We start from the raw sequence: 56,868 nt of genomic DNA on the forward strand, positions 1-56,868 counted from the left end.
GCGCCGAGGACCGCGACCGCATCCGTGTCACTGAGGACACCGAACACGATCGGGTCCAGCGCGGCCGCGACCAGGTCGCGTGCCCGGGCGATCAACTGCGCCGGGCCGGACGTGTCCGGGCCGGACGTTTCCGGGCCGGACGGCTGGGGGCCGCCGAACGCGGGCGGGATTGCCGCTCCTGCCGGGGCGGCTGGTGACTGCGGGGCTGAGGCTGCTGCCATGACCCCAGTGTACCGTAAATCGAACAGGAAAGCGAGAGTTACTCAGGTGATATTGGACTGGATATCGTTGCTGTGTTCGAGGTCGTGTCGCGGGGTCTCGACGGGCTCGACCACCGGTCGCGGGGTCTCGACGGGCTCGACCACCGGTCGCGGGGTCTCGACGGGCTCGACCACCGGTGACGGCGGGGTCTCGACGGGCTCGAGCACCGGGGCGATCAGCGGTCGGCGAACTCCCCGACCGAGGCGGCCAGGAGCGCCACCACGACCGTGTCGTTCTTGGTGGACTGACGGCCGATCTGCGCGAAGCCCAGACGGGAGTGGAAGGCAAGCGAACCGGGGTTGGGCGGTTCGAGGTTGACCTCGCAGAAGACCACCACGGCCGTCGCCGCCTCCGCGGACGCGAAGATCGATCGATAGAGCACCTCGCCCAGCCCATGGCCGCGGGCCGCCTCGGCCACCACGATGCGGTCAACGTAGAGGAACTCACGCGAGCGCTCGGCGAACCACCGGTAGTTCTCGCTGGCGTAGTCGGCGTCGGCGGCGAAGACGATCGAGAAGCCGAGCACGTGCTCCGGCTCGGCGTCGGTGGTGACCACCACGGCGTGAGCACACTCGGCGAGCAGGGCGGCCAGGCTCACCTCATCGAGCGCGTTCACCGCCGGCACGGCCGCATTATTGAGCAGCAGAACCTGGGCAAAATCATGCGGGAGCAGGGGGCGCAACGAATGGGACATGCTGACGACGATAGGGCCTAAGCCTCCATGTCGTCGTGCGTGACGATGCGGATGAGTTCGATTCCGCCATCCGGCTTCTGCCAGAAATGCATCCGACGAGCGGCAGGTGTGTTCTGCTCGATCGAGACCCGCATACAGCGGGCACCGTCCCAGCGCAGCAGGTGCGGGTCTGCGGCACCGGCCCCCTGTCGCAGCGCGTGCAGGTGCCGCCCGGTGAGGGTCTTCACCCGCCCGGTCAGCACGTCGACGGATGCCTTGAACGCCTTGGCCAGCTGGCCGTCGTCGAGGCCGGACAGCGAGTCCGCGAAGCGGTCACTGAGCACATAGCTGTGCGGCAGCGGCCATTCCTCCCGGTCGGATTCCGGCACCCGGTCGACCCAGGCGAGCAGGATCTCGTGGCGCACCCAGCCGGAGGCATCCTCCCAGAGGGCGCGGCGGGTTTCGTACTCGCTGGCGGGGGCCGGGGCCGTCACGGTGCGACGGGATTCGCGCAGCATCCGTTTCTGGGCGCGCTGTTCGTCGCGGAGTTCCGCGACCGTGTGCCTGAGCGTGCCGAGTTCGACGAGTGCATCGCGCAACTGCAATTGTGCCGATCGCGCCTGCTCACGCAACTTGGCCAGGTCGGAGTCGGTGGCCCCGGCCTCGACCAGTTGGGCTTCGAGCCGGGTGATCCGGGCCTTCGCCTCGGCGAGGGAGAGTTGGGTGGACTGCAACGCGGAGTGCGGCGCAACCGCCGGCGTCTGAGCGACCCGGAACGGGATCGCCGGCGCCGTCGGATGGCGCACGGCGTGGCTGCGGCCTGGTCCGGGGGACGGGCGCGGTCGCGGTTGCTGGTGGGGTTCGGGGTGCGGTTTCCGCACGGACTCGTCCAGGTTGGCCATCGCGGCCAGGGCCGCCAACTCGGACTGGCTGGTCTGGGCCAGCTCGGACGCGGCGCGGGACCGAGCGGAAGCGACCGGGCTCTGCACGGAATCCGTCGCGAGCACGGGCTCGTCGACGTGCTCGTCTTCCTCCTCGACCGGCAACAGCGGGCGGTTTTCGCGCAGCCACGGCGGTCCGTTGCTCACCGCGCTGAGCGACTCCAGCACGGGTTCGTCGTCGTCGACGTCGCTCAGGCACAGGTGCAGTGCGCCGCTGGGCAGGTGGATGACCCGCGCGGCCACCACGTCGCCCTCAGAGAGGAGGGCGTCCACCTTGTCCAGCGGGTTCGGCGAGATGTCGGCCCGGGTGATCGTGATCGACAGGTGCGGGTGCAGGGCGAGCGCGGCGCGTTGCGCGCTCACCTTTTGCACGAGGGCGAGCGTGATGCTGCCGTGCGGGAATCGGGTGGCGATCACCGCGTTACTCGGCGGCTTCACCTCCACGTTGAGACGGTGGGTGGGCGCGTCGAGTGCACCCTGCACCCGTTGGCCGGGCTCGAGGGTCCAGTCCAGCGGCACCGGCGGGTACGTGAGTTCCTGCCACACAGTGGCCATCCCGCCGTCGTCGAGTTCGACGAGCGCGCGCGAGCCGCCGAGCAGGAACCCCTTGACGGTGCCGGTGACGGTGATGACGGATGCCGGGGCGAGCGCGAAGAGGCCGGCCTGGTGGGCGTGGGCGAGGGCATCCGTGACCAGCTGATCGGTGGCGTGCTGTGGGTCGCCGTGCGTGAAACGCAGTCTCGACCGGGACAGGTCGGCGAACGCGTTGGGGCCGATCGGGTAGGAGCGCCCAGCGCTGCCGTAGACCTGGAATTGGGGCGGCAGCAGGTCGCCGAGCTGGCGGGTGAGCTCGCCGGTTTCGATCAGGAAGACCTTGGCCACGTCGCCGATCTGGTTGGCGAGCTGGTCGATTCCGATTTCGGGCACGCTGGTGCCGAACGGTGATGAAACGACGACCCACGGCCGATCCCGGGCGGAATCGTGCAGTCCGATCGCTAATTTCTGTACCGCGGTGTTCGACTCAACACGGGTGTACACCACTGACTCCCCTCCCGACCGTCGTGACGGACCGTATGTCGAGGGTACGCCTGACGGCTGGGAGAATTGCCCCACCCGTTAACATTCGTGGTGTAGACGGTGCATTCTGCTCGAATGAAAGCGGCCAGGATACGGAATCCCGTACTTTTCGCTCCCTCTGCCGACAGGAACCGGTCAACCGCCGAGCAGGGTCCCGACCAGCCCGGCGGCGAGACCGACCCCGCCGGCGAGCACGGCACCGCCCACGGCGAGCTCAAGCGGGCACAGCACCCGGCGCTGCAGGCGCGCCGAGCGCACCTCCGCCTCGAGTGCGATGAACCGTGCCATCAGCCCGGTCCCGCTCGCGACGGGCAGGTCGTCCCACATCTCCGGATTGTCGAGCACCTCGACGATGCCGAGGCACTCCGCCGGGTCGAGCACCACGGGCAGCCCGGTCAGCCATTCGACCAGGTTCCGGGCGTCGATGATCTTCACGTCGACGGGCACGCTCCCGTAATCAAGCGAGCGCGCGCCGACGAAGGCGACGGCCGGGTGAACGGGGTGGGACAGCGGCCGGCGGTCCTGCAGCAGCGTCGTGATCCGCTCCGCCTCGAACCGGGCGTGGCGAATGTAGGGCACGGAGCGTTCGCCGACCAGCACGGTGCGCTGCTCGACCCGGATGCGCGCTCCGCGGTGCTGCTTGGTGTTGATGGTGACGACCCCGCCAGGGCCGACCAGAACGTGGTCGATGTCCCAGCCGTGACCGCCGATGGGGAGGGCGTGGAACACGACCCATTCCGGCGGCAGCGTCGCGAGGTGAACGCCGACCTCGATCTCACCCTCGGCGCCGTCGTACCAGCCGACGCTGGCCGCGGCGAGCGGCGAGCAGCCGAGGAAACGGTCCAGCCGGGTGCGCGGCGGCTTGGCGTCCTGCTCACGCAGGAGCTTCTCGATGATGAACTGTGCGGCGAAACGCTGCCGCATCCGTGTGCTGCTCAATGCCATTGCGGTTTTCTCCCAGCGGCCAACCTTACAGACCAATCCGGCCGATGGCGCAGCGGCGCGGCGACCCGGTCAGTGTTCGGCCGTGAAGACATCCGCCCCGAATCTGGACAGTCCCGGAGTCGCGGCGTAGCCGAGATACGGCAGGCCGAAAGCATCCTCAATGCTCGCGAGCAGGCTGTAGTGGTTATAGGGAGTGTTCGATTCGGTGCCGCCCGCAATGAACGGGGAGAGCACCAGTGCACCGACCCGCCCGCCGCCGGGGCCGTTGATTCCGGGCCGGTCGACGTTGGGGCCCGGCCGCTCACCGCAGCAGGCACTCGAGTCGGAGTCGACGCTGTCCGATTCGTCGAAGGTGATCACGAGCAGTCCATCCTGCCGGAAGGCCGGCGAGGCCAGGATCCGCGGCACCCACTCGCTCAGCCACGCGTCGGCGCTGGCGAGTCCGCCCGACTCCCCGTCGACGCAGGGCGCGTCGTGACCGTCGTGACAGAGGTTCGGCGTGATGAAGGCAAGGTTCGGAGTGGTGTCCACGGCGGCCAGGTCGCCGGACAGGGCAGCCAGGTCGACCACGTTGCGGGCACAGTCCGGCGAACCGGTGATCGCCGCGAAGTAGACGAACGGGTTGTGCCTGACCGCGTACTGATCGCCCGGACGGGCGCGCTGGGTATCGTCGCGGTCGCCGAGCGCCGGATGCCGGCAGCCCTCCCCCATGTCCTCGGCGTAGCCCTTCCAGGTGCGGCCGGCGTCGCTGAGCTGACCGGCCACCGTCCGCACTCCGGCCGGGTAGACGCACCCCTCGCCGACTGCCTGGTCGAACGCGGCCGTGCCGGTCTGCTCGAATGCCGTGTAGAGCTGGCAGTCGGACTGGGTCTGCGCGTTCGGACCCTGGCCGGAGAGCTGGGCCAGGTAGTTCGGCAGTGAGTGATGGGCCACGCCGAAATACTGAGTGAGGAGCACGCCCTGGCTGCGCAGGGTGGACGACAGGTAGGGAGCGTCCGAGCCCCGGGCCCAGATTCTGTCGTAGCCCTTGTTCTCGAGGTTGATCACGGTGATGTGCTGCACCCCCGGGTTCGCCGGGGCCGCCGCCTGTGGGTCGTTCGCCCGCCACAGCATCGTCGCGGCGAGCGCGGTCAGCGCCACGACGGCCACGCCGACGAGCCAAACCACGCGCGGTGATCTCATCACTCCATCATCCGCCACCCGGCTGCCCGCCTACGCTGGGTTGATGGTTGACAACATGATGATCGTCCAGACCCAGCTCGGCCTGCTCGAGGGCCACATCAACATGATCAAAGAGGACGGCGCCGCCCCACGGGGCGTTGAAGAGGCGCTGGTGAGCATCTGCACCGCCCTGGATGCCCTGACCGACGAGGTTCACCGGCGGCTCCCCGCCGAGTCCTGAACTAGACCGCGACCGCCGCCGGCGGCAGCGGATGCCAGGAGCCGGGACTGTCGATCAGATCAGAGGCCTCCTGCATCTCCCCGGCGCTCAGCACCGGGTGGAGCCTCAGCAGCCAGCCGCGCAGGTCGTTGGCATCGATCACCTTCACCCGCTCCGGCCTGCCGGCGATGGTCAACACCGCCGGCTCGACCACGGCGATCACCGGTTGCACCGGCGTGAGCAGCGGCATCCGTTCGCGCACGAGGGTCGTGACCCGCTCGGCCTCGAACTCGGAATCCTGCAGGTGCGGAACCTTCTGCCCGTCGATCAGCATGACGCGATTGCCGACCCAGACGTCGGCGCCGCAGCACCGCGCCGCACCGCCCTGCAGCATCGAGTTGATCGTGAAGATGCCACCGGGGCCGACCACGAGATGATCGATCACGATGTTTCCCCGGTCGATCGGAACGGCGTGGAAGACGGCCCATTCCGGGGGCAACGTTTCAAGGAGGGCGCCGAGGGCGGAGACGCGCTGCCGGATGGCGGAACTGTGCATCGTCATCGCTCTCCCCGGCTACTGCATCGAATCTAGCGACTCGCATGAGACCGACAGCAGCCCCCGAACGGGGACCTCCCGGGGTCGGACCGCGCGCCGCAGGTCCGGATTCGCGCCGCGCAGGCGCCGCATTCGGCCGGTAACCCGACGATGTCGGTAGGGTCGCAGCATGACCGATGCACTCCAGCCGAGCTCAGGGATCGATGCGCTCACCGCGACGATCACTGTCGGGGCCATCCCCGCCTTGCAGCTGGTCGGGCGCCTCGCGGCGGGCACGGCCACCCGTTCGAGTGTCACCGAGACCCTCCGCACGATCCACGTCACCTGAAGAAATACGTCGCCCACACGATCTACCCCGCCTATCGAATCGGAGCATCCATGAGCGTCCCGCCCACCGCATACTCGCGCACCCGGCGGCATCCCGTTGCGCTCCTCCGGGCATCCCTGAAGGATGCCTCGACCACCCCGTTCTGGCTGGACTCCCCCGACCGCCCCACGGCCCTGCCCGCCCTCGCCGGCGACACCACCGCCGACCTCGTCGTCGTCGGCGGCGGCTACTGCGGACTGTGGACCGCGTTGATCGCCAAGGAACGCGACCCGAAACGCGACGTGTTACTCATCGAGGCGGCCGAGGTCGGGTGGGCGGCGAGCGGCCGCAACGGCGGGTTCTGCGAGACCAGCCTCACCCACGGGCCGGAGAACGGTGAGCGCCACTTCCCTGATGAGCTGGAGACGCTCGCCCGCCTCGGCCGGGAGAACTTCAACGATCTCAAGGCCACGATCGACCGCTACTCGATGAACGTCGAGTTTGAGGAGACCGGTGTGCTCATGGTCGCGACCGAGCCGCACCAGGTGGCTGGCCTGCGCGAGGCGGCCGACGACAACCCGGATGCCACCTTCTACGCCGCCGGGAGCATTCCCGTGAAGTCGCCGCTTTACCGCGCCGCGCTGGCCGAGACCGCGGGCTACGGCTACGTGAACCCCGCCCGGCTCGTCTGGGAGCTCAAACGGGTGTGCCTGGAGCTCGGCGTGCGGATCGCCGAGAACAGCCCGGTGCGTTCGCTGACCCGCGACGGCGAGGCCGTGACCCTGAGCACCAGGATCGGCACGGTTCGGGCGCACCAGGTCGCCCTGGCCACAAACGGTTTCCCCTCACTGCTGGCCCGCACCCGGCTGCTCACGATGCCGGTCTATGACTACGCGCTGATGACCGAACCGCTCAGCCGGGAGCAGCTCGAGAGCATCGGCTGGGTGGATAGGCACGGCATCAACGATTCGTCACGGGAGTTCCACTACTACCGGCGCACCGCCGACGATCGCATCCTGTTCGGCGGGTTCGACGCGATCTACCACCGTGGCGGCAGGATCAGACCGAGCCAGGATCAGCGGCCGGAGACGTTCGAACTGCTCGCCGACCACTTCTTCAGCACCTTTCCGCAGCTCAGCGGCATCCGGTTCACCCACAAGTGGGGCGGGATGATCGACATGTCCACCCAGCTCGTTGCGTTCCACGGGGTGGCGTGGGACGGGCGCGTCGCCTACAGCGCGGGGTACACCGGACTCGGGGTGGCGGCGACCCGCTTCGGCGCCGAGACGATGCTCGATCTGCTCAGCGGCGAGAAGACCGACCGCACCGCACTCGGCTGGGCGAGGTCGCACCCGTTTCCGATCCCGCCCGAACCGATTCGCTACCCGGCGGTCCAGGCGATGCGCAGGGCGGTCGCGGCATCCGATGCCAACGAAGGCAAGGATGGCATCCTGATCCGGATCGCCGACCGGTTCGGGATCGGCTTCGACTCCTAGCCGGACTGCAGACGCCCCTCGGACCACCGGCCGACTCACCGTCCGAGCTGGGAAGCGAGCATTTCTCGGCGCGGCTGTCACCCGAATGCGGGGCCTGCCCCCACACTGGGGGGCATGAACCTCACCACGACCGCGAGAAAGCAGAAGCGAACGTGGGTCGTCGCGGCCGCCGTCGGTGCGGCCGCGATGCTCGCCAGCATCCCAATCGCGACGGCCGGAATCGCGACGGCCAATGATGCCGCAAATATGCGACTCACCGGCGCCGAGCTGGCTCAGGCCGGCGACGCAGCCCTGGCCGAGCTGGGCCCGGCGACCGTGACGGATGCGCGGCACCGCCCCCCGCCCGGTCCGGCTTACGTCGTGGAAACCCGGCTCGCGAACGGGGTCGAGGTGGCGGTCGAGCTCGACCGGTCGTTCGCCGTGGTCTGGACGAGCGCCCCCGGCTGGACCGGCGACGCCGCGGCCGACCTCCCCGCACGCGCGCTCGATGCCACCGAACATGCCAGCATCGAGCGCACCAGCGCGGGGCAGGTCGCCCTCGCCGAGGTGGGCGGCGGCACCGTGACCCGGTTCAGCCGCAGTGACGCCGTCGACCACGCCTTCGAGGTGGAGGTCACCCTCACGGACGGCACCCGGAGGACAATTAGTCTCACCAAGCGTGGCGAGGTTGCCCGGCTCACCGGCACGGCCGGCTGAGCGAGTCGCGTCGGCCGACCCGGCCGCGGTAGCGTGGGCAGGCGCAGCAGCGGTGCCGACCGGGTGAGTTCACCTCGGGTGGCGCCGCGCGTCTTTCGGCCGGGCACCGCCGACGCCCGCAACGTCGCCCGCAACCTCGCGCAACGCACCACAACCTAGCCTCGGACCACGGACGAAGACGTTCGTACTAGGGAGTGACGCAATGACATTGACTGAAACGACCACCCGCGAAGCCGGCCGGGAGACGCCGGGAACACTCACCGCCACGACAATGCAGGCTGCCGTGGTCAGGACCTTCGGCCACGATCTGGCGATCGAGGATGTCGCGATCCCCACGCCCGGCCACGGCCAGGCGCTCGTGAAACTCATCAGCACCGGCGTCTGCCACACCGACCTGCACGCGGTCGAGGGCGACTGGCCGGTCAAACCCAGCCCGCCGTTCATCCCCGGCCACGAAGGCGTCGGCACAGTCGTGGCCCTCGGGGCGGGCGTCACCGACCTCGCGGTCGGCGACGTCGTCGGCAACGCGTGGCTCTGGTCGGCCTGCGGTAGCTGCGAGTACTGCCAGACAGGCTGGGAAACCCTGTGCGAGGCGCAGCAGAACGGCGGCTACAGCGTGGACGGGTCGTTCGGTCAGTACATGCTGGTCGACTCCCGCTTCGCCGTGCGCATCCCGGAGGGCATGGACCTCGTGGCCGTGGCCCCGGTGCTCTGCGCGGGCGTCACCGTCTATAAGGGCCTGAAGATGACCGAGGCCAAACCGGGCCAGTGGGTCGTCATCTCGGGCATCGGCGGGCTCGGCCACCTTGCGGTGCAGTACGCCAAGGCGATGGGCCTCCGCGTCGTCGCGGTGGACGTGGCCGACGACAAGCTCGCCCTGGCTCGCCTGCACGGCGCGGAACTGACCGTGAACGCGATGAATGAGGACCCGATCGAGGTCATCCAGCGGGAAACCGGCGGGGCTCACGCCGTGCTGGTCACCGCCGTGCACCCGCGGGCTTTCGCGCACGCGATCGGCGAAGTGCGCCGTGGCGGGACGATCGTGTTCAACGGGCTGCCGCCGGGCGACTTCCCGGCGCCGATCTTCGATATTGTGCTCAAGGGGCTGACGATCCGTGGGTCGATCGTGGGCACCCGCAAGGACATGGCCGAGGCGCTGGACTTCTTCACCCGCGGTCTGATCCACCCGACGGTGACCACCCGCGGCCTGGACGAGATCAATACGGTCTTCGACGAGATGCGACACGGCAAGATCGACGGCCGCGTGGTGATCACGTACTGACCGGCGGGCGTGAACGGCGCCGTGCGGGTGCGTTTGCCCGGGCGGCGCCGTGCTGCGCGTGGCCGCGCCCGCTCGTCTAGTGCCCGGCCGGCACCGCGTCGACCGTGTAGAGCGCGGCCTGCTCCGGGTTGAGCAGCGGCGCGGGCAGCCCGACGAGGGCGAGCACAGAACCGGGAAGGGTGATTCCGCCGTCGCCGAGCCAGCCGGGCGGGGCATCCTGCATGGTGCGGGGGTCGGTGCCCAACCCGAGCGGACTCACCCGGTAGCGCCGCTCCGGGTCGAGTCCGGGGAAACGGAGCGGTGCCGGCAGGGCGGCGCGGGGCGCGGCCAGGGCGACGTAGGCGAACACGGCCGAGGCACGGTCGGCCGACACCACGCCGTGAAGCTCGAGTGCGGGGTCGCTCGGGTCGGCCCGCACGACGGCACCCGAGTGCAGCAGCGGCCGGAGCGCCTTGTACCGGCCCACCCACTCCGCGATCGAGTCGAGCTCGGCCTCGCTCGCCCGGGTCAGGTCCCATTCGATCCCGGCGCTGCCGAACAAGGCGGTGGCGAGCCGGAAACCGAGGTCGGCGGTGCGCCCTGTGGTGTGCGCGGTCGCGGCGCCGAGGTGTCCGCCCAGGTATTCGGGCGGCACGAGCACGCCCGTGTAGCGCTGGATGACCTGGCGTTCGAGTGGGTCGTTGGTGTCGCTGGTCCAGACCCGGTCAACCCGGCCGAGGATGCCGAGGTCGATCCTCGCGCCGCCCGATGCGCAGGATTCGATCTCCACGCCCGGATGCGCGGCCCGCACCGCGTCGATCAGACGGTAGAGGGCGGCCGTCTGTCGGTGTGCCGACCCGGCCAGCAGGTCGCGGTTGTGGTCCCACTTGAGGTAGCTGATCGGGTACTCGGTGAGCAGGTCGTCGAGCCGCGTGAACAACCAGGCGAAGGCATCCGGGTTGCCGAGGTCAAGCACCCGCTGGAACCGCCAGGTCGGCAGGCCGGCGGAACCGAGAACCCAGTCCGGATGCTGCCTGGCCAGGTCGGAGTCAAGGCTCACCATCTCGGGTTCGACCCACAGGCCGAAGTCGAGGCCGGCATCGCGCACATGGTTGATCAGCGGGTGCAGGCCATCGGGCCAGCCGGCCGGGTCGACGAACCAGTCGCCGAGCGCGCGCCGGTCGTCCGATCGGCCGGTGAACCAACCGTCATCGAGCACGAAGCGTTCGATGCCGACCCGCGCGGCCGCATCGGCGAGCCGGGTCAGCGTCGGCAGGTCGTGGTCGAAGTAGACCGCCTCCCAGGTGTTGAGCACGATCGGGCGCGACCGGGGCGCGGGGGCCGACCAGGAGCGGATCCACGGGTGCAACCTCGCCGACAAGCCGTCGAGTCCGGCATCCGAATACACGGCCACGGTCCACGGGGAGGCGTAGCTCTCCCCCGCCGCCAGGCTCAGTTCGCCCGGTGCGAGCAACTCACCGCTGCCGAGGGTGGCCGCGCCGAGCGGGCTCTTTTCGGCCCATGACCTCTTGTCTCCGCTCCAGGCCAGGTGGGTGGCCCACACCTCACCGGCGCGGAAGCCGAAGCCCGGGGTTCCGGCAACGGTCAGGAACGCGTCGTCGTGGCCGGGACGGCCGTGCCGTGACTCGCGGCTCCAGACGCCGTGACCCAGGATGCTGCGCTGCGGCCGGCGTTCGTGGCTCCAGAGCCCGGTGAAGTCAAGGATCTCGCAGGCGCGGTCCGGCACGGGCAGGGTGACGTCGAGCGAGCCGAGTTCGAAGACCGAGTCCGCGGTGTTGGTGAGCGTGTGGCGTAGTCGCAGCACACCCTGCACGGAGAGCTCGAGATCGGTGCGGAGGTCGAGGCCGGCGGCGGCATCCGTCAGCAGGATGCTGAGAGCGGGCGGGCAGGCCGGGCTCACCTCGACCGGGTTCACCTCGACGAGGCGGAGGTCGAGCGCGGCGGTGCCGTCGCCGGGTCGGAACCCGGTGATTCCGGGTCGGCCGCTCCAGCCCTCGCGGGGAGTGGGCAGCAGGGACAGCCGGAGCGCGATGTCGACCGAGCTCGGCGGGATCGCCGGCACGGCCGAATCGGCGAGGGCGGCCAGGTCGACGACCGACAGCGCGCCGAGGTCGGTGCCCCAGTGCACGACGACGGGAACACCCGTGCCGCGGGCGTCCAGCACAAGGCTGGTGCCCGCGGCACGGAGGTGGTGGACCATCGACGGTGCACCCGACGCGGCTGATGTCCGGGCGGGGGAACTCACGTGATCTGCTGCCATCTGGTTGTCACTGCGTGAACGGGTGAACGGGTGAAACGGGTGAAACGGGTGAAACGGGTGAAACGGGTGAAACGGGTGAAACGGGTGAAACGGGTGAAACGGGTGAAACGGGTGAAACGGGTGAAACGGGTGAAGCGGGTGAAACGGGTGGCACCGGGTGGCCGGTCGCGGAGACCGGCCACCCGGTGACCGACTTGTTACTGGTTCGACTACTTGTTGACCGGAATCGACTGCGCCGACATCGCCGCGATCGTGTTGGTCTGGCCGACCTTCAACGCCTCTTCGAGGGTTCCCTTGCCGCTGACCGCAGCCTTGAAGCCATCCGAAACATCATTGTAGGTCTGGGTCATGGTCGGGCCCCAGATGAAGTCCGGGGAGACCTGAGCGGATGCGATCGCGAACTCGTCGTAGATCGCCTGGTCGCCGTAGAACGGGACGCCTGCCTTGAGCGCGGGCAGTTCGAGGCCGGACTTGGCCGCCGGGTAGAGGTTGGCCGTCTTGTTCAGCATCGTGAGCGACTCGTCGGAGGTGTTCAGCCACAGGGCGAACTTCGCCGCTTCGTAGGGGTGCTTGGAGCCCTTGAACACTGCGGTGGATGAGCCACCCCAGTTGCCGCTGGCCTTGTCGCCGGCGTTCCACTGCGGGGACTGGGCCACGGCCCACTGGCCCGCGGTGTCCGGGGCGCCGCTGGCGATGGAGTTTGCACCCCAGGCTGCGGAGTTCCAGGTCCAGTCGCTGCCCGTGTTGTAGGCGTTGTTCCACTCATCGGTCCACGGCGGGTTCGTCGAGACGAGGTCCCGGTCGATCAGATCCTGCCAGTAGGCCGCGACCTTGGTCGTGGTCGGGTCGGTCAGGTCGACGGTCCACTTGTCGCCATCGTTCTTGAACCAGGTTCCGCCGGCCTGCCAGACGAATCCGGCGAACTGGTTGATGTCACTCTGGGAGAAGTTGGTGATGTACCCGCCGGTCGCGCGCACCTGCTCCGCTGCGGTGGCGAATTCGTCCCACGTGGTCGGAATCGCGATGTTGTTCGCCTTGAACAGATCGGCACGGTAGAACATCGCCATGGGGCCGGCATCCTGCGGGATGGCGTAGACCGACTTGTCCTCGCCGAAGTTGACCTGTCCCCAGGTCCAGTCGACGAAGTCGCTCTTCGCGTCGAGCACGCCATCGCAGGCGGCCAGGTTGGTCAGGCCGTCCTGAACGCGGAAGTTCGGCAGGGCGTCGTATTCGATCTGGCCCAGGTCGGGCGCGTTGCCGGCCTTGAGCTGGTTGAAGAAGTTCTGGTAGGTGCCGCCGTTGCCGTTCGGGCCGGTCTGGACCTTGACCTGAATGTCAGGGTTGGCCTTGTTCCAGATCGCCACGGTTTCTTCCATGCCCGGGATCCAGGTGGTGAAGGTCAGGTCGACCTTTCCGGTGGAGGGTGCACACGCATCGGCTGCTGTGGTGCCATCGGTGGAGCCGGAGGTGGCGCAGCCGGTGAGGGCGACAGTGGCCGCGGTGAGCAAGGCGACGGCGACTGCTCTTTTCTTCATTCGCATTCTGTTTGTCTTTTCTCTTGGGGAAGGGACTCCGCCTGGGCTGTCCAGTCGGATGGTGCAGGTAAAACGGGAGGTGCAGGTAAAACGGGAGGTGCGGGTAAAACGGGAGGTGCAGTCTGGGGGCTACTTGACCGAACCGGCGCTGAGGCCGTTTCGCCAGAAGCGCTGGAGGAGAAGGAAGATGATGATCAGCGGGATGATCGAGAGCAGAGCGCCGATCAGCACGTAATCGCGCAGCACGGGAATCTGGTTGACCTGCGAGTTCCAGGCGTAGAGCCCGAGCGTCACCGGGAACAGGGTCTCGTCGCGGAGCATGATCAGCGGGAGGAAGAAGTTGTTCCAGATGGCAACGAACTGGAACAGGAAGACCGTGACCAGGGCGGGCACCATCATCCGAACCGAGACGGTGAAGAAGGTGCGCACCTCGCCGGCGCCGTCGAGGCGGGCGGCCTCGATCAGCTCGTCCGGCACACTCGCCGAGGCGTAGATGCGGGCCAGGTAGACCCCGAACGGACTGACCAGGCTCGGCAGAAACACCGACCAGAACGTGTTGGTGAGGCTGATCTGGGAGAAGATCAGGAACAGGGGCAGCGCGAGCGCCGTGGCGGGCACGAGCACACCGCCGAGGACGACGTTGAAGATGAGCTCACGGCCGGGGAAGTTGTACTTGGCCAGGGCGTAGCCGCACATTCCGGCGATGATGGTGCCGATCAGGGCGCCGCCGCCGGCATAGAGGGCACTGTTGAGCATCCACTTGAGGTAGACGCCGTCGCGGTAGGCCACCAGGTTGCCGATGTTCTCGAACAGGGAGAAGTCGGCGAACCAGAGCGGGTTGGTGCTGTTGAACTGCGATCGGTTCTTCGAGGCCGCGACCAGGAGCCACCAGATCGGCACCAGGAAGTAGAGGGTGAAGACGCCCATCACGATCAGGGCGCCGCCGCGGGCGAGCGGGCTCTCGCGCTGGGCGAGTGGCGCCTTCGGTGTCTTCGACTGCGCCGGGCGGATGCCGCGCCCCGGTCGCGCTGAGTCGGTCTTCATGGTGCTCACTTGGCTTCCTTCCGCTGGGTGAACTTCAGGAATGTGAAGGACAGGATGAACGTGGCCACGGCCAGCACGACCGAGAAGGCCGCCGCGAGGTTCACGTTCGGAATCGACGAGGTCGTGTAGACGGTGAGGTTCGGGGTGAACGTGCTCGTCACTGCGGAGCTGAAGCTGCGGAAGACCTGCGGTTCGGCGAGCAGCTGCAGGGTGCCGATGATGGAGAAGATCGCGGTGAGCACGATCGCCGGCATGATCAGGGGGATCTTGACCGACCAGGCGATCCGCAACTGGCCTGCCCCGTCGAGGCGGGCGGCCTCATAGAGTTCCGTCGGAATCGCCAGCAGGGCCGAGTAGATGATGAGCATGTTGTAGCCCACGTAAACCCAGGTGACGACGTTGGCAATGGCCCACAGCACCAGGTCGGCCGAGAGGAAGTTGATGTTCTCGGTGACCGCACTGAAGGGGGACAGATTGGGCGAGTACAGGTAGCCCCACATGATGGCCGCAATGACGCCCGGCACCGCGTACGGCACGAAGAACGCGAGCCGGAAGAAGCGCTTGCCGCGCAACAGCGGCGAATCGAGCAGCAGTGCGAACAGCAGCGCCAGGCCGAGCATGATCGGCACCTGCACGACGCCGAACATCAGCACCCGGCCGATGGACTGCCAGAACGGCCCGTTCTGGAAGACCAGGACGTACTGGGTGAAGCCGCCGAACACCTCGGTGGCCGCGCCGAAGGTGCCCTCACGCTTGATCACGAGGAGCGATTCGTAGATCGCGTAGCCGATCGGCACGAGGTAGAACAGGCCGAACAGGACGCCGAACGGGAGCACAAAGGCGAGGATTGCGCCCTTGTGCGCCACCCGTACCTTCTGCACGCGCGGCTTTCTGAGCCTTGATGTCCGGGCAGCGCTGCCCTGGGCATCCGTGGACAAAGCGGCTGATGCGCTCATGATGCGGTGTCCTCTCTGATGACGCGAACGGCTCCGGCCGGCACACGCACGACGCGGCCGATCGGTTCACCGGTGATGAGTTCGTGGCCGGCTGCCGGAAGGGTGAGTTCGGTGCCGCCGTGGTTGATGATGAACAGGTAGCTGGCGGTGGCGCTCGCCCGGCGCACAACCTCGACCGTGCCGTCACTCTCCGGGCCGATCGCGGTGACCCTGGCCTGCTGCGCGATCGTGCGCATCTGGCCGCGCAGCGACTCGGCGTCCAGCGCGGTGGCCAGGTACCAGGCGGTACCGGCGCCGTGGCCGTTGCGGGTGATGGCCGGGATGCCGGGAAGCGGGCCGTCCAGATAGCTGGCCACCACCTCCGCTCCGGTCGGGCGGAGCCGTTCGGTCCAGAGGCTCGCGGTGGCACCGGAGTCGAGGGAGACCTGCCGGCCGGGCGCCAGGGGGGCGAACTCCTCGACGGTGACTCCCAACAGCTCCCGGAACGCACCGGGATACCCGCCGGTGCGCACTCGGTCGTCTTCGTCGACGATGCCGCTGAAGAAGGTGACGACGGCGTGCCCGCCGCCGGCGACGAAGGCGTCGAGGTTCGCGGCCTGCTCATCCGTGACCAGGTAGAGTGCGGGGGCCACGACGAGCCGGTAGCCGGACAGGTCCGCGTCGGGCGAGATCACGTCGACCGTGATGCCCAACTGGTGCATGGCGGTGTAGGCGGCGAGCACCTGGTCGAGGTAACGCACCTCGTGCGACGGTCGGGACTCGCCGTCGCCGGCCCACTGAGCCTGCCAGCTGAAGATGATCGCGGCATCCGCCACGACGGTGGTGCCGGAGACCTCGCCCAGCCGATCGATGGCCGCGCCCAGGTCGACCACGTCGCGCCAGAGCGCCGTATCGGTGCCGGCGTGGGGCAACAGGGCGGAGTGGAACTTCTCCGAACCCTGCAACGAGGCCCGCCACTGGAAGAAGCAGACCGCGTCGGCGCCGCGGGCCACGTGGGTGAGGGAGTTGCGCGCCATCTGACCCGGCGTCTTGGCCAGGTTGACCGGCTGCCAGTTGACCGCGCCGGTGGAGTGTTCCATCAGCAGCCACGGTTCGCCGCCGGCGAGGCCGCGGGTGAGATCGGCGGCGAAGGCCAGCTCGGTGGTGGGGTCCGCCAGGCGGCTGTCGAGGTAGTGGTCGTTGGCGACCACGTCGACCTCGGGGGCCCAGGACCAGTAGTCGAGGTTCTTGATGTGGGTGGTCACCATGAAGTTGGTGGTGACCGGCACCCCGCTGTGGCGACGGAGCACCGCGGTCTCACTGCGGTAGTGGTCGAGCAATTCGTCGGAGCTGAACCGATGGAAGTCGAGGACCTGGCCGGGGTTACGGCTGGAGAGGGTGACCCGTGGGGTGAGGATCTCGTTCCACTGGCCGTAGCGCTGGCTCCAGAACGAGGTGCCCCAGGCTGCGTTCACGGCGTCGATGCTGCCGTAGCGGGCCTGCAGCCAGGTACGGAAGGCGGCCGCGCTGTCGTCGCAGTAGCAGAGGGCGTTGTGGCAACCGAGCTCGTTGGACACATGCCAGAGCGCGACGGCCGGGTGCTGTCCGTAACGTTCCGCGACCTTTTCGACCAGGGCCAGGGCTCGTTCGCGGAACACTGCGGAACTCGGGCACCAGGCCTGGCGCCCACCGGGGAACCGGGTGGTGCCGTCCTCGGCCATCGGGAGCATGTCGGGGTGCAGCGTGGTCAGCCACGGCGGCGGCGATGAGGTGCCGGTGCCCAGGTTGACCCGAATGCCGCCGGCGTGCAGCAGCTCGATGATTGTGTCGAGGGCGGCGAAGTCGTACTCGCCCAGGCGAGGTTCGAGCTGGGACCAACCGAAGATGTTGATGGCGACCAGGTCGACGCCGGCCTCCTGCATGAGGGCGACATCCTCCACCCAGACCTCTGGGCTCCACTGCTCCGGGTTGTAGTCGCAGCCGAAGGCGATGCCGTCGTGGCTGAACGCGGTCGCCGGGGCCGAAAGATCGTGGGGTGCTGCTCCCGAATTCATGTGCTCCCTGACCGTGCTTCGTTGCTGTCGACGTCACTCTGTGAACGTGCACAGTTTGGAGAGTTAAAACTCTCCGTTGAGATTCTGTGAACGTACACAGAGTATGTAGCGGCTCGCGTCACTGTCAAGCGGAATCTGAAACTGCGGGGGCTACAGTTATCAAATGGTGACCATTCCGGCTCGACGCAAGCGTGCGACCATCCACGACGTCGCCGTGGAGGCCGGGGTGTCCCGCGGCACCGTGAGCCGCGTGGTCAACAACGAGCCCTACGTCTCCGAACAGGCCCGCACCGCGATCGAGGCCGCGATCGAAAAGGTCGGCTATGTGCCGAACAACGCGGCCCGCAGCCTGGTGATGCAGCGCTCGCAAGCGGTCGGTTTCATCGTGCACGAACCGCATTCCCTGTTCCTGGACGACCCCAACATCGGCGGTATCCTGCTGGGCGCCAATACCGTGCTGTCCCGCGCCGACTACCAGATGGTCAGCCTCGTCATCGATTCCCATCGTGATACCGACCGGGTCGCCCGCTATCTGAGCGGCGGATTCGTCGACGGGGTCATCATGGTCTCGGCCCGCCATGAGGATCCGATGATCCGGGTCGTGGAGAAGCTGGCACTGCCGGCGGCATTCGTGGGGCATCCGCCCGACCTGCGTCAGCTCCCGTTCGTGGGCATCGACAACCGCCGTTCGGCGCGCGCGATCACCGAACGACTGATCGGCACGGGACGCCGCCGGATCGGCATGATCGCCGCGGCGCTCGACCGGGACTCCGGCGCCGATCGCCTGGCCGGTTTCACGGATGCCCTCGGTTCCCGCTTCGACCCGGCTCTCGTGGCCCGGGTTCCGCTCTATACCTTCTCCGACGGCGTGGAGGGGATGCGTGCCCTGCTGGCCGTCGCCCCCGACATCGACGGTGTGTTCGCGGCCTCGGACGCCGTCGCCGCCGGGGCGCTCGAGGCCCTCCGCGACGCCGGACGCAGCGTGCCGGGCGACGTCGGAATCGTCGGCTTCGACGACAGCACCTGGGCGCTGCGCACCCAGCCGCAGCTGTCCACCGTGCACCAGCCGGCCTTCGGCCTCGGCGCGGCGGCGGCCGAGTGCGTGCTCGGCCAACTGCGCGGCGAGGAACAGCCCGCCGACGGCATCCTGCTGGAGACCCCGATCGTCTGGCGAGACTCCGCCTGATCGCGGGGCCTGATTGCGGGCCGGGGTTCACCGCGGCGGAAACCGGGCACACTGGGACCATGAAACGGTCATGGTCGTGAATCGGATGCGCCGGCGCGCGGTCGTGCGCGGAGTCGTGCAGGCGGTGGGTTTCCGCTACTACGCGCAGGCCGAGGCCCGTCGGCTCGGCCTCGCCGGGTTCGTGCGCAACCGCCGCGACGGAGCGGTGGAGGCGGAAGCGGAGGGTGACGCGGCGGCGGTGTCGGCGATGCTCGACTGGCTGGCACATGGCCCGCCGTCTGCGGTGGTCCACTCCGTCGAAACCTCGGAATTGGAACCGCTGGGAGAGGCCGAGTTCCGGATCGATTTCTGAGCCGCGATCTCGGATCCACCCCGGCGGGGATCAGGAGGCATCCGGGATACTGGCGTAGCGTGGGGGCATGTGCGCGCGAGCATCCGAGCCCCCTCGGACTGATGCCACGGCGCTCACGGTCCGGGCAGCGCCGCTGGTGCTCGCCGAGCCCGCAGCCCTGGCTCCGGGACGAACGGATGCGGCCGGAATCCGGCCCAGGGCCACGCCGCCGGCACGTTCCGGTTCGCGGATCACCGTGCGCCGCATCTATGGGGTCGGCCGGATCGGACTGGCGGCGACCGGGGTTGCCGCCCTGCTGGGCTATTTCGAGTATGTTCTCGGCTTCGCCACCTTCGCGATCTACAACTACTTCAGCTATTTCACCGTGCTCAGCGGCATGGCCGCGATCGTCGCGTTCGTCGCCGCCGCGATCGTCGCCTTCAGACGGGAGGTCGACCCGCCGTGGCTGGACTGGTTCCGGCTGCTCATCACGACCTACATCATCGTCTCCGGGGTCGTCTTCCTGACCATCGTGATCCAGTCCTCGTCCCGCGCGTACACGATCGAGGTGCCCTGGTCCAGCCAACTGCTGCACTTCTGGATCCCCTCAATCGCCCTGCTCGACTGGCTCACGGATGCGGGCAAGGCCCGGCTGCCCTGGAAGACCACGGCCTGGGTGATGCTGGTGCCCGGCATCTGGGGTGCGTTCACTCTCACCCGTGGGGCGCTCGTGGGCTGGTATCCGTACTTCTTCCTTGACCCGGCCCAGGTCAGCGGTCCGCTCGAGACCGTGCTCTACAGCCTGGTCGCGGTGGCGCTGTTCACCGGAATCGCCGCGGCGCTCACCGCGACGACGCGCCTGCCGCGCCGGGTGCCGCGGCCCCCACAGGGCTGAGCCACCGACCGGCTTGTCGTTCCGACCGACGCCGGCCTCACGGCCCGCGTCTCCGCCGAGTGCCGCTGCTACTTCGGCGTGGGCACGGGGGCCAGGAACGGCTCCAGGCTGCCCAGCGCGGACGCGAGGAACTCGTCGTCGTCGACCTCGGCGAGGCGGACGGCACTCCCGGCCGCCACCAGCCCCATCAGCACCGGCTCGCCGGTGATCGGCACCATGTTGATCCAGACCTTGAAGTCGCCGTCGCCGCCGACCGTGCTCCAGAGCGGGGCTTCCGTGTCCCAGAAGGGCTCGTCGAACTGGAGCCAGACCTTGTCGAGCGTGCCGACGCCGAGCGCCGCGATCGCGCCGCGATGGGCGAAGGGCAGGGGCGGGGCGAATTCCATCACCTCGGTCTTCAGCACGCCGAGCGGGATCGTGACGATGACCCGGTCGGCGCCGAGCGATTCGCCGGTGCCCAGGCGCAGGCTGACCCCGTCGTCCGAGTAGGCGAGCCGCGTGACCACGCTGGAGTCGAGCACATCGATGCCGTCGGCGGCATCCTTGACCAGGTTCGCGAAGCCGCCGAGAACGATCCGGTCGTCGTCGGCGCCCTGGTCCATCGAGGTGTACCAGGCTGACTGCAGGGCGACGGATGACCCCGCCTGCACGTTGAGGACGGCGGCGATCTCGTGGTCGAGCCAGTCGGTGTCGGAGACGCCGGTGTCGGCAGCCGTGGTCGAGAGCTTGGACGCGCCCGAATCGGCGAGGGCCTTCGCGACGGACACGTCGGCGGGCTGCTCCACCGCCCAGGCGAGGGCGGCCGCGACGGCCTTGGGACCGGTGTCGGGAACGGGAACCACCAGGCCGGCGGGGGTGCGGGTCTCCGTGGCACGGCCGAACGGCGCCGTGGAGACGCCGAGCCTGGTCAGGTCCTCGTCGAGCGAGGTCAGGCCACTGTGCCGAACGAAGGAGGGGCCGAGTTCGATCGGGAACGGCCACTTCTTGTCGGTGACGGTGTAAATGCGGCCACCGATCCGGTCGCGGGCCTCGACCACGACCACGTCGAAGCCGGCATCCTGGAGCGATCGTGCCGCGGACAGGCCAGCGATGCCGGCGCCGATCACGGCGATCCGCTCGCCGGCCGTGGCCGTGCCGATCACCTCACGGGCAGCGCGCAGGCCGGATTCGAGGGCGCCCTGGACGGTGCCGGGGAAGTCGGGTGAGGTGGCCTCGCCAGCGAAGAACACCCGGTCGCGCACGGGTTGGCTGAGCGCATCCCGTTGCTCGGGGGTGGCTCCGACGGCGGGAAAGCTGAACGAACCGCGCGCGAACGGGTCCGTCGACCAGGAGGTGCGGCGAACCATCGCCGGCTTCGGAACCGCCGTCGCCGTCGGCGCCGGCTTCGGCGTTCCAGTCGGTCTCGGGCTCGGCGGAACGCAGGCGGTGAGCGCGAGCACGGAGATCCCGGTGACCGAGCCGAGCAGGAAGGTTCGACGTTTCATGACGGTGACCATGCCAGTGCCGGCACGGACGCTCTCCTCTCCGAGCTTGACGGTGTGGTTGCTCCCAAACTACCTCAGGCGTCCGTGCATCCGCCGCCCCCGCGCGGCCGGGGCGCGTGCGCGGTTGGTCAGGCCGGTGGGAGCAGGAAACCGTCGCCGATGAGGCCGCGCACGCTGGGCAGGAGCTCGGCGGCGAGATCGCCCTCGTCGGCGTCCAGCAGCTCGGCGAGCGCCGACACGATCGAGCCGACGTCGAGGTCGCCGTCGCACGCGCCGACGAGGGCCGCGAGCGCCGTGTCCAGCGACACCGAGCGGCCGAATCCGCCGCCCTGGTGCAGGGTCATCAGCGTCGGATCCTCCTGGCCCGGCCAGTAGTGACGTTCCTCGGTGACGTCGGATGCCACGGTGAGCCTGGTGCGGGCCAGGCGGGCGTCATCCATCGCCGCCGTTTTGTCGTGCGCGGCCAGGCAGGCTGCCAGGTGGCTGCCGATGCCGGCCGGGTTGTGGCCGAGCGCGCCCGGCAGTCGCTCGAGCCGGCGGAGGGCCGTCTCGGCGCGGGCGGGACGGCGGAGGAGCATGTAGCCGAACCCCACCTGGCTGACGTCGCGGGCCTCGAAATCGTCCAGCCAGGCGCCGTAGAGCCGGTCGAAGTCGGCCGTGCCCGGCCGGGTGCCGCCGTCGCGGATCCAGGTCTCTGCGTAGAGCGCGGGAGACTGCACCTCGCGCTCGATGATCCACGCGTCAAGGGCGGGCGCGGGGGCTGGGGCGGCCGGCGCATCCGGGGAGTCGAGCCAATGGTCGAGGCGGCTGAAGGCATCCTGATCGGTGCGGTATTCCCAGTTGCCGAGCAGCTGGGCGATGCCGCCGGGCGTGAGGTGTTCGGCGGCGCCGCGCACGACGGCCTCGACGAGGGCGTCGCCGACCATGCCGCCGTCGCGATACTCGTAGCTGGGAACGCCCTCGGTGCGCGGGGTGATCACGAACGGCGGGTTGGAGATGATGTGGTCGAACCGCTCCCCCGCGACCGGCTCGAACAGGCTGCCGAGCCGGAATTCGATGTTCGGAATGCCGTTGAGTTCGGCGTTGAACGCCGCCAGTTCGAGGGCGCGCACCGAGATGTCGGTCGCGACCACGCGGTCGGCGTGCCGGGCCGCGTGCATGGCCTGGATGCCGCAGCCCGTGCCGAGGTCGAGCGCGGTGGCCACCCTGGCCGGGATCAGCAGTCCGCTCAGGGTGAGGGAGGCCCCGCCGACGCCGAGCACATGCGTCTCGCCGAGCGCGCGGCCGAGCGCGAGTTCGCCGAGGTCGGAGGCGATCCACCAGCTGCCGGCACCGTGTTCGTCGACGAAGCTGTAGGGCCGCAGTTCGATCAGTGGGCGCAGGAGCGCCGCCGCCTCCGGGGTTCCGGGGCCGCCCGGGCCGGTACCGGTCTCGGTTGCCGGCGCGCCGGCCGGGGCCGCCGTTCCGGGTGCATCGGCCGGAGCCTCGTCGGCCACCAGCCCGAGTGCCTGGGCGCCCACCACACCGAGCCTGGGGAGGGCCGCCGCGAGATCGGCACGCGAAACGGGCAGGCCGAGCACGAACAGCTGCGCCAGGGTCGCGGACGATTCCGCCCGCCCGAGCCTGACCCGGAGAGCGTCGAGCGCCCGCTGGGCCGGCACCCGCTGGTTGCGACGGAGCGCGGCATCCGCTTCTCTCCCCCACAGTCCGGTCAGCGCCGAAACGGAGTAGTGGGCGGCGCCGAGGTCGGCTCGGAGCTGGTCAACGAGTGCAGAAGTCACTGCACCATTCAACTGCACGCCGAGCCTCCCCTCCCCCGCCTACTCCCCGCCCGCCCCTGGCATAACTCCTGCTATTTATGGAGCCGGCATCCGCCTGCCCCGGAATCCCGGGCCGAAAATCCTGGCAGCCTCCGATTTGCAGGAGTTATGCAGGGTTGGGCGCGGGGATGCCTTTGCCGGGGCGAAGGTCACCCGGCCGGCCGGTCAGCGGGATCGGCGGCGTTCCTCGGCGATGCTGTTCCCGCCGTCGACGACGATCGTCTGGCCGGTGACGTAGGAGGCCCCCGGCGAGGCGAGCCAGGCGATCACGGATGCCACTTCCGCGGCCGTCCCGCTCCGCCCGGCGGGCACGAGGCCGCCTTCGATCGCTTCGCTGTCGAGCTGGGAGCCCGTCTCGATCCAGCCGGGGGCGACCGCGTTCGCCGTGATGCCGTGCTCGGCTTCGTCCACGGCGAGCGCCCGGGTGAGGCCGGCGAGCCCGGCCTTGGCCGCGGCGTAGGCGACATCGCCGCGCGACGCCATCACCGGCCCGCTCACGCTCGACACCGTCACGACGCGACCCCAGCCCGCCGCCCGCATGAAGCCGACCACGGTCCGGGTGGCGTGGAACGCCGTCGAGAGGTTGATGGCGAGGCCACGGTCCCACTCCTCCGGGCTCGTGGTCACGTCCCCGTGCAGCATCCCGGCGTCGCCGACCGCGACCATGCCGGCGTTGTTCACGAGAATCGTCGGGGCAAGGTTCGCGGCGGCCAGCGCCTCGGCGAGCACCCAGGCGCCGGCCGCGGCGTCGAGGGTGCAGACGATGCCCGTTGCGTCTACTCCCAGGCCCAGGGCCGCCAGCTCCGCGACGCGATCGTGCACCCGTTCGCTCGTCGCGGTGAGCACCACCCGGGCGCCGAGCTCGCCGAGCATCCGTGCCGCGGCGAAACCGATGCCGGATGCGCTTCCGGCCCCGGTGACCAGCGCCGTGCGCCCGGTGAGGTCCCACGCTGCGGGGAGGGCGAGGGTCGCGGGTGTCTGAACGGTGCCGGGGTGAGTCATGGCGTCACCCTAGCCGAGCATCCGCGCCGCCGACCGAAGCTTCCCGGGTCTTCCGTGCATAACTCCTGCAATTTCTGACTCCGGCTGATCCGCGCCTCGGAATCACGGGCAACTTCAGAAGCCCCCGGCCGAATTGCAGGAGTTATGCCCAAGACCGACGCAGGACCCCCTGTGCCGGTGAGGGGGCAGCAGGTGAGGGGCGGCTAGAGCCGGCCCAGGGTGATGGGGGCCGGCGAAAACCAGGTGTTACGCGTCAATTCGGGACGGGGTCAACGGCAGGCACTGCGGGCGAGCGGGTCGGGGTCCCGGCGGGGTCCATGGGGATGGCGGCGAACCGCCGTTCGACCAGGCGCGGCTTGACCAGCCGGTGGCGCGGCGCGGTCGACTCCGGTGCGGCGTCGATCCGGCCCTCGAACTCCCCGGTCAGCAACTCGAGCACGCCGGCGGCAACCTCGTCGACGGACTGGTCGACGCTCGATAGCCCGATCGCGGCGGCGATCGGCGTGTTGTCGTAGCCCGTGACGGGAATCCGCTCCGGGTTGGCGATCATGGCGCCGAGGGCGAGCGAGTCGCTCGCGCAGAGGACGGCGTCGATCCGCCCCGCGGCGGCGCGCAGCCGCTGCATGGCCGCCGTACCCTCGCTGACCCCGTCAGCGGTGACGACCTCGAGACGGGCGAGTTCAGCCTCCGGCACGTCGCCGCGTTCGAGCATGGCGTCGTGCCAGCCCCTCCGGCGGTCGTCACCCGTTCCGGACGGGCTCGGCCAGCCAATGAACGCGATACGTTTCGCGCCGGCCTCCTGCTGCGCCCGGGTAGCCGAGTGCAGACCATGCCAGCCGTCGACATCCACCCAGAGGTGTTCCGGCTGATTCAGGTCGTCGCTTCCCCACGGCCGCCCAAAGGTAACGAAGGCAATCTTCTTCTTCAGCAGCCATTTCGTGCGCGGATCACCGGCCGATGTCGACGTCAACACGAAACCGTCGACATCCGCCCCGTCGTTCAGGCGCCGGAACTGGGCGATCTCGTCCTCGGGGCTTGTTGCCGTGAACAACAGCACGCGCAGCCCCTTGGCGTCGGCCTGTTCGGTCAGGGCGTGCAGGAAACTGTCGAGCACGGAGCCCGAGATCCCGTCGATCATCGGGTCCAGACGGATACCGATCGTCGAGCTCCGTCGGGTGCGCAGCCGCCTGGCGGAGGCGTGCGGGCGGTAGCCGAGCGATTCGATGGCAGCCTCCACGCGCGTGCGCGTGTCCAGGCGCACGATCTCGGGTGAATTCATCACATTCGACACGGTCTGGCGGGAAACCCCGGCAGCCAGGGCAACGTCGGTCACCGTGGGGAATTCAGCCATTGCCGCTCCTGTCCGATAGCTCCCCGTGCCTTGTGCCGCGTGGGTTGAACGATAAAAGTCAGACTAGCGCGTTCGGCCAGTCCCACTCCTCCCGACCGCCCCGCGACCCGACGGCATCCCTCGACCTCGATCACGGATATTGATCGACCCGGCACAGCAAATATTTTATCGATCCAAGAAAACATTTGATCGATCAAATAAAGTCGGCTATCGTGACCATCACACACGCAAATCGCGCCATAGAGCGCGACCGAAGGAGAATAACAATGCAACGACGCAACTCCCGCTGGCTGATCGGATCCGGCCTCGCCCTGACTGGCGTCCTCGCCCTCAGCGCCTGCAGCTCCGGATTCAGCGGCGGCGACTCCGCGGGCTCCAGCGACGGCAAGCTGACGAGCGACTCAAGCAAGAGCCTCACCGTCCTCATCGGTTCGAGCGGCGACGCCGAGACAAAGGCGGTCAACTCCGCGGTCGCGTCCTGGGCGGCATCGAGCGGCACGGCGGCAACGGTCTCCGTTGCCAGCGACCTCAACCAGCAGCTCGCCCAGGGCTTCGCCGCCAAGAAACCGGCCGATGTGTTCTACCTGTCCACGGATGCCCTCGCCGGCTACGCATCGAACGGTTCCCTGCTCGCCTACGGCGACAGCCTCTCCAACAAGGGCGATTTCTACCCGAGCCTCGTGAAGTCCTTCACTTACGACGGCCAGTTCTACTGCGCACCCAAAGATTTCTCCACCCTCGGCCTCGTGATCAACACGGATGCCTGGGCGAAGGCCGGACTCACCGACGCGGACATCCCCACGACGTGGGACCAGCTCGAAACCGTGGCCAAGAAGCTGACCACCCCTGACCAGATCGGTCTCGCCATCGGTGGCGAGTACGCTCGCGCCGGCGCCTTCATGGCGCAGGCCGGCGGCAACCTCATGAACGAGGACAGCTCGAAGGCGACCGCGAACACCCCGGAGGCCGTCGCGGGCCTCACCGAGGTGAAGAAACTCCTGAACGACGGCGTGATGAAGTACGCCAAGGACGTGGGAGCAGGCTGGGGCGGCGAGGCCTTCGGTAAGCAGCTCGCGGCCATGACGATTGAGGGCAACTGGATCACCGGTGCCATGTCCAACGACTTCCCGGACGTGAAGTACACGGTTGCTGAGCTTCCGGCCGGCCCGGCCGGCAAGGGCACCATGCAGTTCACCAACTGCTGGGGCATCGCCGCCGACAGCCCCAACCAGGCCGCCGCGCTGGGGCTCGTCGAACAGTTGACCAGCAAGGACTCCCAGCTGGCCTTCTCCACCGCCTTCGGCCCGATGCCGTCGATCAAGTCGGCGGCTTCCGACTGGAAGACCGCGAACGCGGCGCTCGTCCCGTTCCTCAACGGTGCGGACTACGCCGTCGGCACGCCGACCGCGAAGGGCGCGGCGGATGTCGTGACCGAGCTGAACTCGAAGCTCGAGTCGCTCAAGTCGGGCGATCCCCAGCAGATCCTCGACGCCGCCCAGAAGAACCTCGAAGCGCTGCTGAAGTAGTTCGACATGCCGAAGCCCGCACTCACGTCACGCCGCTCCGGGATCCGGGGCGGCGAGGCCGCCTCGGGGTGGCTCTTCACCGCCCCGATGATCATCCTGCTCGGGATGTTCCTCGTCGTCCCGGTGCTCATGGCCCTGTGGGTCAGCTTTTCCGACTGGGGCGGCCGCGGCAGCCCCTTCGGTGGCAACGTGAATTTCGTCGGCTTCGACAACTATTCCACCCTCCTGGGCGGGGGCGGCCTGGCCGAACAGGACTTCGGCACGGCACTGCGCAATAACGCGTGGTACGTCATGCTGGTCGTCCCGATCCAGACCGCCCTCTCCCTCCTGCTCGCCGTGCTGGTCAACCGGCAGTTCCTCCGAGGCCGCGGCTTCTTCCGCACCGCGTTCTACTTTCCCTCGGTGACGAGTTCGGTCGCCATCACCGTGCTCTGGCTCTTCCTCTTCAGTGCGACCGGCGCGGTCAACAAGCTGCTCTCCTTCATCGGCATCAACGGGCCCAACTGGTTCAACGATCCGAGCGGGATCGTACACAACTTCCTGCGGCTGTTCGGAGTGACCCAGGGCCCCGCAGCCCTCACCGCCGGCTCGTTTCTCGGCGTCTCCTAGTGGGACTGGCTCTCCGGCCCCTCCGTCGCGATGACCGCATTCATCATCATGGCGGTCTTCACGACGAGTGGAACCTTCATGCTGCTCTTCATCGCTGCGCTGCAGAACCTCAGCGGCGAGGTCGCCGAGGCCGCAATGATGGACGGCGCCAACGGCTGGCAGCGGTTCTGGCGGGTCACCCTCCCCCAGCTCCGTCCCACCCTTTTCACGGTGCTGACCCTCGGGCTGATCGGCAGCTGGCAGGTCTTCGACCAGATCTACACCGGGACCCAGGGCGCGCCGGGTAAGACAACGCTGACCCCGGCTTACCTCTCCTACCAGACCGCATTCACCAACCAGGCCTGGGGACAGGGCGCCGCGATCGCGTTCATCCTCTTCGTGATCATCGTGTTCTTTACCCTGTTCCAGCGCTGGGTACTCAAGGAACGCCCGGTGTCCAATCGCCGGATGCGGCCATATCTCACGAACCCTGCCGCCTCGGTCGCCCTGGCGGCCACGGCAACGAAACCCGCCTCGACCACGAAATCCGGAGATTCACGATGAGCGCGCCAACGGTCAGCCCGTCCCGCAAGCTCCGTTCGCTCAGCCGCGAGAAGCTCCCCACCCGCGCCGTCGCCGGTCGGTCCCTGATGTATGCGATCCTCACGGTGCTCGCGATCATCTACATCGCCCCGTTCCTCGTGCAGGTCGCGACCTCGTTCAAAACGGATGTCGAGGCGGCCAGCAATCCCATCTCGCTGCTCCCCCAGACCTGGTCGACCGCGGCCTACCAGAAGCTCTTCGTCAACTCCGATTTCCCGGTGTGGTTCAAGAACTCCGCCATTGTCACGATCTTCGTCACCCTCGGGCGAGTGTTTTTCAACTCGCTCGCGGGTTATGCCCTCGCCCGGCTGCAGTTCCGCGGCCGCGCAGCAATCTTCGCCGGCCTGATCGCCGTGATGAGCGTGCCCGGTGTGGTCCTGCTCATCCCGAAGTTCCTTGTGATCAACCAGATCGGCATCTACGACACCTACGTCGGAATGATCGTGCCGCTCCTCACGGATGCCGCGGGCGTCTTCATCATGAAGAACTTCTTCGAGTCGATCCCGGCCAGCGTCGAGGAGCAGGCGCGGATCGACGGTGCGGGCACCTTCCGGGTGTTCTGGTCGATCGTGCTGCCGATGGCCAGGCCCGCCCTGATCACGATCATCATCCTGTCGTTCCAGGGCTCCTGGAACGAGCTGTCGCACTTCATCGTCGCGACCCAGTCCCCCGAGCTGACCACGCTCACGAAGGGGGTTGCTTCGCTCGCCTCCGGCCAGCTCAGCCAGGGCACCCAGTACCCGCTCAAGCTCGCGGCGGCGGCGATCATGACCATCCCGGTCGCCGTGATGTTCTTCATCTTCCAGAAACGGATCATGAACACGACCGACGGCGCGGTGAAGGAGTAGCAGCCGCGCCGCAGTCATCCGCCGACGCTGCCGGTGCCTTCGCCTTGCGTTCGCAGCGGCCTCGTCGGTCCCCTCTCACCGCCCAGTCAATGGGCATCCGTGTCACTAGCCAGGAGTCGTCCTTCACCATGTCCCCCCATCCTGTCCAGCCGTTACTCCACGATTCACTGATCGTCCTGGCCGCCCCGAGCCAGGCCTGGTCGGGCGCCGACGGCGGCACCTCGTTGCCGATCCACGGTCTCTATCACGCCGACACCCGCATCCTCGCGGACTGGAACCTCCTGGTCGGCGGCGCAACGGGCGAAGCGATCTCGTTCTCCCAGAACGGTGCCGGCGAGGCCACGTTCACCTCACTGCTCCGCCACCTCGACGACCGCAGCGCCGACCCACGGCTGCGGCTCGATCTGACGCGAACGGTGTCCCCCGGCCGGCTGTCCGAGCGGATCACGATCAGCTCCGGGCTCGACGCGGCTTTTGCGACGACGCTCGCGCTGCACCTGCAGCCCGACTTCTCCGACATGCAGACGGTCAAGGCCGGCCTCGCCGACCCGCACAAGCGGCACGCGTGGGCGGCGACCGAGCTGCCTGAGCCGCCCGTGATCTCCGTCGAGCGGGTGGCCGGCGGCATCCGTCTCGCGGCGTCATCGGTGACCGCGACCGCGCGATTCGGTGAGGCGACGACGACGGTTGCGTCGGCCGGGACCTCCGACCCGACTGCCGCTCCTGACTCGCCCCCAGCGGTTTCGGCGGAATGGTCCGTCGAGGTGCCCGCCCACGGGAGCGTCACCGTGGAGTGGAGCGTCGACGTTGCACACGAGGCGACCGTCGTTCAGGCCGCCGCCGGCCTCCCGGAGTGGGCCGGCGTCTCGGTTCAGTCCGGCGACGCCCGACTCGGCCGCTGGGTGCAGCGCGCACTCGACGACCTCTCCGGGCTCCGGATGGCGACGACGCAGAGCCCGGACCGGGCGTTCCTCGCGGCCGGGGCGCCGTGGTTCTTCACCCTGTTCGGCCGGGACTCGATCTGGGCTGCGCGGTTCATGCTGCCGCTTGGTACCGGTCTCGCGGCGTCGACGCTGCGCCTGCTCGCCGAGCTGCAGGGCACCGTCTCCGACACCGAGACGGCCGAGCAGCCCGGAAAGATCATGCACGAGTTGCGGCCGGACGTGTTCTCGATGCCGGGCGAGGAACTGAGCCTGCCGCCGCTGTACTACGGGACCGTTGACGCGACGCCGCTGTGGATCTGCCTGCTCAGCGACGCGTACCGGTGGGGCATGGCCGATGCCGAGGTGGAGGCGCTTCTGCCGAACCTCGAGGCCGCACTCGGCTGGATGCGCGACTTCGGCGACAGCGATGGCGACGGTTTCCTCGAATATGTCGACATCACGGGGCACGGCCTCGCGAACCAGGGTTGGAAGGACTCCGGGGACTCGATCCAGTGGCGGGACGGCACGCTCGCCGATGGCCCGATCGCCCTGTGCGAGGTGCAGGCCTACGCATACCAGGCCGCTATCGGCGGCGCCGCGCTGCTCGAGGCGTTCGGCCGGCCCGGCGCCACCGAGTGGCGGGCCTGGGCCGCGGGGCTCAAGACCCGGTTCCGGGAATCGTTCTGGATCGACTCACCGGATGGCCGCTACCCGGCGGTGGCCCTCGACGCGTCCAAACGCCCGGTCGACACCGTGACGAGTAACATCGGCCACCTCCTGGGCACCGGGCTGCTCAGCCACGAGGAATCCGCGCTCGTCGCGGCCCGTCTGGTCTCTCCCGAGCTCAACTCCGGGTTCGGGCTCCGCACGATGTCGACCGACTCGACCGGCTACTGGCCGCTGAGCTACCACGGCGGCTCGGTCTGGACGCACGACACCGCCATCGCGATCGCCGGGCTCGGCTGGGAAGGCTTCGGCGCCGAGGCCGGCACCCTGATCGAGGGGCTGCTCGCCGCGGCGGAATCCTTCGACTACCGGATGCCGGAGCTCCACTCAGGGGACTCCGCCGGCCGGCTCGCGACGGCGGTTCCCTACCCGGCCGCGTGCCGGCCGCAGGCGTGGTCGGCCGCCGCCGCAGTCTCGGTGCTCGGCACCGTGCTCGGCCTCGAGCCGGACCGCGCAAACGGTGCGACGGTGTCCACCCCGCTCAGCCCCGGCGTGGTCGGCGACGTCGTCGTGCACGGCCTGCGCCGCCCGCACGGCGCAGCCTTTCTCGGCTAGGCCCGGCCAGGGACGGGCGGCCGGGCAGGGGCGGCTAGAGCCAGCGCATGGTGAAGGCGCGGGCCAGGATCGCGCTCGCCGGCGGTACGGCGAGCGCGCGCACGAGGCCGTTCCGGGCCCGGAGCCGCAACCCGGTCGCCGGGCGGCCCATCGCCATGTTGAAGCCGGCCTGGCGCGCGGCCATCCGGGCGCTGCGCCGGCGGCGGCGGTCGTAACCGGCGAGCACGGCTGCCGCGGCGGCCGGGTCGCGAATGGCCCGCTCCAGCGCGGGCGCGAGCTGCAAGGCGTCAAGCCAGCCGAGGTTCATCCCCTGCCCGCCGATCGGGCTGATCTGGTGGGCGGCGTCGCCGACCAGCACGATCCGGCCGGCCACGAGCCGCCGAGCCAGTCGCTGTTGCACGGCGAAGGCGCTCGCCACAGCCTCCGTCGGCGGCAGCTCGATCCCCGTGCGATCCCGCACGAGGGTCGCCAGGTCCAGGCTTGTCGCGTCGGTCAACAGCGTCGGGGTCATGGCCACCCACCGTCGCCGCCCGCCGGGCAGCGGAAACGACTCGACCACCCCGCCCCGCTCGAAGAACAGCAGCGCTTCCCCGCCGTGCATGCCGTTATCGGCATACTCGCTCATCAGGTAGGTCTCACCACCGGTCTGGGCGGCGCAGCGGATGCCGAGCAGGTCCCGCACCCGGCTGCGAGCGCCGTCCGCCGCCACGACGTACCGCGCCTCGACGCGCCCCGGCTCGCGGGCGTCCCCGTCATCCGAGGCGAAGGCGACCTCGACCCGGTCGCCCCGGTCGCGCACACCGGTCACGGTCGCGCCGCCACGGAACCGCCCCGGGCGGAGCTCCGCGAACCGGGCGCGCAGCACGGCCTCCGTCTCGAACTGCGGCAGCGAGATGACGCGCTGGTACGGATCGTCGGTCTCGGCGAACCTCAGTCGGCCCAGGCTGCGCCCGTCGGAGCGCACCTCTCCCCCGCTGATCCTGACCGCCCGGTCGATGATCGTGTCCACCACGCCCAGTTGCCTGAGCGCCAGGAGCGAGGGCGGGTGGATGCCGATGGCCCTGGACCGCATCGACGGCTCGCTCCGCCGCTCGAGCACCTCCACGTCGAGCCCGCGCACGGCGAGTAAGCCGGCCAGCAGGATGCCGACCGGGCCCCCGCCGACGACGATGACGTCACGCATCCCCCGGCCTCGCACCCGTCTGCTCGGCGGCCCGACCCGCCGCTCTCCCCGACTCAAGGCTCGGCCGCGCAGGGGGCGCCCAGCGCAGCACGAGGCGCGATGGCCTCTCCCGGGTCACTCGCCAACCGGGCGGAACGACCTGCCGCAGCTCGGCCGCGGTGAAGCTGCGTCGGATCGAGGTGAGCCCGTCGTCGCGGATGAACGACCGGCGAAAGAACGGCCAGCTGCCCAGCCCGAAGCCGAGGTAGGCGAACCGGCCTCGCTCGATGTCGCCGTGCAGCACCCGGCCGGCGGCCAGGTGCTCCGAGTCCGCGAGCAGGCCGCCGAGCTGTTCCGCGGTCAGGTGGTGCAGCACGTGGTTGGAGACGACGAAGTCGAAACGAGCGCCCTCGGCGACCAGCTCGGAACTCAGCGCCCGCCGGAACGTGAGCCCCGGTATCGCCCTCAGGCCGGTGGCGTAGGCGTGGGCCCTGGCGTCCGGGTCGATCGCCGTCACGTTCAGGCGGAGTCCGTCGCGGGCCGCCCAGCGGGCGAGCGCCCTGGCCACGTCGCCGCCACCGGAGCCGATATCGAGCAGGGTGCGCTCTCTCGTGCCCGACAGCGCCGGCCGGATCTCCCGCCGGTACATCCCACGCCAGCCCGATACGACCGCGTTCACGAACCGGAAGTTCGCGTAGGTGCGGTCCAGCCGCTCCGGGTCGCAGCCGGGGTCGTCCATCAACTCGACGGCGTCGCTCGCGCGCCGCCGCAGGGAGGGGATGCCCACGTTGGACTATCCGGCGGTGACGGTCATCAGGCCGGACTCGACCGTGAGGCCAGGCCCGAACGCCATCGCGCAGACCCGTTCACCGTCGGCGGTGGCCGGGGCATCGAGGATGGCCTTGAGCACGAACAGGACCGTGGCGCTGCTCATATTGCCGTACTGGCGCAGGGTTTCGCGCGACGGCACGAGCTGCGCCTCGGTCAGCCCCAGCTTCGCTTCGGTCTTGTCCAGGATGCTGCGCCCGCCCGGGTGGATCGCCCAGTGCGCAATCGCGCTGCTCAGCGTCGCCGCGCCGACCCCCGACGGTGTCCCGGTCGGCGACTCCGCCGGCACGGCACCCGACCCGCCGGCCACCGCGCCCACCAGTTCACGCTTCAACTCAGCGGCCGGCGGCGTCAGCGCGGCGACGAGAGACGCGTCCCCGGCGAAGAGCGGCGCGAGGGCCGCCTCGATGTGTTCGTCGATGATGTGCGGAACGTAGGTGCTCAGCACCATTTCGAAGCCCTCGTCGCCGATCTTCCAGGCCATGTCGCCCTCACCGACCGGGGTGATCACGGTCTCGAACCGGTCAAGATCCAGGGCCACCTCGCCCGGCGCCGGCGAGCGGGAACTGACGATCCCCGCGGCGGCGCCATCGGAGAACAGCGAGGAGGCGACGATCGTGTCCGGGTCGTCCGAGGTGCGCAGGTGCAGCGAGCAGAGCTCGGCGCTGACGACCAGTACGACCGCGTTCGGGTCGGCCTCGACGAATTGTTTGGCCGTGCGCAACGCCGGCATCGACGCGTAACAGCCCATGAAACCGAGGTGGTACCGCTGCGTGGCCGGGCTGAGCCCCAGTTCGCGCACGAGCATGTAGTCGGGCCCCGGGGCGTAGAACCCGGTGCACGAAACCGTGACCACGTGCGTCACGTCGGCCGCGTCGATGTCAGGGCAGGCGGCGAGCGCCCGGCGTCCCGCCTCGACGAACAGCTTCGTGGCCTCGACGATGTAGAGCTCATTCCGCACCCGGGTGCCCGGCATCAGCAGGCGCTGGGTTGCGGCATCGAAGAACTGCGGGTCGGCTTTGTCCGAATCGAGGGTGAGCTCGTCGATCACGGTGTGCCGCCGGTCGATTCCCGACAGATTGAAGGATGCCGTCACCAGGCGTTGGCCCAGGCGGCTCAGTCCCGGTTGGGCCGCGAAGACGTCGCGCACCTGCTCCTGCACCAGGATTGTCGGGGGAACCACGGTCTGCAGCGCTCTCAGAGTCACGGACATAGCCCCAGTGTTACACGCACCCCCGCGTCGGCACAGCCCCCAATCCCGAGGCATAAGCTGGGAGTCGCTGGGGACGCCGTGGACGCGCGCCATCACCGTGCGAGCCGCATCCCATCTATTCGAGGGAGCTTTATGGCCACGACCGTCGCAGACCAAATCATCGCCCAGCTCATCGAGGCCGGGGTGCGCCGCATCTACGGCATCGTCGGCGATAGCCTCAACCCGCTCGTCGACGCCGTGCGGCGCAGCGGCGGGTCCGCGAAGGGCGGCATCGACTGGGTGCACGTGCGCAACGAAGAGGCCGCGGCCTTCGCCGCCGGCGCCGAGGCACAGCTCACCGGCGAACTCGCGGTCTGTGCCGGCAGCTGCGGTCCCGGCAACCTGCACCTGATCAACGGCCTCTACGACGCGCACCGCTCCGGAGCTCCCGTCCTCGCGATCGCGAGCCACATCCCGAGCGTCCAGATCGGCAGTTCCTTCTTCCAGGAGACCCACCCGGACCGGCTCTTCGTCGAGTGCTCCAACTACTGCGAGCTCGTCAGCTCGTCAGCTCAGGCCCCGCGCGTCGTGAGCATGGCGATGCGGCACGCGATCGGCCTCGGCGGGGTCGCCGTGGTCAGTCTGCCGGGCGATATCGCCGAACTCGACGCCGACGGGGTCGCACCCGCTTTCACCCTCTCCCTCCCCGGCACCCTGATTCCCTCTCCAACGGATGTCGAACGGCTCGCCTCCGCCATCAACAGCGCGCGGCAGATCGCCATCTTTGCCGGGATCGGGGTGGCCGGGGCGCACGACGAGGTCGTCGCCTTCGCCGACCTGCTGGCCGCGCCGATGGGGCACTCTCTGCGCGGCAAGGAATGGATCCAGTACGACAACCCCTTCGACGTGGGCATGACCGGGCTGATCGGCTACGGCGCCGCCCACGACGGCATGCACGATGCCGACCTGCTGATCCTGCTCGGCACCGATTTCCCGTACTCGCAGTTCCTGCCGGACGGACGGGACGTCGTGATCGCACAGGTGGACATCCGTGCCGAACATCTCGGCCGCCGCGCGAACGTGACCGTGCCCGTGCACGGTGACGTGGCCGCGACCATCGCCGCGGTGACCCCGCTGATCACCCGAACCGCCGACCGGGGCTTCCTCGAGAAGACGCAGAAGCACCACGAGCAACTGATGGAAAAGGTCGACGGCAACCCGCGCAACGTGGAGCGGCGCACCCCGATCCACCCGGAGTACGCGGCCGCGATCCTCGACGAGGTCGCCAGCGACGACGCCGTCTTCATCGCGGACACCGGCATGTGCAATGTCTGGGCGGCCCGCTACATCAATCCGAACGGGCGCCGGCGGATGCTGGCCTCACTCCTGCACGGCTCGATGGCGAACGCTCTCCCCCAGGCGATCGGAGCCCAGGCCAGCCATCCGGACCGGCAGGTCATCACGCTGTCCGGCGACGGCGGCCTCTCGATGCTGATGGGCGAACTCGTCACCGTCGCCGCCCAGAAGCTGCCCGTGAAGATCGTCGTGTTCAACAACTCGACCCTCGGCATGGTCAAGCTCGAGATGCTCGTGGACGGCTACCCGGACTTCGGCGTCGACGTGCCCGCGGTCGACTACGCCGCGGTCGCGAACGCTGTCGGCATCTACGGGCAGCGGGTCGAGGACCCCGCTGAGATCCGCGGCGCGCTCCTGCGCGCCTTCGCACACCCGGGGCCGGCACTGGTCGACCTGGTCACGGATCCGCTCGCGCTCAGTATGCCGCCGACGATCACGGGCGCGCAGGTGCGCGGCTTCGCACTCGCCCTGTCCCGCGTGGTGCTCAACGGCGGGGTCGGCGAGGCCGTGCGGCTCGCCCGCACCAACATCCACAAGCTGTAACCCGACCGGCAGTGCGGGCCCGGCGCACGGATGCCGCCCGGCCCCGGCGCGCGTCCGCGCCGGTTTCCGCAGACCCACGCAGACGAGCACCGCCCAGCCCGCGCCGGTTTCCGCACGCCGCGCCCGCAATGGCGGGCGCGGCCTGCGGAAACGGGCGCGGCCTTGCGCGGGGGCCGGGCGGTCGAGCGGGCTGGCGCGGTCCGGGCGGGCTGTCAGGGGCGAGGCAGGGCGAGGCAGGGCGGGTCAGGGCAACCGGGAGAACAGCCGCGTTGCCGTGAGCGCGACGGCGAAGCCGGAGGCGATGATCGCGGCCACCCCGCCGATGTAGGCGATCAGGGGGCCGGGCGTCGTGCCGAAGGCCCTGAAGAACGTCACCAGGAAAGCGGAGATGGCCACGACGAGGAAAGGCACCAATATCTTCACCTGCATCCGCGCGCCCACCGCCGGCACGGGCTCGATCGTGGTCGGGTCGTCGCCGCGCCACACGGTCAGCGCGACACCGCCGGCGCACCCCCAGACGGCGACGACCAGCAGGGCCGCGATCACGTCGCTCGGTCGGTGCCAGCCGTTGGCGAGGGTCGACACGCCCGCGACCACCGCGAAGGCCGCGCCCGCGAGTGCGCTCAGCCACCGGGTGCGGGGGCTGGAAACGAGGAAGACGGCGAGGGCGGATGCCGCGGCCACGGTCGTATGCCCGGAGGGGAACGAATTGGCGGCGTAGCCGTCGACTCCGAGATCGGGCCGGGTCAGCAGCCAGCCCTTGAGAATCTGGGTGGTCAGCACCGCGCCGAGCGCCGAGCCGACCGCGACGATCAGGGTGTGCAGGTTGCGTCGGACGGCGGTGAGGATGCCGGCCACCGTCGCCCCGGCGACCACGGAGACCAGTGGCAGGGCGTCGAGCACCTGCTGGGTAAACGGGGTCACGCTGCGACGCCCGAACTCGGCTCCGTCGAAGGCGAGCTGGTCCATGGTCTGGCCGGCGAGGGTGCGCACGGAGAACAGGTAGATCACGACCAGGACCGCGATCGAGAAGAAAGCACCAACGAGATAACGGAGGGGACTGGTGGTCGAGGTGGTGCGCACATTCCAGCTTCGCATGCCGGGGCGCAGAACACCTCACCGGGGGCGGTACACGGGCGCGTTCGCGCACAGCGAGGGCGGAACCCTTGACTGGCCGGCGGGTCGGCGTAGCGTGGAAGCATGTTCAACTGGCACTGGGGCCGGGCGAAGGCCGACCGCGCACACGACACCCGCGGCTTCGGCCTGGGTGGTTTCTCCGGGCTCGAGGGCGACTTCGAGGCCGAACGGCGGCGCGCCGCGGCGGCTTCCGACGAGCCGATCGAACCGTATGAGCAGGACCAGATCGACAAGCCCAACCTGCCAGGTTCCTCCTCCGGGCTGACCCACCCCTGACCGGACCGCCCGGCGCCGACACGCCCGGCATGCCCACACCCCGACCTGAGCTTCGCTCAGCGCGAACAAGGCCGGAGGCGGCAGGAAGTCCGTGTCCATTGAGCGGAAAACGGGCGGACCCAGGAGTTTATCCCCCGGAGCCTTGCCCGCTATTCGCGTGGCGTACACCGAATGTTCAAGAAGTACTGGTCGAATAAACGGAGTAGAGTCAGCGCACTCACCGAAGAGTGCCCCTAGTACCAAACGAATGGAAGCTCCGTGAACATTCGCACGGCCGAATACCCCAGGCCGGACCATTTCCTGCTTCACCTCAGTGACACGCACCTGCTCGCACAGGGCGAGCGCTTGTATGACCAGGTCGACAGCACAGCGCATCTCGCCCGGCTGTTCGCCGAGGTCGAGGCCTCGAGCGGGCGACCGGAGGCCATCATCATCACCGGCGACCTGGCCGACAAGGGTGAGCCGGATGCCTATCGCACCCTGCGCTCCATCGTCGAGCCGGCCGCGGCCAGGCTCGGATCCCGGGTGATCTGGGTGATGGGCAACCACGACGACCGGGCGGCGTTCCGCACGACCCTGCTCGGCGAGCCGGCCTCCACCGCCCCGATCGACCACGTCGACTTCATCGGCGGACTGCGGGTGATCACCCTGGACACGTCGGTGCCCGGCCATCACCACGGCACCGTGACCGAGAGCCAGTTGGCCTGGCTGGCCAGGGAACTGAGCGTGCCCGCGCCGGACGGCACCATCCTGGCGATGCACCACCCGCCGGTCCCCAGCGTGCTCGACCTGGCCGTCTCGGTCGAGCTGCGCGACCAGGCCGCGCTGGCCCGGGTGCTCCGCGGGACCGATGTGCGCAGCATCCTCGCCGGTCACCTGCACTATTCCTCAACGGCGATGTTCGCCGGCATCCCCGTGTCGGTCGCGTCGGCCACCTGCTACACCCAGGATCTCAACGTTCCCGTCGGCGGCACGCGCGGCCAGGACGGCGCCCGCGCCTTCAACCTCGTGCACGTGTACGCGGACACCGTGCTGCACTCGGTCGTACCGCTCGGCAGCTACCAGGCGCTGGAATACATCGACCCGGCGCAGAGCAGCAAGCGCCTGGCCGACTCCGGCATTGAGATCATGCCCGCGGGTACTCTGCCAGCGTTCCGTGAACCCCCGATGACCACGCCGATCCGGGTTCTGAGCTAACCGCGGAGGCACCGGGGCTGAGCCGGTCGTTCGCCGGGTGCTCCCGCTCCCAGGGAGCCACGATCGGGAAGTAGCGTTCGAGGAAGTCGGTGACCGCCGCGCGGCGCACCTCGTCGGAGATCTCGGGGAAGCTGCCGTCGTTGAGGCAGAACATGTCCTGGTCGCGGCGTTTGCGCAGCTTGTTCATCTGGCGCAACGCGAGCTTCAGGGTGGTCTCGACGTAGAGCGAGCGCGCCTGGGTCTGCTCGACCGCGCGACCGGTCATCAGCGCGTAGTAGTGGTAGAGCGAGTTCGTGACCGAGATGTCGGTCGCCGAACGGAACCGGCTGGCCGCGGTGCGGGCGAAGTCTTCGGGGAATTCCGCTTCGAGCTCGCTCAGCACGCTCTTACGCAGGGGCGCGGCCGTGTGCTCAAGGTGCCGTGTGGTGACCTTCCCGAACCGTTCGCGCAGCAGCGCCCGGTTGACCCTGGCCGCATTCTCGAAGCCGCTCCGGGTGGGGTCGTTGTCGCCGAGCCCGATCCGGGTGGACGCCTCGACGAACTTGGTGATCCCGCCCGGAGAGAAGAAGAGTTCCGGGCCGACCGGGCGGCCGAAGAACATGTCATCGTTGGAATAGAGGAAGTGCTCGGCCAACCCGGGAATGTGGTGCAGCTGGCTTTCGACCGCGTGCGAGTTATGCGTGGGCAGCGCGCTGGTGTCGGGGAAGAAATCCTCGCTGCGCATGATCGTCACGCGCGGGTGCTCCGCCAGCCACTCCGGCGCGGGCGAGTCGGTGGCGATGAAGATGCGGCGCACCCAGGGCGCGAACATGTAAACGCTGCGGAGCGCGTACTTGAGTTCGTCGATCTGGCGGAACCGGGCGTCCGAGTCGTCCCCCGCGCCAACGACATAGGCCTGCATGCGCTTGGCGCGTTCGCGCTGGAAGTCGCTGGATGAACCGTCGACCCAGGAGAAGACCAGGTCGATGTCGAAACTGATGTCGCTGGCCAGGTCGTCGAACATGTGCTGCAGGGTGCGCCAGCTGCGACCGAAGAGGTCGATGGTCGTCTCGCGGGCCTCGCCGCGGGGCAACCGGGTGCGCATGAGGGAGTTCTCGACCGGCGCGACGATCTCGTCCTCACCGAAGTACCACAGCTCGAACTGGAAGGCCGTTTCGGCGCCGTAACGGAGCCGGCCGATCGGCTCGATCCGTGGGCGGTAAACCCGGAAGACGGATGACTTACGCAGCGTTGTCAGGGCGCCGTCGGCGAGAAGGAGCGGCAGTGCCGGGTCGCCGTCGAGCGGCTTCGCGTAGAACGGCTCGTTGGCGAACGCCTCGGCGAGGATGCGGGTGAGTTGCTTTCGGCGCTTGCGGTCCACGGCAATGGTCGGACGATCATTGTTGCCACGAACGAGCAGGAAGTCGATACCTGCCAGATCGAGGGCCCCTGCGACGGCGAGGAGGTCCTTGAGCATGGATTCGCGCGGGGTGAAGTGCCCGTTGACGAGGGCGATCTCTCCCTTGCGCACGACGAGGTCATCACGCTCGAAACGGCGAGTGCGGGCATCCACGGCGCGCAGCACGGGCTCGGGCTCGTTGCTGAGCGAGAGAACTGGGATGGATGCGGTGTCGGAGAGTGCCCGGCTCCGGGAAGCGTTCCCGACCGCGTCGGGCGGAGAGTCGGACCCGACGGAACCGACGGCGGCAGAAGCGGTGCTGTTTCCGGTGGGGGCATGCCGGTCGGCAGCGGGGCGATTGTGATCAGCCATGATCCTCCTCTGGGAATTGGGAACACTCGGACGCGGGGTTCACCAGCGGGAAGAGTGCGTCCGTCTTGTTGCGCGGCAGCTCACCCGTCCTGAAACCAGATGCGAAGCAGCCGGCGGAACGCGGTGGCGCTCCTCTCAGTGTACGTCGCGGGCAGGCCGGGAAATGCGCCCGGCCACAGCCCCGACCGGCGACCGTGGCCGGGCGCCGCCTGGAGCGGGTCTACTGGGCGCTGATGCCGAACAGTCCGATGATGAGGGCCATCAACACCAGGGTGACCAGCTCGTGCACAAGGTTGAGCAGGGTGAGGCCCCAGGGGCGACGGTCGAAGGCGTCGTGAGTCGCCATTCGGGCGGCGGTGAATCCGGCCCAGAGGATGATCGCGGTCAGCAGCGAGTTCGCGAGAAAGCTGCCGCCATAGAAGTTCTGGGCGATCGCAGCGGCGCCGGCCAGCACCCAGGCGGTGATGAAGCTGACGATGACGGTGAGGATGAGCGGGGCGGCCGCACCGGTGCGCATGCTCTCCTCGTCGTGACCGACGGCCTTCATCCAGTAGGTGCCGAAGGCCCGGCGGGAGTACCAGATCGAGCCGACGACCATGCTCGACACCGTTGCGAGCAGCACTGCCCACATGTTGATTTCGGGAACCATGGTGAATCCTTTCGGCGGGCTCCTCGGTGGGAGCGGGTGGAGCCTGTGCTGTGTGTTCGACTGCGCCCATTGTCGTCCCGCCCGGCCGGTCAGTCGACCCCGGCATCCCCGTCGCAGGGGCGGTCGGAACCCCGCCAATGTCGGGGCCCGAGCCCCGCAGGGAGCTAGAGGTCGCCCGGCCCGTCAAGGTCGGCCGGGTCGGTCACGGGAAGGTGGCAGACGAAGTCCCGGCACAGGTAGGCAGCGGTCTGCCCCGCGCGGGCGGTGCGGTCGCGGAACAACTCGAAGCCGGCCTCAGAGAATGCCCGCGCCTGGTCCTCCGTGACCGCGGCGACGAGCCCGGTCCCCCGGCGCCGCGCGGCGGCGAGCAGCCCGGTGGGAGCGGCGCCGGGCGAGACGACGACGAGCTGTTCGATGGGGGCCAGAAGCTCGGCGCTCAATCGCAGGGCCGCACCGAAGGCGAGCGGACGGGCCGGAAGATGTCCGGCCAGAGCGGCCATCCCGGATTCTGCCGCGGTGAGGTAGCGGGCTTCGGCGGTGAGCAGGTGGAGCTGTCGGGCCGCCCCGGCGATCGCGGTCAGCCCCGACGGATAGGCGCCCTCCGACGGGTCGACGGCGAGGTCCCTGCCCTGCGCCGCCAGCACCGGATCGGCGCCGTTCGGAACCCGGAACGGTTCCGCCGGAGCCCGCAGCGTCGCGTCGACGAGGCGACGCGCCGCGATCGCGTAGCGCACCTCCCCCGTCGCCAGCGCCAGCTCGAGGAGCCCGCGGGCGAACATCCCGTAGTCCTCCAGGGTGGCCCGCGCTCCCGAGACGCGCCCCGAAATCGAGGCCCGCACCAGGCCGACCCGGCCGGGCGCGAGATCGACGACATGCTGGTCCAGAAGCTTGTCGGCCGCGCGCACCGCAGCCGCTTCGAGGCTGGGGTCGTCGAAGGCGAATCCGGCCCGGGCGAGGGCCGCGATGGCCAGGCCGTTCCACCCGGTGAGCACCTTCTCGTCGAGCGCGGGCCGCGATTGCTCTGCCCTGGCCTCCTCGTCGAGGCCGTAATAGCCGCCTTCGACGCGTTGGCCGTTGACGGTGCTCTCGGAATCCTGGGCGCTGGCGAAGCCGCCGCCCGGCAGCTCCAGCACGGAGGTGAGGAAGCGTGCGATCCCCTCGGCTACGGCCCTGGCCCACGCTTCCCCGGTGAGTTTCCAGGCCTGGGTGTACAGGTCGAGGAGCTGGGCGTTGTCGTAGAGCATCCGTTCGTAGTGCGGGTCGCTCCAGTCCCGGTTGACCGCGTAGCGGAAGAAACCACCCTCGATGGGATCGCGCAGCGGCGAGGCGCCGAGTCGCTTGAGGGTGCGCAGGGCGACGTCCCGTCCGGGCGCGCGCGCACCGTCGGGTCCGTCGGCGCGGTCCAGCAGGAAGCCGAGGGCCGGCGCGACGGGGAACTTCGGGGCACCGCCGAAGCCGCCGTGGACCTGGTCCTCCTGGGCGACCAGCGCCGCAGCGGCCCGGTCGAGCGCCGCCGGATCCAGCCGCGGTCCGGCGGCCCTGCCCTGCTCGGATGCCGCGACGAGCGCCTCGGCAACCAGGTTCGCGCTCTCGGTGACCTCGGCGCGGCGGGTGGTCCAGGCATCCGTCACCGCCTCGAGCACCTGCCGGAACGACGGATGCCCCGCCATCGGCTGCGGCGGAAAGTAGGTTCCCGCGTAGAACGCCCGGCCCTCCGGCGTGACGAACACGTTGAGCGGCCAGCCCAGGCCATCGACGAACGCGCTGGCGGCGGCCAGGTAGGCGGAGTCGACGTCCGGGTGTTCCTCCCGGTCGACCTTGACGCTGACGAAGTGGGCGTTCAGATAGGCGGCCAGGTCCGGGTCGCTGAAGCTTTCGCGCGCCATGACATGGCACCAGTGGCAGGTCGAGTACCCGATCGACACGAGCACGGGAAGATCGCGGGCCCGCGCTTCCGCGAAGGCCTCCGCGCCCCAGCCCTGCCAGTCGACGGGATTGTCGGCGTGGGAGCGCAGGTACGGGCTGATCGCATCGGCAAGTCGATTGGACATGCCTCCATTCTGCGCCGGACGCCCCGGCTGGACCTCCTCTTCGGGGGTGGATAGGGTGAATATGACGATTAGGGGCTTCGCGTGACTCTGAAGAACGTGGCCGACCGACTCGAGTCCGCTGCCGAGTCCGATCCCGGACTACTCATCGCGCTGCGTGCCGCCTACCGCGGCCGCCACGATGTGCAGGATGCCCTGTGGTGGCGGGCGCATCCGCTCAGCGAGAGCCCGGGCGGTCACTCCGACCCGCTCGCCGACCTCGACGATCCGGGCCATGAAGAGCGGGAACTCTCCCTCCGGTTAGCCCAGGATGCCGAGGCCCTCGACCAGGTTCTGGTCAGTTTCCGCGACTGGCCCGGGGCCGACGAGGACGCCACTCCCGACCAGGCCCGGCCTGCGCGCATCGCCCCGGAGATCCCGCCGCAAAGCGCACCCCACAGTTCCCTGCTCGTCGCCGGCGCAGCCACGGTCGGCCTCCTCCTCGGCGTGGCCGTGCTCGCGCTCGTCACCGCGTAGGCACGGTCAGCCCCGGCCGGTCAGCCCCCGCCGGTCAGCTCCTGGCTCACCAGGGCCTGTCGACGGCGTTGCACGCGCATCCAGACGAAGAATCCGAAGATCGTGAACGCGCCATAGAAGAGATAGAGGATGGCGGACGCGTAGTAGCCGGCGCTGATCAGCAACGGCACGCCGACGATGTCGACGGCCACCCAGATCAGCCAGAACTCGGTCCAGCCCTTCGCCATGCCGTAGGTGGCCAGCAGCGAGCCGGTGAAGATCCAGGCATCCGCCCAGACCGGCTCGAACGATCCCAACGCCCTGAAGATCGGCGTGAGAATGAGGGTGCCGGCGACGAGTCCGAGTCCGAGCAGGATTCGGGTGCGGTTGCCTGCCCAGTGCGGGGCGACCGCGACGCGCGTCTTCTCCTTGCGGGCACGGGACCACTGGACCCAGCCGAAGATCGAGACGACGATGAACATGATCTGCCGCCCGGCCTGACCCAGCAGGTTGACCGGGTTGGGGGTGCCGAACACGGCGCCGAGGAACACCGTGAACAACAGGGCGTTTCCGGCGATGCCCACCGGCCAGGCCCAGACCTTGCGGCGCATGCCGCCGACCGCGCTCATGATGCCGAAGGCGTTGCCGATCACTTCGCGCCAGAGAATGGTCTGGGTGCCGATCTGAAGCTGGGCGTCGAAGAGCCACTCAATCGGATTCATCGGTCATCTTCCTGGCCGGGGCTCGTTCCCCCGTCGTCAGCCAATCTACCGCGACCACCCGGCTGTTCCCCGGGGAGGCTAGTTCACGTCGTTGGGGTGTGCGCTCACTCGGCCCGCTCGCTCGAGTGCGGAGATCGTGCTCATGTCGGTGCGGCTGAGTTCGAAGTCGAAGACGTCGAGGTTCTCGACCATGCGATCGCGCCGGTTCGACTTCGGAAAGACGATGTTGCCGGCCTGCAGGTGCCAGCGAATGACGACCTGCGCGGGAGTCTTCCCGTGGGTCTCGGCCGCGACGGTGACGACGGGCTCGTCGAAGAGCGGGTACTTGCCCTGGCCGAGCGGCCCCCAGGCCTGCACCTGGATGCCGTGGGCGCGGGTGAACTCGGTGACCTCGGGCTGCTGGTGCGCCGGGTGCAGTTCGATCTGGTTGACGGCCGGCACGATGTCGGTCTCGCCGAGCAGGCGGCCCAGGTGCGGCGCGAGGAAGTTGGAGACACCGATCGACCGGGCGCGGCCGGACTCGCGGATCTTCTCCAGGGCCTTCCAGCTTTCGACGTAACGGTCTTTGGCGGGTGTGGGCCAGTGGATGAGGTAGAGGTCGACGTAGTCCAGGCCGAGACGTTCGAGGCTCTCGTCGAAGGCGTCGAAGGCCGACTCGGTGCCCTGCTGGTCGTTCCACAGCTTGGTCGTGACGAACAGGTCGGAGCGGGGGATGCCGGACTCGGCGAGCGCGGCGCCGACGCCCTCCTCATTGCCGTAGATCGCGGCGGTGTCGATGTGCCGGTAGCCGACCTGGAGCGCGTCCGAGACGATCCGGGTGGTCTCCTCCGGTTCGACCTTGAACACGCCGAAGCCGAGCTGCGGAATGGTGTGGCCGTCGTTGAGCGCGAGGGTGGGAACTGGAGTCGTCATGCGCACCACCCTAGGCGTCCGAATTGAACGGCGCCTGACTGGTTTCGCCGTTCGCTACTCCGTGGGCGCCGTGGCCCAGGAGCCGCTCAACCGCACCTGGCACAGCTCCGGGCCCACGAAGGGACGCAGCTCGGTGCCCTCCGGGTCGTGGCCCAGGCTCTCGGCAATGCCGCGGATCAAGCCGAGGTGCACGGAGCAGATCACCTCGGGAGCCTGCCGGGCGTCGGCCCGGAACGGGCAGGCGAGCAGGTTGATCACCGGCGGCGCCTTGGGCGCGGGAGCCTCCTCGTCCGCCGTCTCATCGGTGACCGGGACCTCGATTTCCGGGTCGAAACCCAGCCGGTCAAGAATGCGCACGAGCGGCCGGGCGCCCTCCCCCGCGCTCTCCCGCAGCTCGTCGGCGAACGTTGCCGACCAGTTCTCGCCCGCCCGGATCGCCCTGGCCCGGCCGCCGTCGGCGTCCTCGGCCAGCGCGCCGGCCAGGGCCTGGCTCAGGTCGTGTTTGGCCTCGTCCTCCCGGGCGGCCGGCCCGGCGGTGAAGAGGATGCGCGGACGCCCGCGGGTGCCCGTGCGCATGGCGGCACGCCGGATCAGCCCCGCACCCTCCAGCTGTTCGAGGTGGAACCGCACGGTCGTGATGTGCAGCTGCACGTTCGCGGCGACATCCGCGGCATCGAGCGCGTCGTCCGAGTCCATCAGAAGTTCCAGCACCTGCCGGCGCGCGTCCGACGCGAGAGCCGCATGACGGTCACCGCGCGCATCGAGTGCATCCATAACTTTAAGAGTAACATTGTGCGCTCAATTCCTCGCGGGAGCGGGGGTTGACCTTTACCGGAATGCTGGCCACAGTAGAAAAGATCACAACTGCGGTGACGGGCCGCGGGGCAGGATCCGTTCCTCGATTCCTGTCGCGTGACACCCCGGCGCCCGGGAACCAGAGCGCCGAATGACGAGCGCGCGCCAAGGAGCATCCTCCACCGGAGGCTCCAGAACCAACGGACAGTGGCACGGAGATGGCGAATCCGGAACGAACGATATCCATCGTGGGAGGCCTGGGGCTCTTTCCCGCGGCGCGCCTGACCTTGCCCGCACGACGAGTTCTGGCCTTCCTCGCCCTCCATCCCACGTCGGTCTCTCGCGCAATTGCCGCCGGGAGGCTCTGGCCGGATCAGGAGGAGACCCTCTCCCGCGCCAACCTCCGCCGCTCCCTGTGGCAGTCCCCACCTGGCTGGGTGGTGACGGACGGCGACGATCTGCGCCTTGATGCGAGCGTCGATCTGGCACTGGCCCGATCCGTCGCGGCCTGGGCACTCGACGGGGGCGAATTGAAGCTCTCCGAGATCGCCCTGCTCTCCGAGGACCTCCTTCCGGGCTGGCACGAAGAGTGGGTTCTCGGAGCTCAGGACGCGTTCCGCCTTCTCCGGGTTCAGGCACTCGAAGCCGCGTGTCGCACGATGGCGACCCGGGGACACCATGCCCTTGCGACCCAGGCCGGTACGGCAGCGCTGGCGGCGGAACCGCTGCGGGAGTCGGCGGCCGCTGCCCTCGTGCGTGCGTATCTCCTCGAGGGGAACCGCTACGCGGCGGCCCGGTGCTTCCACGACCTCGCGCAGAGTCTCCACGCGGAACTGGGCGTGGCCCCGAGCCCGGCGCTCTGCGCGGCGCTCGACGGCGTCGACCTCGAACCGGAGCGGGATCGAGGCCCAGGCCCAGGCCGGAAGAGCGACCGGCACCCTTCCTGATCTCGACCGGCCGGACGGCAGGCGGACGGCAGCCGGACGGCGGCCGTCATGACGGCCGGACTCGCCCACTCACACGGCGTGCACGCCCTCGCCACGGCGGTCGGCGGCCACGCGGATGTCTGCGCCACAACATCCGGTCGGTCCACGGTCGCTCGCAGCCACGAGTCAGGACGCCGCGAATGGTGCACTGGGTGGAGCCCAGATCCGGCTGGGCCCCGACCGGGATGGAGCCGCGACATGTCAACGATCCAGGAGCCATCAGCCCTCGCCGAATGGGAAAACGGCCCCTTTTCCGAGGCCCCGTTCGCCGAGGCGGAATCCGACCGAACGGCCGAAACCGCGCCCACGCCGGTCGGTTTCCTGCCCTGGGCGGAGGCGTCGTGGGCGGAGAATCTCAGTCCCTTTGCCGAGCCGGAGACGGATGGGACGCCGACCGACGAGGCGGAACTCAGGCTCGCCGAGGCATTCGCCGAGCTTCGGGATGAATTCTTCGACGAAGCGGTCGACAACCTCGTCGCCGAGACCGAGGACGTGATCGGTCAACGCTTCGCCGACGAGTCGTCGAGCACCGCAGGCCCCGAGAAGGAACGTCTGGGCGGCGCACACCTCTCCCCGATCCAGTTCGAGGCCGAACGGTATCTCGATCGCCTCACCGACGGCCTGGCCGGTCTCGATGTCGAGTCGCTCGATGAAACCGGCCTGAACGAGATGCTGGACCGCTTCGACCCGGAGGCCGCGCCGCTGTCGCCGGCCGGGGAGGAATTCCTCGGATCGCTCATTCGCAAGGCGAAGAGCGCCGTCAAATTCGTGGCGAGAACGGCCAAAAGGGTCGGCAAGGCGGCGGGTGGTCTCCTGGCCGGAGCGCTGAAACGGTTGCGGAAGCTGGTCGCCCCTCTCCTGCGGCGAGTGCTCTCGTTCGCCATCGGTCGCCTTCCTGCGCCGCTGCGTGCGCCGGCCAGGCTTCTGGCGGGCAAGATCTTCTCCGAACAGGAGTCCTCAGGCCAGGCAGAGGCCGCCGAAGAGGATTTCGCCTCCTCCCCCGCCCAGGCCACCGACACCGAGGCCCTCTCCGAATCGTTCGACGCGGCACTCGCGGAGGCGATGGTCGGGGATGAGGCGATCACCGCCGAACTGGAAGCCCTCACCGGTGACGAATACGAACAGGAGGGTCCGCTCGAGAGCCACGAGTTGGAACTCCTCGCGGAGGCACGCGCAAAGCTCATCGACACGCTGTCCGCGGCCGGGGACGGTGAAGACCTCGCACCCGCCGTCGAACAGTTCGTGCCGGCGCTGCTCGGCGCGCTCCGGCTGGGGATCAACCTCGTGGGCCGGCCCCGGGTGGTCGGGTTCCTGGCCCGGTACCTCGCCCGGCTCATCGGCCGCTGGGTCGGACCAAAGTTGTCGGGTCCGCTGTCGTCGGCCATCGTGGACACCGGACTTCGACTGATCAGTCTCGAGCAACCCGAACTCGAACGCGACAACGAAGCCGTGGCGTCGCTTCTCGCGGCCACCGTGGAAGACACCGTGCGCCGGCTGGCCGAGAACGAGGACTACATCTTCGAAAACGAAGACCTGATGCAACTCGCCACAGCCGAGGCCTTCGAGCGTTCCGTCGCCACGAACTTCCCGCCCAGCCTGGTTCGCCGGGGCCTCCCGCCGGCACCGTCGATCGCGGGTCGGTTCGTGACGAGACGACCGCGAAGCGCTCGCCCCTATCGTCGGTTCAGCCGGATGCCGGAGGTCGAGATCTCGGCCTCCGTCGCCGAACGGATCACCAGCTTCGGCGGGGTCACCCTGGGCGCGACCCTGCGCGCAGCCGGAGCCGGTTTCCCGCTCCGGGCTCGGCTGCACATCTTCGAGGCGACGATCGGCACCTCGTTACGGCGGATTGCCGCCCTCGAGCGTGGGCGCCTCGGCGGCTCCAAGATCTCATCTACTCGGCTGCACCCGCTGACCCCGACCGCCGCAGGGCTGCTCCTGAACGAGCCGGCACTCGGCGTACGCGTGGGCGCCGCCTTCCTGCAGAGCCGAGCGCGCGTCGCCGCCGGCCAGCGTTTCTACTACCTCGAGCCGATCGCCGGTGGCGCGCCGACGGTCACGCCCGTCGCAGCTCGGGCAGGAACCCCGAGCCAGGGCTGGATCGTCGCGGACACGATTCGGTCGCGCATCGTCGTCGCCCTCTATTTCTCTGAGACGGATGCGCAGACCATCGCCGCCGGCGTGCGCGCGGGGCGCCCGGCCGCGGCTCTGCTCCCGGCCCTGACGGCCGCCTACGACGGCGTCGCACGATCCTTCGGCACTCCGTCCGGACGGGTCCGAATCGTCAAGGAAACGGTGGCCGGCGAGGAGTTCTTCGGTTCGGTCGCCGGGCGGCTCCTCCCCCTGGTCATCACCCAGTTGCGCCGGGTCATCCGCAGTTGGTTGCTCCCCTTGCTCGCCACCTGGATGCGGGAACGATCCGCCGAGTTCGGGCGGGCGAGCGCAAGTCCAGGCGACGGCGTGACGATCACCGCGACCTTGTCCGGAGTGCCGGGGATGAGCGTGCTCCGGGACGCCCTCAACGGCAAGCTGGGACTCGGCACGCTGCACACGGTCGCGTCCGGGGCAGCGTTCAAAGGCACCCCTGCCGGGGTCGTCACCGTGCAGGCAGGTGTGCACCGGCCATGAGCATCCTGCCTTCAGCCGCCGCGCGCCTCGCGGCCGACGACCTGGAACGCCAAATCGCGCATTGGCGAGCCGCGGCATCGACCTTCCGCGACGCCGAGGAGTTCGCCTCCGAGCAGGCCTGGCGCGGCGTCGAGGCGCACACCGGTTTGCCGTTGCGGCGCCAGCTCGCGAGCATGGTGACCGAGCTCATCGACATGGGGCGGGCAACCCAGGCCACCTGCCGGTCCGCCCGCCATCATCCGGAGGAGCTGGTCGTGGCGGCGCGGGCCGTGCAACAGTATCGTCGCCGCTACGCCCAGGTTGAGGTGACGCTGGACTTCTTCGGCGATGCGGTGAATTCACGCACCAGTCCACAGTTGCGTTCCGCACTGCAAACCTTGGACCGTCTGGCAGCCGAGAGCATGACCCCGGTCCTCACCCGTGCCGGGCATCCGCCGATTCCGGTCCTCGTCTACCTGGACAAGGGGATGGGCGCATCGATCCTGCGCGCGGGCATCCGGCTCTGGACCCCGGGGAGCATCAACCCCGTCGCGGCCATCAAGATCGTGCGCCACAATCTCTATCGACCGACATCCCTGTTCCACGAATCCGGCCACCAGGTAGCGCACCAGACCGGATGGACCCAATCGTTGCGGGGCGCCGTTACCGCGGCGCTGGAGGGTGACCCCCCGTTGCAGGCCATGTGGGCTCCCTGGAGTTCCGAGATCGCGGCGGATGTCTTCGCGTTCCTGCACACGGGGTACGCCTCCGTGACCGCCCTCTACGATGTCGTGGGCGACTCGCGCACGATTCTCCGCTGGCCGGTCGGCGACCCTCACCCCGTCGGCTACCTGCGCACCCTGCTCGGCTGCGCCCTGTGCCGCCGGGCCTTCGGCCCCGGGCCCTGGGACTCGCTGGAAGACGCCATGGTCCTCTCACACCCGACCGACCGGACCGACCCCACCGTGCGAACCCTGCTCGACCGGTCTCGAGGACGGCTCGCCGAAATCGCCCGGGCCTGCCTGGACTCCCCCGTCCCCGGCCTGCACGGGCGGCCGATGACCTCGGTGCTTGATCCCGGCCGAGTGTCGCCGAGCGCCCTCGCCGACCTCGAGCGCGGTGCCGGCACCTCCCTCTGGGTCTCCCCGCACTGGCGCAGAACGGAAGGGATCCGTCTGATCGCCCTGGCGGGCCTGAGAGAGGCGGAGCACCCGCTTGACGCGGCCGGATGGATCGACCGCGCCAGAACCTGGATGACCACGGAACCCCTGGCCGCCTAGACCACCACGATCGGAGGAACGATGTCCAACCCAGCGAATTCCGGCGCAGCGAAGCCGTCGGCCAGGTCTCTGGCCACTGCCTACGCCGAAATCGACAAACTCAAGGAACACAACGAGCGCCTGGCCGAGCAATTGCAGGTCCTCGGCGGGTTCGGCACCCTTATCAGCACCCTGGACAACGGTCTCGGGAGCCTGGTCGGCGAATTGCAGCCGCTGCGCGACCTCGCCCGGGCCGCGGCCGGCACCGAACCGCCCGGCACGCCCCTGGACGAGTGCGCGTCGAACCGGCTTCGCAGCATCCGCGCCTCACTGGACCGGGTCAGAAGCGACACCTACCAAAGCACGCTCAGCGAGGAGGACGTGGGATTTCTCCACGACACCCCCGAGGGACCGTACCCGTGCGGCCCCGGCAGGGAGACGCACGGAGCCGCCTCCACACTCAACCGGTACAGCTCAGGAAGTGGAGCGGCATCATGATTCCGCAGCTCGTTCGCACGCTGGTCAACCCCCCTGGCGGCCAGACCGCGCTCACCCCGGCCGATGCCGCGGCGAAAGTGCTCGGCGCCGATCCGTTCGATCTCGCACTGTACCTGGAGCAGGTGTGGGACGCCGCGAACGTGTGGGCGCCGAACGGCGCACCGGCCGGCCCGGCCCGGCGGGCCCTCTGGTCGACCGCTGAGTTCTTCGGCTACACCCCGGCCGTCAGCCCTGCCTGGGATCACCTCGGCTACGCCTACCTGCTCGAGAACACTCGGATGGCGCAGATCATGCGCCGAGTGGTGCAGTCGTTCCGCTCCGGAGAGGGGTTGGGCGTACCGTCGGTGGCAACCCAGCGCTGGCTCGATGCGACGGAATCGCTCCTGTTCGGTGCCGCCAACCCGGTGTCCGCCTGGCTCTCAACGAGCAGCGTGCGACCGGACCCTGAGGCCGTACGCCGGAACGCCTACTGGCGCCTGTTCGGGATGAACCTCGCCTTCGGCACCGACGACAACAAGCCGTTCGTTTACGATCGTGCCGCCGCGACGAACACCACCTTCGTTCCGCTGCTCGAGGAGCTCCTCTACGAGGTCTGGCAGGCCATGACCAACCTGCGCAACCTGTCCGGGGTGAACTCGGCCGACGACGACCGAATCTACCGGCTGGCCGAACAGCTCCGATTCGTGCTGCGCTCGCGGCGCCAGAAGGCGGTGCTGGCCCGTGAGGAGCTGGTCGCCTGCACGGCACTGGGCTGGCTGAGTCTCAGCCTGGACAGCAACACGCCCGTCGTCGTCGACCTGCGGGCACAGGCCACGAGCCCGGCCGACCGGCTGCGAATCATCGGAGAACGCGTCGGCCTCGCCCCGCACAGCAGATCGTCCGCGCTCATCTCGATGGCCGAGGAGCTGTCTCTGCTCCTGCGCACCCTCGAGGCCAACATCATCACCGGCCCGCAATTCGCCTGGGTGCTCTACGCATCCACCGCCCCCCTCGGCTCGACGGTGACACCACTGGGCCCAACCAGTCGACGAGTGATCACGGAGTGGTCGGCAGCCACCGGGCGGGACCTCAAGGCCCGGAAGTCTCCCGTCGCGGTGCAGGCTCGTCAGCTGGCCGGGGCCCGGTAGCCGCCGGGCGCCCCCTCGAATCGGCGAAAGGCGAGTGAGGACAATGGATGAGTCACACCCGGGGAGAACCCCGGCCCAGTGGACGGAGTGGGGTTACGAGTCGCCGTTCGCCGAGACACCCACCCCGTTCGGCGCCGTCGTCGCCGAACGGGAGGCCGAAGCCTTCGACCCGTTCGACGCGGGCGAAGCCCTCGATACCGGCGAGGCGTTCGATACCGGCGAGGCGTTCGAGGCCGGCGAGGCGTTCGAGGCCGGCGAGGCGTTCGACACCGGCGAGGCGTTCGACACCGGCGAGGCGTTCGATACCGACGAGGCGTTCGAGGCCGACGAGGCGTTCGACACCGGCGAGGCGTTCGAGGCCGACGAGGCGTTCGACACCGGCGAGGCGTTCGAAGGGTTGGACACATTCGAACCACCGCAGCCGGCTGCGACCGGTCCGACCTTCGAGGGAGAGGGATTTCCCTCGGGCCTCGTCCTGACCGCCGGATCGGGCGCCACCGGGCCGGGTCAGGAGCATTGGGATCCGCATGGCACCGGCCTCCCCCTCCTCGAGACGGGCCCGATGATGCGAAGCCGACGGCTGTCGGCCAACTTCACCGTCGGCGAACTCGTGCGAAGCGGCGGCCGGTACGCGGATGTTGCACGCATCTCCCCCGCACTCGTGCGACTCCTGCAGGGCATGCGCGACCGCGGCGGCCACGCCGTCCGAATCACCTCCGGCTACCGATCCTGGGCGCGGAACACGCAGATCTACGCCGGCTACGGCAAGAAGGCGACGTTGAGTCGGCACTGCTCCGGCCAGGCCGCGGACATCCGGATCAGCGGAATGTCGGGTCTGGATATCGCCAGGCTCGCGATCGACGTCGGCGGCGCCGAGATCGGCGTGGGCATCGGCGGCAGCTATGCGCACATCGACGTTCGCGGCGTGCGAGCGCGCTGGACCTATCTGAGCGGCGACGCGGGTCGCCGCGCCCTGGCCGCCATCGCCGACCATCGACCGGCGAGGCCCGGCACGGGAACCGTGCCGCCGGCACCGAGGCCGGTGCTGCCCGGGCCGGCGACTCCCGGCGTGACTCCGGGCGGCCACCTGATCGTGGCGCGACATCCGTTGCTTTCGGGGCATGCCGGCTCACCGCCCGACCTCGTGCTCGGCTGGAACGCGATGTCCCGCCCGGCGGCGATTGACGTCGTCGTGCACCTGCACGGCTTCTCCGCGAGCCGGGACCGGATGAACCTGCTGCAGGAGATGCTGCCGATCAGCGGTCTCGACCTGAGCGGTCCGACCGGGGCCGGCCGCACCCGGCCCACCCTGACCGTGCTGCCGCGGGGACATTACTACGGTGGCGAGAGCGGGAAGGGCTACTCCTTCCCCGGCCTCGTCGCCCCGGGCGCCCTGGCCCGCCTGGTGACGGATGCCCTCGCCCGTTTCGCCGCGCAGACCGGTGTTCGCGCGCCGGCAGGGCGGCTCATCCTGACCGCGCACTCCGGCGGCGGGTCAGCGCTGACCGCGATCCTCGCGCACACCGACCCGGACGAGGTCTACATCTACGACGGACTCTACGGTTCGGGGGCCGCGGTGAGCACCTGGGCGATCCGGCGGATCTCCCGGGACGTCGCGTTTCCGCAGCAGACACCTCCCGCCCTGCGCATCTTCTATCGCGCCGGCTCGGTAAAACACCCCGGCACCCAGCCGCACAGCGAGGCGGTGGCCAGGGCCCTCTGCGGGACCCTCGCTTCCCCGCTCGTGCCGTCGCGTCTGCGCGACCGCTTCCGGGTCGAACTGACAACGGTCGGTCACGGCGACATCCCCCGGCGGTACGGCCGGCTTCTGCTCTCCGACCCGGGTGCCGACGTGCCGCAAACGACCCGATTCGACTGCTCCTCACCGCGCCGCGGGCCGCGGTCCGGCGAGTTCGAGAACTTCACCGAGTTCGAGGACTTCAACTCCGAGGACTTCACCGAGTTCGAGGACTTCAACTCCGAGGACTTCACCACAGAGGATTTCGAAGCAGAGGATTTCGAAGCAGGTGAGCGTGAAACCGAAGAGTCCGGCCCCGAAGGGTACGGCCCCGAATCATTCGAATCGGACAACCTCGAACCGGAAGGCCTCGCCCAGGAGAACTTCGAGGAGGAAGGTCTCGAACCCGAAGACTTCGAACCCGAAGACTTCGAACCCGAAGACTTCGAGCTTGGAGGTCTCGAAGCCGAGGACTTCGAACCGGAGGGCTTTGAACCAGAGGGCTTCGAACCCGAGGGCTTCGAGAACGAGGACTCCGAATATCACGAGAGCGCGGAGCGCTTCGAAGGCTTCGAGGGCTTCGAGGGCTTCGAGAACGAGGAATTCCCCTCCGGCGCGAAACTCCGGATCGTCACCGGTGCCACCGGTCGGAACCTGGAGCACTGGGACCCGAACAACACCGGCCTTCCGTTGCTGGAGACCGGTGCCGCCCAGCGCGGACTGAAGCTCTCCGCGAACTTCACGGTCGGCGAACTGGTCACCAGCGGCGGTCGGGCCGACGATCTCGCCCGCATCTCACCGGCCCTCGTGCGCCTGCTGCAGGCGATCCGGGACAAGGCCGGCCGGCCGGTGCGGATCAGCTCCGGGTACCGGTCCTGGAAACGCAACACGGCGGTCTACCGTGCGCGCGGCAAGAAGCCCACCCTGAGCAGGCATTGTTCCGGTCAGGCGGCCGACATCACCATCCGGGGACTCACCGGCCTCGAGATCGCCAAGCTCGCGCTCGATGCGGGCGGGCCGTCCCTCGCAATCGGGATCGGCCGCACCTTCGCCCACGTGGACGTGCGCGGCACCTGGACCGTCTGGAATTACCTCGGCGGCAGTGCCGGCCGCGCGCTCGAGGTCGCCGCAGCCGCGCATCGGGCCGCACTCCCCGCAGGTCCCCGCCCGACGAGTCCGCCGACCGTAAACGGTCAGCCGCATCCCAGCACGCCGACGACCCCGGCCCTCCCCACAACCCCCGCACCGGTCATGACCGCCGGCGGGAACCGGGCGGCCGGACGGGTGCCGTATCAGATTGCCACCTCCGACTCCGGTGGTCCCCAGCCGGGCGCACTCGCCCTGCGCGCGCATTGGCGACGCACGACAGGCCTCCAGAAGGTCGGGATCTACGTGGCCCGCGATATCCGTGGACACCCGGGAAAGCGGTCGGTGCACTCGGAGGGGCGTGCCCTCGACCTCTATGCGCGAGCCGATGACCCCGCCCAGCGCGCGATCGCCGAGGCTTACATCGCCTGGCTGATGGCTCATGCCGTCGAATTGCAGTGCGCGTACATCATCTGGAACCACAGGCAGTGGAGCTGGCAGCGGCGCAACCAGGGTTGGCGGGCATACCGCGGAGTGAGCCCACACACCGACCACGTGCACGTTGAACTCTCCTGGGAGGGCGCACTGGCCCCGAGCCGACTTTTCGGAGGCTGAACCGCTGGTCCGTCGCGAAGCAGCGGGGCATCCGGGCGGTCCCCCGCTTGGAATACGATGGAAGGCTCATGATCCCCGTCGTCATCACCTTCCCGCCCGAACTCCCGGTCAGTCAGCGCCGCGAGGATATCGCGCGCGCCATCCGCGACAACCAGGTGGTGATCATCGCCGGCGCGACCGGCTCCGGCAAGACCACCCAGCTGCCCAAGATCTGCCTCGAGCTGGGTCGGGAGAACATCGGCCACACCCAGCCCCGCCGCCTCGCCGCGCGCACCATCGCCGAGCGCATCGCCGAGGAACTGGGCCAGGAGGTCGGCCAGACCGTCGGCTACCAGGTGCGCTTCACCGACCAGGTCGGGCCGGACACCCGGATCAAGCTGATGACCGACGGCATCCTGCTCAACGAAATGCACCGGGACCGGCTGCTGCAGAAGTACGACACGATCATCATCGACGAGGCGCACGAGCGCAGCCTCAACATCGATTTCCTGCTCGGTTACCTGCGCCAGCTCCTGCCGCAACGCCCGGACCTCAAGCTCATCATCACCTCAGCGACGATCGACCCGCAGAGCTTCGCCGAACACTTCGCCGCCACCGACGGCACGCCCG

At 69.2% G+C, this 56,868-nt stretch carries 48 protein-coding genes and 1 pseudogene (1 of these 49 only partly in view); 23 read left to right on the top strand and 26 right to left on the bottom strand.

From position 1 onward, the window contains the following. The 6 genes from QMG61_RS12260 to QMG61_RS12285 all read right to left on the bottom strand — a co-directional run. The coding region (locus QMG61_RS12260; RefSeq protein WP_283494609.1) for a hypothetical protein at positions 1–221 on the bottom strand (221 nt) is incomplete at its 3' end. Between the two features lie 42 nt (positions 222–263). Next, entirely contained in the window at positions 264–428 is a 165-nt protein-coding gene (locus QMG61_RS12265) for a hypothetical protein (protein WP_283494610.1), read from the bottom strand. An 8-nt stretch (positions 429–436) separates the two neighbouring features. Next, positions 437–955: a GNAT family N-acetyltransferase gene (locus tag QMG61_RS12270; protein WP_283494611.1), complete on the bottom strand. Its 519-nt coding sequence runs from the start codon at positions 953–955 to the stop codon at positions 437–439. Between the two features lie 17 nt (positions 956–972). Then, positions 973–2,913: a hypothetical protein gene (locus QMG61_RS12275; RefSeq protein WP_283494612.1), complete on the bottom strand. Its 1,941-nt coding sequence runs from the start codon at positions 2,911–2,913 to the stop codon at positions 973–975. 174 nt (positions 2,914–3,087) lie between these two features. Continuing rightward, the gene (locus tag QMG61_RS12280; RefSeq protein WP_283494613.1) at positions 3,088–3,897 is read right to left on the bottom strand and encodes a nuclease-related domain-containing protein; all 810 of its coding nucleotides are present in this window, start codon (positions 3,895–3,897) and stop codon (positions 3,088–3,090) included. Between the two features lie 69 nt (positions 3,898–3,966). Further along, a complete protein-coding gene (locus tag QMG61_RS12285) occupies positions 3,967–5,079 on the bottom strand; it encodes an alkaline phosphatase family protein (protein ID WP_283494614.1) in 1,113 nt (370 codons plus the stop codon). A 43-nt stretch (positions 5,080–5,122) separates the two neighbouring features. On the opposite strand from QMG61_RS12285, the gene QMG61_RS12290 reads away from it, so the two are divergent. Then, entirely contained in the window at positions 5,123–5,299 is a 177-nt protein-coding gene (locus QMG61_RS12290) for a hypothetical protein (RefSeq protein WP_283494615.1), read from the top strand. Between the two features lies 1 nt (position 5,300). Here QMG61_RS12290 and QMG61_RS12295 read toward each other — a convergent pair whose 3' ends face one another. Then, positions 5,301–5,840, bottom strand: coding sequence for a nuclease-related domain-containing protein (locus tag QMG61_RS12295; RefSeq protein WP_283494616.1), 540 nt, complete (start codon positions 5,838–5,840; stop codon positions 5,301–5,303). A 163-nt stretch (positions 5,841–6,003) separates the two neighbouring features. On the opposite strand from QMG61_RS12295, the gene QMG61_RS12300 reads away from it, so the two are divergent. The 4 genes from QMG61_RS12300 to adhP all read left to right on the top strand — a co-directional run bounded on the left by QMG61_RS12300 (position 6,004) and on the right by adhP (position 9,615). Continuing rightward, entirely contained in the window at positions 6,004–6,162 is a 159-nt protein-coding gene (locus QMG61_RS12300; RefSeq protein WP_283494617.1) for a hypothetical protein, read from the top strand. Between the two features lie 50 nt (positions 6,163–6,212). Beyond that, complete coding sequence (locus tag QMG61_RS12305) at positions 6,213–7,637, top strand: NAD(P)/FAD-dependent oxidoreductase (RefSeq protein WP_283494618.1); 1,425 nt, start codon at positions 6,213–6,215, stop codon at positions 7,635–7,637. A 114-nt stretch (positions 7,638–7,751) separates the two neighbouring features. After that, positions 7,752–8,333 carry a hypothetical protein gene (locus tag QMG61_RS12310; protein WP_283494619.1) on the top strand — a complete coding sequence of 194 codons (582 nt, stop codon included), beginning with the start codon at positions 7,752–7,754 and terminating at the stop codon, positions 8,331–8,333. Positions 8,334–8,604: 271 nt separating this feature from the next. Beyond that, positions 8,605–9,615 (top strand): alcohol dehydrogenase AdhP, encoded by a 1,011-nt coding sequence (adhP, locus tag QMG61_RS12315; RefSeq protein WP_283494658.1) that lies wholly within the window; start codon positions 8,605–8,607, stop codon positions 9,613–9,615. 76 nt (positions 9,616–9,691) lie between these two features. Here adhP and QMG61_RS12320 read toward each other — a convergent pair whose 3' ends face one another. The 5 genes from QMG61_RS12320 to QMG61_RS12340 form a co-directional block, all read right to left on the bottom strand. Then, positions 9,692–11,875 carry an alpha-galactosidase gene (locus QMG61_RS12320; RefSeq protein ID WP_283494620.1) on the bottom strand — a complete coding sequence of 728 codons (2,184 nt, stop codon included), beginning with the start codon at positions 11,873–11,875 and terminating at the stop codon, positions 9,692–9,694. Positions 11,876–12,084: 209 nt separating this feature from the next. Beyond that, the gene (locus tag QMG61_RS12325; protein WP_283494621.1) at positions 12,085–13,416 is read right to left on the bottom strand and encodes an ABC transporter substrate-binding protein; all 1,332 of its coding nucleotides are present in this window, start codon (positions 13,414–13,416) and stop codon (positions 12,085–12,087) included. A gap of 123 nt (positions 13,417–13,539) precedes the next feature. Next, positions 13,540–14,454, bottom strand: coding sequence for a carbohydrate ABC transporter permease (locus tag QMG61_RS12330; RefSeq protein ID WP_283494659.1), 915 nt, complete (start codon positions 14,452–14,454; stop codon positions 13,540–13,542). Between the two features lie 5 nt (positions 14,455–14,459). Continuing rightward, positions 14,460–15,410 (bottom strand): carbohydrate ABC transporter permease, encoded by a 951-nt coding sequence (locus QMG61_RS12335; RefSeq protein WP_283494622.1) that lies wholly within the window; start codon positions 15,408–15,410, stop codon positions 14,460–14,462. Beyond that, on the bottom strand, positions 15,407–17,443 hold the full coding sequence (locus tag QMG61_RS12340) for a beta-galactosidase (RefSeq protein ID WP_283494623.1): 2,037 nt from the start codon (positions 17,441–17,443) through the stop codon (positions 15,407–15,409). Before QMG61_RS12340 ends, QMG61_RS12335 begins: the two co-directional genes overlap by 4 nt. Positions 17,444–17,606: 163 nt before the next feature. On the opposite strand from QMG61_RS12340, the gene QMG61_RS12345 reads away from it, so the two are divergent. The 3 genes from QMG61_RS12345 (at position 17,607) to QMG61_RS12355 (ending at position 19,855) form a co-directional block, all read left to right on the top strand. Then, on the top strand, positions 17,607–18,629 hold the full coding sequence (locus QMG61_RS12345) for a LacI family DNA-binding transcriptional regulator (protein WP_283494624.1): 1,023 nt from the start codon (positions 17,607–17,609) through the stop codon (positions 18,627–18,629). Positions 18,630–18,699: 70 nt separating this feature from the next. Next, on the top strand, positions 18,700–18,981 hold the full coding sequence (locus QMG61_RS12350) for an acylphosphatase (RefSeq protein ID WP_283494625.1): 282 nt from the start codon (positions 18,700–18,702) through the stop codon (positions 18,979–18,981). 67 nt (positions 18,982–19,048) lie between these two features. Next, a complete protein-coding gene (locus QMG61_RS12355; RefSeq protein WP_283494626.1) occupies positions 19,049–19,855 on the top strand; it encodes a Pr6Pr family membrane protein in 807 nt (268 codons plus the stop codon). Between the two features lie 68 nt (positions 19,856–19,923). On the opposite strand, the gene QMG61_RS12360 is transcribed toward QMG61_RS12355, so the two are convergent. The 4 genes from QMG61_RS12360 to QMG61_RS12375 all read right to left on the bottom strand — a co-directional run bounded on the left by QMG61_RS12360 (position 19,924) and on the right by QMG61_RS12375 (position 25,512). Beyond that, the gene (locus QMG61_RS12360) at positions 19,924–21,339 is read right to left on the bottom strand and encodes a flavin monoamine oxidase family protein (protein WP_283494627.1); all 1,416 of its coding nucleotides are present in this window, start codon (positions 21,337–21,339) and stop codon (positions 19,924–19,926) included. 128 nt (positions 21,340–21,467) lie between these two features. Then, complete coding sequence (locus QMG61_RS12365) at positions 21,468–23,120, bottom strand: DUF7059 domain-containing protein (protein WP_283494628.1); 1,653 nt, start codon at positions 23,118–23,120, stop codon at positions 21,468–21,470. 204 nt (positions 23,121–23,324) lie between these two features. Next, positions 23,325–24,161, bottom strand: coding sequence for an SDR family oxidoreductase (locus tag QMG61_RS12370; protein WP_283494629.1), 837 nt, complete (start codon positions 24,159–24,161; stop codon positions 23,325–23,327). A 253-nt stretch (positions 24,162–24,414) separates the two neighbouring features. Further along, positions 24,415–25,512: a LacI family DNA-binding transcriptional regulator gene (locus QMG61_RS12375; RefSeq protein WP_283494630.1), complete on the bottom strand. Its 1,098-nt coding sequence runs from the start codon at positions 25,510–25,512 to the stop codon at positions 24,415–24,417. A 266-nt stretch (positions 25,513–25,778) separates the two neighbouring features. Here QMG61_RS12375 and QMG61_RS12380 point away from each other — a divergent pair, with 266 nt between their 5' ends. The 4 genes and pseudogenes from QMG61_RS12380 (at position 25,779) to QMG61_RS12395 (ending at position 31,281) form a co-directional block, all read left to right on the top strand. After that, the gene (locus QMG61_RS12380; RefSeq protein ID WP_283494631.1) at positions 25,779–27,038 is read left to right on the top strand and encodes a sugar ABC transporter substrate-binding protein; all 1,260 of its coding nucleotides are present in this window, start codon (positions 25,779–25,781) and stop codon (positions 27,036–27,038) included. Between the two features lie 6 nt (positions 27,039–27,044). Continuing rightward, a pseudogene (locus QMG61_RS12385) lies at positions 27,045–28,190 on the top strand (carbohydrate ABC transporter permease). Positions 28,191–28,276: 86 nt separating this feature from the next. Next, positions 28,277–29,077, top strand: a complete 801-nt coding sequence (locus QMG61_RS12390; RefSeq protein WP_283494660.1) for a carbohydrate ABC transporter permease — start codon at positions 28,277–28,279, stop codon at positions 29,075–29,077. Between the two features lie 128 nt (positions 29,078–29,205). Further along, positions 29,206–31,281 carry a glycogen debranching N-terminal domain-containing protein gene (locus QMG61_RS12395; RefSeq protein WP_283494632.1) on the top strand — a complete coding sequence of 692 codons (2,076 nt, stop codon included), beginning with the start codon at positions 29,206–29,208 and terminating at the stop codon, positions 31,279–31,281. A 34-nt stretch (positions 31,282–31,315) separates the two neighbouring features. Here the strand turns inward: QMG61_RS12395 and QMG61_RS12400 are convergent, their stop codons facing one another. From QMG61_RS12400 to QMG61_RS12410, 3 genes are read right to left on the bottom strand one after another with little or no spacing between them, the layout of a single operon-like run. Further along, on the bottom strand, positions 31,316–32,464 hold the full coding sequence (locus tag QMG61_RS12400; RefSeq protein ID WP_283494633.1) for an FAD-dependent oxidoreductase: 1,149 nt from the start codon (positions 32,462–32,464) through the stop codon (positions 31,316–31,318). Further along, the gene (locus QMG61_RS12405; protein ID WP_283494634.1) at positions 32,457–33,230 is read right to left on the bottom strand and encodes a class I SAM-dependent methyltransferase; all 774 of its coding nucleotides are present in this window, start codon (positions 33,228–33,230) and stop codon (positions 32,457–32,459) included. Before QMG61_RS12405 ends, QMG61_RS12400 begins: the two co-directional genes overlap by 8 nt. Before the next feature lie 6 nt (positions 33,231–33,236). Continuing rightward, positions 33,237–34,484: a type III polyketide synthase gene (locus QMG61_RS12410; protein ID WP_283494635.1), complete on the bottom strand. Its 1,248-nt coding sequence runs from the start codon at positions 34,482–34,484 to the stop codon at positions 33,237–33,239. Between the two features lie 132 nt (positions 34,485–34,616). Between QMG61_RS12410 and QMG61_RS12415 the strand changes: the two genes are divergently transcribed. Next, a complete protein-coding gene (locus tag QMG61_RS12415; protein WP_283494636.1) occupies positions 34,617–36,362 on the top strand; it encodes a pyruvate dehydrogenase in 1,746 nt (581 codons plus the stop codon). Positions 36,363–36,605: 243 nt separating this feature from the next. Here the strand turns inward: QMG61_RS12415 and QMG61_RS12420 are convergent, their stop codons facing one another. Beyond that, positions 36,606–37,460: a phosphatase PAP2 family protein gene (locus QMG61_RS12420; RefSeq protein WP_283494637.1), complete on the bottom strand. Its 855-nt coding sequence runs from the start codon at positions 37,458–37,460 to the stop codon at positions 36,606–36,608. 102 nt (positions 37,461–37,562) lie between these two features. Between QMG61_RS12420 and QMG61_RS12425 the strand changes: the two genes are divergently transcribed. Both QMG61_RS12425 and QMG61_RS12430 read left to right on the top strand, forming a co-directional pair. Further along, the gene (locus QMG61_RS12425; RefSeq protein ID WP_283494638.1) at positions 37,563–37,775 is read left to right on the top strand and encodes a hypothetical protein; all 213 of its coding nucleotides are present in this window, start codon (positions 37,563–37,565) and stop codon (positions 37,773–37,775) included. Positions 37,776–38,033: 258 nt separating this feature from the next. Then, positions 38,034–38,972: a phosphodiesterase gene (locus QMG61_RS12430; protein ID WP_283494639.1), complete on the top strand. Its 939-nt coding sequence runs from the start codon at positions 38,034–38,036 to the stop codon at positions 38,970–38,972. Here QMG61_RS12430 and QMG61_RS12435 read toward each other — a convergent pair. The 3 genes from QMG61_RS12435 to QMG61_RS12445 all read right to left on the bottom strand — a co-directional run bounded on the left by QMG61_RS12435 (position 38,902) and on the right by QMG61_RS12445 (position 43,422). Continuing rightward, positions 38,902–40,722: a stealth family protein gene (locus tag QMG61_RS12435; RefSeq protein WP_283494640.1), complete on the bottom strand. Its 1,821-nt coding sequence runs from the start codon at positions 40,720–40,722 to the stop codon at positions 38,902–38,904. The genes QMG61_RS12430 and QMG61_RS12435 overlap by 71 nt on opposite strands. A 220-nt stretch (positions 40,723–40,942) precedes the next feature. After that, the gene (locus QMG61_RS12440) at positions 40,943–41,371 is read right to left on the bottom strand and encodes a DUF1761 domain-containing protein (RefSeq protein WP_283494641.1); all 429 of its coding nucleotides are present in this window, start codon (positions 41,369–41,371) and stop codon (positions 40,943–40,945) included. 164 nt (positions 41,372–41,535) lie between these two features. Continuing rightward, positions 41,536–43,422: a thioredoxin domain-containing protein gene (locus tag QMG61_RS12445; RefSeq protein ID WP_283494642.1), complete on the bottom strand. Its 1,887-nt coding sequence runs from the start codon at positions 43,420–43,422 to the stop codon at positions 41,536–41,538. A gap of 81 nt (positions 43,423–43,503) precedes the next feature. On the opposite strand from QMG61_RS12445, the gene QMG61_RS12450 reads away from it, so the two are divergent. Beyond that, entirely contained in the window at positions 43,504–43,935 is a 432-nt protein-coding gene (locus QMG61_RS12450) for a hypothetical protein (RefSeq protein WP_283494643.1), read from the top strand. Positions 43,936–43,955: 20 nt separating this feature from the next. On the opposite strand, the gene pnuC is transcribed toward QMG61_RS12450, so the two are convergent. The 3 genes from pnuC to QMG61_RS12465 all read right to left on the bottom strand — a co-directional run bounded on the left by pnuC (position 43,956) and on the right by QMG61_RS12465 (position 46,322). Beyond that, positions 43,956–44,636, bottom strand: coding sequence for a nicotinamide riboside transporter PnuC (gene pnuC / locus QMG61_RS12455; RefSeq protein ID WP_283494644.1), 681 nt, complete (start codon positions 44,634–44,636; stop codon positions 43,956–43,958). Positions 44,637–44,714: 78 nt separating this feature from the next. Further along, entirely contained in the window at positions 44,715–45,548 is an 834-nt protein-coding gene (locus tag QMG61_RS12460) for an aldo/keto reductase (RefSeq protein ID WP_283494645.1), read from the bottom strand. A gap of 54 nt (positions 45,549–45,602) precedes the next feature. Beyond that, complete coding sequence (locus tag QMG61_RS12465; RefSeq protein ID WP_283494646.1) at positions 45,603–46,322, bottom strand: helix-turn-helix transcriptional regulator; 720 nt, start codon at positions 46,320–46,322, stop codon at positions 45,603–45,605. Positions 46,323–46,591: 269 nt separating this feature from the next. Here QMG61_RS12465 and QMG61_RS12470 point away from each other — a divergent pair, with 269 nt between their 5' ends. The 7 genes from QMG61_RS12470 to hrpA form a co-directional block, all read left to right on the top strand. Then, positions 46,592–47,290 carry an AfsR/SARP family transcriptional regulator gene (locus tag QMG61_RS12470; protein WP_283494647.1) on the top strand — a complete coding sequence of 233 codons (699 nt, stop codon included), beginning with the start codon at positions 46,592–46,594 and terminating at the stop codon, positions 47,288–47,290. 237 nt (positions 47,291–47,527) lie between these two features. Beyond that, positions 47,528–49,957, top strand: coding sequence for a hypothetical protein (locus QMG61_RS12475; RefSeq protein WP_283494648.1), 2,430 nt, complete (start codon positions 47,528–47,530; stop codon positions 49,955–49,957). Continuing rightward, positions 49,954–51,216 carry a hypothetical protein gene (locus tag QMG61_RS12480; protein WP_283494649.1) on the top strand — a complete coding sequence of 421 codons (1,263 nt, stop codon included), beginning with the start codon at positions 49,954–49,956 and terminating at the stop codon, positions 51,214–51,216. The genes QMG61_RS12475 and QMG61_RS12480 overlap by 4 nt, the downstream gene beginning before the upstream one ends. A gap of 21 nt (positions 51,217–51,237) precedes the next feature. Next, positions 51,238–51,693 (top strand): hypothetical protein, encoded by a 456-nt coding sequence (locus tag QMG61_RS12485; RefSeq protein ID WP_283494650.1) that lies wholly within the window; start codon positions 51,238–51,240, stop codon positions 51,691–51,693. Beyond that, positions 51,690–52,820, top strand: a complete 1,131-nt coding sequence (locus QMG61_RS12490; RefSeq protein ID WP_283494651.1) for a hypothetical protein — start codon at positions 51,690–51,692, stop codon at positions 52,818–52,820. The genes QMG61_RS12485 and QMG61_RS12490 overlap by 4 nt, the downstream gene beginning before the upstream one ends. A 43-nt stretch (positions 52,821–52,863) precedes the next feature. Then, complete coding sequence (locus QMG61_RS12495; protein ID WP_283494652.1) at positions 52,864–56,259, top strand: D-Ala-D-Ala carboxypeptidase family metallohydrolase; 3,396 nt, start codon at positions 52,864–52,866, stop codon at positions 56,257–56,259. A gap of 68 nt (positions 56,260–56,327) precedes the next feature. After that, positions 56,328–56,868, top strand: the beginning of a protein-coding gene (gene hrpA / locus QMG61_RS12500; RefSeq protein WP_283494653.1) for an ATP-dependent RNA helicase HrpA. Its footprint extends 3,371 nt past the window's final position; only the first 541 of its 3,912 coding nucleotides appear in the window; it begins with the start codon at positions 56,328–56,330; its stop codon lies beyond the right edge, outside the window.

Source organism: Cryobacterium sp. PH31-AA6 (assembly GCF_030063195.1).
Classification (GTDB): Bacteria; Actinomycetota; Actinomycetes; order Actinomycetales; family Microbacteriaceae; genus Cryobacterium.

What these genes read in the sequence shown, in the direction of transcription:
- QMG61_RS12445 (WP_283494642.1), bottom strand. Translation starts at nt 43,422, where the DNA reads ATGTCCAATCGACTTGCCGATGCGATCAGCCCGTACCTGCGCTCCCAC.
- QMG61_RS12495 (WP_283494652.1), top strand. Translation starts at nt 52,864, where the DNA reads ATGGATGAGTCACACCCGGGGAGAACCCCGGCCCAGTGGACGGAGTGG.
- QMG61_RS12280 (WP_283494613.1), bottom strand. Translation starts at nt 3,897, where the DNA reads ATGGCATTGAGCAGCACACGGATGCGGCAGCGTTTCGCCGCACAGTTC.
- QMG61_RS12480 (WP_283494649.1), top strand. Translation starts at nt 49,954, where the DNA reads ATGAGCATCCTGCCTTCAGCCGCCGCGCGCCTCGCGGCCGACGACCTG.
- QMG61_RS12400 (WP_283494633.1), bottom strand. Translation starts at nt 32,464, where the DNA reads ATGCGTGACGTCATCGTCGTCGGCGGGGGCCCGGTCGGCATCCTGCTG.
- QMG61_RS12270 (WP_283494611.1), bottom strand. Translation starts at nt 955, where the DNA reads ATGTCCCATTCGTTGCGCCCCCTGCTCCCGCATGATTTTGCCCAGGTT.
- QMG61_RS12465 (WP_283494646.1), bottom strand. Translation starts at nt 46,322, where the DNA reads ATGGATGCACTCGATGCGCGCGGTGACCGTCATGCGGCTCTCGCGTCG.
- QMG61_RS12415 (WP_283494636.1), top strand. Translation starts at nt 34,617, where the DNA reads ATGGCCACGACCGTCGCAGACCAAATCATCGCCCAGCTCATCGAGGCC.
- QMG61_RS12460 (WP_283494645.1), bottom strand. Translation starts at nt 45,548, where the DNA reads ATGACGACTCCAGTTCCCACCCTCGCGCTCAACGACGGCCACACCATT.
- QMG61_RS12410 (WP_283494635.1), bottom strand. Translation starts at nt 34,484, where the DNA reads ATGTCCGTGACTCTGAGAGCGCTGCAGACCGTGGTTCCCCCGACAATC.
- QMG61_RS12380 (WP_283494631.1), top strand. Translation starts at nt 25,779, where the DNA reads ATGCAACGACGCAACTCCCGCTGGCTGATCGGATCCGGCCTCGCCCTG.
- QMG61_RS12290 (WP_283494615.1), top strand. Translation starts at nt 5,123, where the DNA reads ATGGTTGACAACATGATGATCGTCCAGACCCAGCTCGGCCTGCTCGAG.
- QMG61_RS12320 (WP_283494620.1), bottom strand. Translation starts at nt 11,875, where the DNA reads ATGGCAGCAGATCACGTGAGTTCCCCCGCCCGGACATCAGCCGCGTCG.
- QMG61_RS12345 (WP_283494624.1), top strand. Translation starts at nt 17,607, where the DNA reads ATGGTGACCATTCCGGCTCGACGCAAGCGTGCGACCATCCACGACGTC.
- QMG61_RS12375 (WP_283494630.1), bottom strand. Translation starts at nt 25,512, where the DNA reads ATGGCTGAATTCCCCACGGTGACCGACGTTGCCCTGGCTGCCGGGGTT.
- QMG61_RS12370 (WP_283494629.1), bottom strand. Translation starts at nt 24,161, where the DNA reads ATGACTCACCCCGGCACCGTTCAGACACCCGCGACCCTCGCCCTCCCC.
- QMG61_RS12395 (WP_283494632.1), top strand. Translation starts at nt 29,206, where the DNA reads ATGTCCCCCCATCCTGTCCAGCCGTTACTCCACGATTCACTGATCGTC.
- QMG61_RS12305 (WP_283494618.1), top strand. Translation starts at nt 6,213, where the DNA reads ATGAGCGTCCCGCCCACCGCATACTCGCGCACCCGGCGGCATCCCGTT.
- QMG61_RS12475 (WP_283494648.1), top strand. Translation starts at nt 47,528, where the DNA reads ATGTCAACGATCCAGGAGCCATCAGCCCTCGCCGAATGGGAAAACGGC.
- QMG61_RS12390 (WP_283494660.1), top strand. Translation starts at nt 28,277, where the DNA reads ATGTATGCGATCCTCACGGTGCTCGCGATCATCTACATCGCCCCGTTC.
- QMG61_RS12440 (WP_283494641.1), bottom strand. Translation starts at nt 41,371, where the DNA reads ATGGTTCCCGAAATCAACATGTGGGCAGTGCTGCTCGCAACGGTGTCG.
- QMG61_RS12310 (WP_283494619.1), top strand. Translation starts at nt 7,752, where the DNA reads ATGAACCTCACCACGACCGCGAGAAAGCAGAAGCGAACGTGGGTCGTC.
- QMG61_RS12420 (WP_283494637.1), bottom strand. Translation starts at nt 37,460, where the DNA reads ATGCGAAGCTGGAATGTGCGCACCACCTCGACCACCAGTCCCCTCCGT.
- QMG61_RS12285 (WP_283494614.1), bottom strand. Translation starts at nt 5,079, where the DNA reads ATGAGATCACCGCGCGTGGTTTGGCTCGTCGGCGTGGCCGTCGTGGCG.
- QMG61_RS12355 (WP_283494626.1), top strand. Translation starts at nt 19,049, where the DNA reads ATGTGCGCGCGAGCATCCGAGCCCCCTCGGACTGATGCCACGGCGCTC.
- QMG61_RS12330 (WP_283494659.1), bottom strand. Translation starts at nt 14,454, where the DNA reads ATGAAGACCGACTCAGCGCGACCGGGGCGCGGCATCCGCCCGGCGCAG.
- QMG61_RS12295 (WP_283494616.1), bottom strand. Translation starts at nt 5,840, where the DNA reads ATGACGATGCACAGTTCCGCCATCCGGCAGCGCGTCTCCGCCCTCGGC.
- QMG61_RS12425 (WP_283494638.1), top strand. Translation starts at nt 37,563, where the DNA reads ATGTTCAACTGGCACTGGGGCCGGGCGAAGGCCGACCGCGCACACGAC.
- QMG61_RS12490 (WP_283494651.1), top strand. Translation starts at nt 51,690, where the DNA reads ATGATTCCGCAGCTCGTTCGCACGCTGGTCAACCCCCCTGGCGGCCAG.
- pnuC (WP_283494644.1), bottom strand. Translation starts at nt 44,636, where the DNA reads ATGAATCCGATTGAGTGGCTCTTCGACGCCCAGCTTCAGATCGGCACC.
- QMG61_RS12340 (WP_283494623.1), bottom strand. Translation starts at nt 17,443, where the DNA reads ATGAATTCGGGAGCAGCACCCCACGATCTTTCGGCCCCGGCGACCGCG.
- QMG61_RS12360 (WP_283494627.1), bottom strand. Translation starts at nt 21,339, where the DNA reads ATGAAACGTCGAACCTTCCTGCTCGGCTCGGTCACCGGGATCTCCGTG.
- QMG61_RS12435 (WP_283494640.1), bottom strand. Translation starts at nt 40,722, where the DNA reads ATGGCTGATCACAATCGCCCCGCTGCCGACCGGCATGCCCCCACCGGA.
- adhP (WP_283494658.1), top strand. Translation starts at nt 8,605, where the DNA reads ATGCAGGCTGCCGTGGTCAGGACCTTCGGCCACGATCTGGCGATCGAG.
- QMG61_RS12325 (WP_283494621.1), bottom strand. Translation starts at nt 13,416, where the DNA reads ATGCGAATGAAGAAAAGAGCAGTCGCCGTCGCCTTGCTCACCGCGGCC.
- QMG61_RS12335 (WP_283494622.1), bottom strand. Translation starts at nt 15,410, where the DNA reads ATGAGCGCATCAGCCGCTTTGTCCACGGATGCCCAGGGCAGCGCTGCC.
- QMG61_RS12485 (WP_283494650.1), top strand. Translation starts at nt 51,238, where the DNA reads ATGTCCAACCCAGCGAATTCCGGCGCAGCGAAGCCGTCGGCCAGGTCT.
- QMG61_RS12300 (WP_283494617.1), top strand. Translation starts at nt 6,004, where the DNA reads ATGACCGATGCACTCCAGCCGAGCTCAGGGATCGATGCGCTCACCGCG.
- QMG61_RS12350 (WP_283494625.1), top strand. Translation starts at nt 18,700, where the DNA reads ATGGTCGTGAATCGGATGCGCCGGCGCGCGGTCGTGCGCGGAGTCGTG.